39 protein-coding genes and 1 pseudogene (2 of these 40 only partly in view) are annotated in these 57,671 nt (G+C 63.5%); 14 read left to right on the top strand and 26 right to left on the bottom strand.

Annotated elements, in window-relative coordinates; all coding sequences use genetic code 11:
* From KI241_RS07360 to KI241_RS07280, 17 genes are all read right to left on the bottom strand, one after another.
* Positions 1–2,088: the 5' portion of a TIGR00180 family glycosyltransferase gene (locus KI241_RS07360; protein ID WP_212803519.1), read on the bottom strand. It extends 816 nt beyond the left edge of the window; only the first 2,088 of its 2,904 coding nucleotides appear in the window; it begins with the start codon at positions 2,086–2,088; the stop codon falls past the left edge of the window.
* Between the two features lie 63 nt (positions 2,089–2,151).
* Entirely contained in the window at positions 2,152–5,733 is a 3,582-nt protein-coding gene (locus KI241_RS07355) for a glycosyltransferase (RefSeq protein WP_212803862.1), read from the bottom strand.
* A 108-nt stretch (positions 5,734–5,841) separates the two neighbouring features.
* A complete protein-coding gene (locus KI241_RS07350) occupies positions 5,842–7,407 on the bottom strand; it encodes a flagellar hook-associated protein 3 (protein ID WP_042729465.1) in 1,566 nt (521 codons plus the stop codon).
* 13 nt (positions 7,408–7,420) lie between these two features.
* Positions 7,421–9,487 carry a flagellar hook-associated protein FlgK gene (flgK, locus tag KI241_RS07345; protein WP_047737644.1) on the bottom strand — a complete coding sequence of 689 codons (2,067 nt, stop codon included), beginning with the start codon at positions 9,485–9,487 and terminating at the stop codon, positions 7,421–7,423.
* A gap of 10 nt (positions 9,488–9,497) precedes the next feature.
* Positions 9,498–10,802, bottom strand: a complete 1,305-nt coding sequence (gene flgJ, locus KI241_RS07340; RefSeq protein WP_212803518.1) for a flagellar assembly peptidoglycan hydrolase FlgJ — start codon at positions 10,800–10,802, stop codon at positions 9,498–9,500.
* Between the two features lie 10 nt (positions 10,803–10,812).
* On the bottom strand, positions 10,813–11,886 hold the full coding sequence (locus tag KI241_RS07335) for a flagellar basal body P-ring protein FlgI (RefSeq protein ID WP_161796106.1): 1,074 nt from the start codon (positions 11,884–11,886) through the stop codon (positions 10,813–10,815).
* A gap of 42 nt (positions 11,887–11,928) precedes the next feature.
* Positions 11,929–12,624 carry a flagellar basal body L-ring protein FlgH gene (gene flgH, locus KI241_RS07330; protein ID WP_042729469.1) on the bottom strand — a complete coding sequence of 232 codons (696 nt, stop codon included), beginning with the start codon at positions 12,622–12,624 and terminating at the stop codon, positions 11,929–11,931.
* Between the two features lie 70 nt (positions 12,625–12,694).
* Positions 12,695–13,480 carry a flagellar basal-body rod protein FlgG gene (gene flgG, locus KI241_RS07325; RefSeq protein ID WP_042729470.1) on the bottom strand — a complete coding sequence of 262 codons (786 nt, stop codon included), beginning with the start codon at positions 13,478–13,480 and terminating at the stop codon, positions 12,695–12,697.
* Between the two features lie 49 nt (positions 13,481–13,529).
* Positions 13,530–14,267, bottom strand: a complete 738-nt coding sequence (locus KI241_RS07320; RefSeq protein ID WP_003199043.1) for a flagellar basal body rod protein FlgF — start codon at positions 14,265–14,267, stop codon at positions 13,530–13,532.
* Between the two features lie 232 nt (positions 14,268–14,499).
* Positions 14,500–15,645 (bottom strand): dTDP-4-amino-4,6-dideoxygalactose transaminase, encoded by a 1,146-nt coding sequence (gene rffA / locus KI241_RS07315; RefSeq protein WP_042729471.1) that lies wholly within the window; start codon positions 15,643–15,645, stop codon positions 14,500–14,502.
* Between the two features lie 51 nt (positions 15,646–15,696).
* On the bottom strand, positions 15,697–16,374 hold the full coding sequence (locus KI241_RS07310) for a metallophosphoesterase family protein (RefSeq protein ID WP_042729472.1): 678 nt from the start codon (positions 16,372–16,374) through the stop codon (positions 15,697–15,699).
* Entirely contained in the window at positions 16,355–17,332 is a 978-nt protein-coding gene (locus KI241_RS07305; RefSeq protein WP_042729473.1) for an ATP-grasp domain-containing protein, read from the bottom strand. Before KI241_RS07305 ends, KI241_RS07310 begins: the two co-directional genes overlap by 20 nt.
* Positions 17,329–18,177, bottom strand: a complete 849-nt coding sequence (locus KI241_RS07300) for an NAD(P)-dependent oxidoreductase (protein ID WP_042729474.1) — start codon at positions 18,175–18,177, stop codon at positions 17,329–17,331. The genes KI241_RS07305 and KI241_RS07300 overlap by 4 nt, the downstream gene beginning before the upstream one ends.
* Complete coding sequence (locus KI241_RS07295) at positions 18,174–18,902, bottom strand: class I SAM-dependent methyltransferase (RefSeq protein WP_047737654.1); 729 nt, start codon at positions 18,900–18,902, stop codon at positions 18,174–18,176. The genes KI241_RS07300 and KI241_RS07295 overlap by 4 nt, the downstream gene beginning before the upstream one ends.
* A gap of 43 nt (positions 18,903–18,945) precedes the next feature.
* Positions 18,946–22,488, bottom strand: coding sequence for a glycosyltransferase (locus KI241_RS07290; RefSeq protein ID WP_212803517.1), 3,543 nt, complete (start codon positions 22,486–22,488; stop codon positions 18,946–18,948).
* A gap of 50 nt (positions 22,489–22,538) precedes the next feature.
* On the bottom strand, positions 22,539–23,240 hold the full coding sequence (locus tag KI241_RS07285) for a WbqC family protein (RefSeq protein ID WP_042731951.1): 702 nt from the start codon (positions 23,238–23,240) through the stop codon (positions 22,539–22,541).
* 129 nt (positions 23,241–23,369) lie between these two features.
* A complete protein-coding gene (locus KI241_RS07280; RefSeq protein ID WP_212803516.1) occupies positions 23,370–24,929 on the bottom strand; it encodes a sigma-54-dependent transcriptional regulator in 1,560 nt (519 codons plus the stop codon).
* A 284-nt stretch (positions 24,930–25,213) separates the two neighbouring features.
* Between KI241_RS07280 and phhA the strand changes: the two genes are divergently transcribed.
* The 3 genes from phhA to KI241_RS07265 all read left to right on the top strand — a co-directional run bounded on the left by phhA (position 25,214) and on the right by KI241_RS07265 (position 27,646).
* Positions 25,214–25,999, top strand: a complete 786-nt coding sequence (gene phhA, locus KI241_RS07275) for a phenylalanine 4-monooxygenase (RefSeq protein ID WP_047737662.1) — start codon at positions 25,214–25,216, stop codon at positions 25,997–25,999.
* Positions 26,000–26,096: 97 nt separating this feature from the next.
* Complete coding sequence (locus KI241_RS07270; RefSeq protein WP_047737665.1) at positions 26,097–26,453, top strand: 4a-hydroxytetrahydrobiopterin dehydratase; 357 nt, start codon at positions 26,097–26,099, stop codon at positions 26,451–26,453.
* The gene (locus tag KI241_RS07265) at positions 26,453–27,646 is read left to right on the top strand and encodes an amino acid aminotransferase (RefSeq protein ID WP_212803515.1); all 1,194 of its coding nucleotides are present in this window, start codon (positions 26,453–26,455) and stop codon (positions 27,644–27,646) included. The genes KI241_RS07270 and KI241_RS07265 overlap by 1 nt, the downstream gene beginning before the upstream one ends.
* Before the next feature lie 183 nt (positions 27,647–27,829).
* Here the strand turns inward: KI241_RS07265 and KI241_RS07260 are convergent, their stop codons facing one another.
* The gene (locus KI241_RS07260; RefSeq protein ID WP_042730107.1) at positions 27,830–28,393 is read right to left on the bottom strand and encodes an NAD(P)H nitroreductase; all 564 of its coding nucleotides are present in this window, start codon (positions 28,391–28,393) and stop codon (positions 27,830–27,832) included.
* A gap of 164 nt (positions 28,394–28,557) precedes the next feature.
* Here KI241_RS07260 and KI241_RS07255 point away from each other — a divergent pair, with 164 nt between their 5' ends.
* The gene (locus KI241_RS07255) at positions 28,558–30,012 is read left to right on the top strand and encodes a TrkH family potassium uptake protein (RefSeq protein WP_212803514.1); all 1,455 of its coding nucleotides are present in this window, start codon (positions 28,558–28,560) and stop codon (positions 30,010–30,012) included.
* On the opposite strand, the gene KI241_RS07250 is transcribed toward KI241_RS07255, so the two are convergent.
* Positions 29,969–31,030: an AraC family transcriptional regulator gene (locus KI241_RS07250; protein ID WP_080922072.1), complete on the bottom strand. Its 1,062-nt coding sequence runs from the start codon at positions 31,028–31,030 to the stop codon at positions 29,969–29,971. The genes KI241_RS07255 and KI241_RS07250 overlap by 44 nt on opposite strands.
* A 137-nt stretch (positions 31,031–31,167) precedes the next feature.
* Here KI241_RS07250 and KI241_RS07245 point away from each other — a divergent pair, with 137 nt between their 5' ends.
* A complete protein-coding gene (locus tag KI241_RS07245) occupies positions 31,168–31,479 on the top strand; it encodes a DUF962 domain-containing protein (RefSeq protein ID WP_042730110.1) in 312 nt (103 codons plus the stop codon).
* Positions 31,480–31,500: 21 nt separating this feature from the next.
* Positions 31,501–32,088, top strand: coding sequence for an HD domain-containing protein (locus KI241_RS07240; RefSeq protein ID WP_042730111.1), 588 nt, complete (start codon positions 31,501–31,503; stop codon positions 32,086–32,088).
* Between the two features lie 16 nt (positions 32,089–32,104).
* Here KI241_RS07240 and KI241_RS07235 read toward each other — a convergent pair whose 3' ends face one another.
* Positions 32,105–32,920 carry a UDP-2,3-diacylglucosamine diphosphatase gene (locus tag KI241_RS07235; RefSeq protein ID WP_042730112.1) on the bottom strand — a complete coding sequence of 272 codons (816 nt, stop codon included), beginning with the start codon at positions 32,918–32,920 and terminating at the stop codon, positions 32,105–32,107.
* A 135-nt stretch (positions 32,921–33,055) separates the two neighbouring features.
* Here KI241_RS07235 and KI241_RS07230 point away from each other — a divergent pair, with 135 nt between their 5' ends.
* Both KI241_RS07230 and KI241_RS07225 read left to right on the top strand, forming a co-directional pair.
* Positions 33,056–33,805, top strand: a complete 750-nt coding sequence (locus tag KI241_RS07230) for an AraC family transcriptional regulator (protein ID WP_047737675.1) — start codon at positions 33,056–33,058, stop codon at positions 33,803–33,805.
* Positions 33,806–34,017: 212 nt separating this feature from the next.
* Positions 34,018–34,908 carry a DMT family transporter gene (locus KI241_RS07225; RefSeq protein ID WP_047737677.1) on the top strand — a complete coding sequence of 297 codons (891 nt, stop codon included), beginning with the start codon at positions 34,018–34,020 and terminating at the stop codon, positions 34,906–34,908.
* On the opposite strand, the gene KI241_RS07220 is transcribed toward KI241_RS07225, so the two are convergent.
* Positions 34,902–35,189 carry a SelT/SelW/SelH family protein gene (locus KI241_RS07220; protein WP_042730115.1) on the bottom strand — a complete coding sequence of 96 codons (288 nt, stop codon included), beginning with the start codon at positions 35,187–35,189 and terminating at the stop codon, positions 34,902–34,904. The two genes, KI241_RS07225 and KI241_RS07220, sit on opposite strands and share 7 nt — an antisense overlap.
* A 69-nt stretch (positions 35,190–35,258) precedes the next feature.
* On the opposite strand from KI241_RS07220, the gene KI241_RS07215 reads away from it, so the two are divergent.
* A complete protein-coding gene (locus KI241_RS07215) occupies positions 35,259–37,460 on the top strand; it encodes a patatin-like phospholipase family protein (protein ID WP_042730116.1) in 2,202 nt (733 codons plus the stop codon).
* 61 nt (positions 37,461–37,521) lie between these two features.
* On the opposite strand, the pseudogene KI241_RS07210 reads toward KI241_RS07215, so the two are convergent.
* The 3 genes and pseudogenes from KI241_RS07210 to recQ form a co-directional block, all read right to left on the bottom strand.
* Positions 37,522–39,539 (bottom strand): annotated as a pseudogene (locus KI241_RS07210) (FimV/HubP family polar landmark protein).
* A 101-nt stretch (positions 39,540–39,640) separates the two neighbouring features.
* The gene (locus tag KI241_RS07205; protein ID WP_042730118.1) at positions 39,641–40,075 is read right to left on the bottom strand and encodes a MarR family transcriptional regulator; all 435 of its coding nucleotides are present in this window, start codon (positions 40,073–40,075) and stop codon (positions 39,641–39,643) included.
* Between the two features lie 117 nt (positions 40,076–40,192).
* A complete protein-coding gene (gene recQ, locus KI241_RS07200) occupies positions 40,193–42,319 on the bottom strand; it encodes a DNA helicase RecQ (RefSeq protein ID WP_212803513.1) in 2,127 nt (708 codons plus the stop codon).
* A gap of 451 nt (positions 42,320–42,770) precedes the next feature.
* Here recQ and KI241_RS07195 point away from each other — a divergent pair, with 451 nt between their 5' ends.
* From KI241_RS07195 to KI241_RS07185, 3 genes are all read left to right on the top strand, one after another.
* Positions 42,771–43,358, top strand: coding sequence for a YecA family protein (locus tag KI241_RS07195; RefSeq protein ID WP_030141133.1), 588 nt, complete (start codon positions 42,771–42,773; stop codon positions 43,356–43,358).
* An 8-nt stretch (positions 43,359–43,366) separates the two neighbouring features.
* Positions 43,367–43,762 (top strand): YbaN family protein, encoded by a 396-nt coding sequence (locus KI241_RS07190; RefSeq protein ID WP_212803512.1) that lies wholly within the window; start codon positions 43,367–43,369, stop codon positions 43,760–43,762.
* Positions 43,763–43,874: 112 nt separating this feature from the next.
* Entirely contained in the window at positions 43,875–45,737 is a 1,863-nt protein-coding gene (locus KI241_RS07185) for a trypsin-like peptidase domain-containing protein (protein WP_212803511.1), read from the top strand.
* Between the two features lie 111 nt (positions 45,738–45,848).
* Here the strand turns inward: KI241_RS07185 and KI241_RS07180 are convergent, their stop codons facing one another.
* Together KI241_RS07180 and KI241_RS27730 are read right to left on the bottom strand one after the other, a co-directional pair.
* Positions 45,849–52,559 carry a VCBS domain-containing protein gene (locus KI241_RS07180; RefSeq protein ID WP_348532644.1) on the bottom strand — a complete coding sequence of 2,237 codons (6,711 nt, stop codon included), beginning with the start codon at positions 52,557–52,559 and terminating at the stop codon, positions 45,849–45,851.
* Entirely contained in the window at positions 52,451–53,704 is a 1,254-nt protein-coding gene (locus KI241_RS27730; protein WP_348532642.1) for a retention module-containing protein, read from the bottom strand. Before KI241_RS27730 ends, KI241_RS07180 begins: the two co-directional genes overlap by 109 nt.
* A gap of 452 nt (positions 53,705–54,156) precedes the next feature.
* Here KI241_RS27730 and KI241_RS07175 point away from each other — a divergent pair, with 452 nt between their 5' ends.
* Together KI241_RS07175 and KI241_RS07170 are read left to right on the top strand one after the other, a co-directional pair.
* Entirely contained in the window at positions 54,157–55,515 is a 1,359-nt protein-coding gene (locus KI241_RS07175; RefSeq protein ID WP_042732802.1) for a TolC family outer membrane protein, read from the top strand.
* Between the two features lie 18 nt (positions 55,516–55,533).
* A protein-coding gene (locus KI241_RS07170; RefSeq protein ID WP_047737690.1) for a type I secretion system permease/ATPase crosses the window boundary here: on the top strand, positions 55,534–57,671 show its 5' portion. The gene runs 22 nt beyond the window's last position; only the first 2,138 of its 2,160 coding nucleotides appear in the window; the start codon lies at positions 55,534–55,536; the stop codon falls past the right edge of the window.

The raw sequence follows: 57,671 nt of genomic DNA, 5'->3' as shown, positions 1-57,671 counted from the left end.
ATGGACGATGATCGACACCATCGGACGCTCGGCAAAGCGGTAGTCGATCTTGTGTGTCCCCGGCACCGACGCGCTCACATCGGCTTGATAACCACGCACCGCCAGGTGACGCAGCAACGTCTTGCGTTCATCGGCGTTGTCTTCCACCGCCGGCGCCTGGCAGGTCAGCAAAGGCTCATCCAGGTGGGCAAGCCCTTCCAGGCCGTCCTGCTCGATCAAACGCAACAGCAGGTCGAACTCCATCGCTTGCTTGAACTCGCGGGAATAGCCGCCGAGCCTGACCAACGTCTCACGGCGTACCAGCCAATGACGGGCCATCAAGGCCGGGGCGTTCAGCAGCAAGTCGAGGTTGAACCCTGGCCGGAACACATCGGCCAGCGTCCCGTCGGGCTGACGTTGGAACTCATCCATTGCCACAGCCTGGCACTGTGGAGCGCCCAGCAATTCCACACCCGCGCGGAACAGGCCGCCCGGCGTCAGTTCATCACCGGCCTCGGCCATGACCATCCAATCGCAATCGCTTTGGCTGACCACCTGGTTGATCTTGTCGACGTAGTTGCTTTCGTTGACCTTGACGAAATGCAGGACATTCTTTGACGTGGTCTCGGCCGGCAGATCGCCGGTGGTAAACACAACAATCTTGAACGCCCGGCAATAGCCATTGATGACGCTGTCGAACGTCGCCTGCATCTTGAAGATGTCGGCGTCCAGGTCCAGGATCAAAATGCCGAACGTCGGGCCACCGTTGCGGGCGGCCAGGTATTTGGAGACTTTCCGGGCGTCACTGGCGCTCGGCTCACGCGCTTCGAGCCAGGCCAGCAATTGGCCGGAGCGCGTGGTGTCGAACAACCTCGCGGTATTTTCAAACGCCGCCGCCTTGAGCCGTTGGTCCCAGGCCTGGAGCATTTGCACGTAGCGCTTGTCACCCTTGGCCTGCATGAGTTCGAGCAGTTGCTTGATCAGGTCCTGGTTGAACGCATAGCTGAGGAAAGCCCTCGCCAGTTGTTCATCAAGCGGCTCGGCGCTGGCATTGCGTTGGGGGCGAGACAGCTCCTTCTGCTTGAGCATGACCGCTTCCAGCTCCCTCAACTGCACCTGCCCGCTTGGCGCCGCATGAAGCAGGAATTCCAGGTCGGTGAGTTCGTCAAAGAACGCCCGGTTATAGAAAGGCATCTCGACGTATTGCGTCGGTTCGAACCGGCGAACCGGTTCGCCACGCCGCGAATCCCAAGCGGACTCCAACAGCTTGCCGGACTGCGGCACCGAGCGCTCGGCCAGTTTCTTCACGATGGTTTTGGCGTGCTCGCGCGTCGAGGCTCCCGCACCCAATGCGCTAGCCAACGTCGTGGCCAGGCGTTCCTGTTCGGCGGCCGCGCGCAGGTCCTGGGAACCCGGCACTGCGGACGGGCTTCGCGGCGGCGCCACGCGACCGCGTTCATGCACACCGTACGGAATGTCCAGCAGGCGCACCGAGGCTTCGCTCACCACACCATAGGTATGGCCGGCTTCCTGCAATCGCGAATCAAAACCGGTGGGCAACGACGCGTAGCTGCGCCGCAGGGTTTCAGTGCGCACGAGGGCATTGGCCAGCGACGGGCAATCTTCGGCAAACGCAGCCAGCCGCGCTTCGGTCGATGCTCCGCGGTAGTCATCACTGCCCTTGCGGTCGAACAGGTAGTAGTCGACGCGATCGGCGTGGGCCTCGAACGCCAGGCTGTAGCCCTGGCAGGCACTGTAGTCGGGGTGTGCCTCAAGGAACTGAAACGCCTGCTCGAGCGCTTGGGGCAGCAGGAAATCCTCGGCATCGGCCACTGCCAGGTAAGGCGTGGCGACGCGCTCGACAGCCTGGCGAACCTTGTCGCCGAAACCCGTGGCCGTGGGTGCATGCAGGTATTGCACGCCTGGGAACGCTGCCGTGATGTCGCCGCCGGGTTGGCTGGACGAGTCGATGACCAGCACGGCGAATGAACCGTCGCGGTAGTGGTGCAACGCCCGCCGCAGGGCAGTCGACTGGTCGTGAGCGAGCAGCACCAGGGTCAACCGTTCATTCAACGGCGCAGACGATCCTGTTGGGACATTGCTTTGCATATTCATTCCTTAACGAGTGGGTGACCGCATCAGCGACACCGGGAGTTTCAAGGTTGAAACCCATCAATCCGGCAGCCAGCCGTTGGCCCAGTACTGCAGGTTATCGCCGCGCAAGATAAAGTCGCGCAGCACCACTTCACGTAATTCGTCGCCCATCCGGTAACTGGCAATCGGGTCTGCCAGGTGCATGCGGATCGCCTCCAGCCATTCTTCGCTGCTGTTGGTGAGAATCCGCGTACAAGGCAAATGCCCCCGGTAAGCTTCGGTATCCGAGCAAATGACCGGATAGCCACACGCACCGTACTCCAGCAGGCGAAGATTGCTCTTGCAGTCATTGAAAACATGAAACTCAAGCGGCGCCAGGGCCAGGTCAAGGTTCAGGCTGGCAAGCTTTGCCGGATACGCCGCCAGGCTCACGCCAGGATGGAACTCATGGATATAGGGCTTGAGCAGATCCGGGCACATGCCGAAGAAAACCCATTCGACTTCGTCAGCCAGTTCACGCACGACATCTGCAATGAGCTCCAGGTCGCCACGGTGGCTGGTGCCGCCGCCCCAACCGATACGCGGCTTGCTGGAGGTGGCACGCAGGCTTCTGAGCTGGTGCCACAGGCCGGCCGCCAACATGTTCGGCACCACGCGGATATCGTGGTGCATGCTGGACAAGACGTCCGCCAGCGGATGGGTGGAAACCACCACCCGATCACACTGGGCGATCCCCCGGCGTAGCAAGTCTTCGAGGTTGTCCGGCATATTGCGACGGTGTTCGTTTTTTTCCGGGACGTTGGCGATGTAGTCATCCAATTCGTAGATGCGCATGGCCTTGGAGTAATTCTTGACCTGGGCGATGTCCTTGAACTTACCCACGTTATAGCGACCTTGAAGCACGATCACATCGGGTGACTGACGCTCGATATCGATGATCGAGGGCGTATCGTAGGCAACACGTCCCACGATCCGCCCTGCCGCTTCCAGTTCGAACAACGGCTGGCTGACCCGGTAGTGCCCCACCGCCGAGGTATTGACCGCCATCCCCAGGATCGAAGGCACGTTGCGGGTAATCAACGGATTCCAGCCGGTGCGGGGTCCGGGTTCGAGGCTGAAGCTTTTCCCGGTCAGGGTCAGGTTACGGTTGTAGGCAGGATCATTGGCGATCCTGGGCAACCAGCGCTGATAGAACGCCTCCTGCTCGTGCTCCAACCGCTGCTTCCAGGAGGCATCGCGACTGGCTTCCACGCCAGACGCCAGCACCACGTCACTGTAAGGGGTGGTGACGATCAGGTAACCGTTTTTCCCGACCTGCTGGCACAGCTCCAGGGCGTTGATGCGCTGCGTCGTGATCGACTCATCGAACCCACCGGTCTCCTCCAGCACCTGCTTGCGCACCAACAGGCAGTGATCACCGACAGCGCTCCAGTTCTGCACGGTCTGCAAGCGTTGCATATAGCCGCCTGACGTGACCGACTCGTTGACAAAGGCCCTGCCCGCCAGGCCACCGAGCCCCATGATCATGCCGGAATCGATGACCCGCCCTTGCTGGTTGAGTGTGCGGGGCCCGACGATGCCAACCTCGGGACGCTGCCCATGATTGAGCAGCTCGTCCAGCCAGGCGGCTTCCAGCACGATGCAATTGGGGTTGAGCAACAACAGGTATTCACCGCGGGCCTGCTGCACGGCGAAGTTGCGGATAACGGCTTCGTTGTCGCTTCCCGGGTGGGTGAATATTCGCAGGGTGTCGCTGCCCAATTCGGCCATTGCCCGCAACCAATGTTGCAGCTCGGCGTTCTCGCTGGCGTTATCGACGATGATGATTTCGTAGTGCGGATACGTGGTCGTGCTGATCAGGCTGTTGACGCAGCGTTCCAGCGCGCCCAGGTCATCCTTGACGCTGATGACGATCGACACCAGCGGCCGCTCGTCGAACAGATATTCGATGCGCGGGATCAACGCCAGGAGCGGCCCCGGATGCAGCCGGTGCGGTACGCCGATGCGCTGCAGGTGAGCGCCGACCAGCCGGGCGTTCTGCTCGATGACCTCGGGCAGCGAGAGCCATTGGGCGAACGAGAACATCGACTCGACCTGGACCTCGGGAATATGCCCAATGACTTGCGGCCCGTCCGTTTCCACCAGTCGCCAGACCAGGTCATGGGGGGCCAACTCGCCCAGGCTCGGATCGAACCCACCCGAGCCCAGGAATCGCTCGCGCTCGAACGCCAGTGTCCGACCGACATAGGGATAGCCGCGCATGAGGTCGACGTTGAAGTCGGGCTTGAAGATCGGCTCGGCCGATTTTTCATCCACCAGCGCGCCTTCATCGCTGTAGAGACAGACCGCACCCGGCGAACCGACAATCCGGTCGGCCATTATCAACAGCGCCGATTCGGTCAGGCGATCGCCGGCCTGCAGCAGGTAGAACCAGTCGGCACCGTCCAGCTGGGGCAGCAAGCCATTGAGCTGCTGCGCCCAATCTGCTTGCAGCCCAAGGCGCAGGACATGGTTGTCCAGTGACTGGCGACCATTGGACAACACCAGCACCGATTCGCAGGCATAGGCCTGGGCAGCAATACTCTGCAGGGTAATCCCCAGCGCATAGGCATCGTCCTGCGCGTCGATGATGACGGGGACTATCCTCGGACGATAGGCCCAGCGGGCGATCTGTCGAGACAGGACTTGCTTGCGCAATGGGCTGAAACGCCGGCACTCCAGCCACTGCACGTAGAGGTCTGCGTAGCTTTCGATGTCCGTACCGACTTGCGAACCGATAACGCCCTGCCGGGTCGCAATGATCGAGTAGACGTTGACCTCCTCCCACTCCGGTGCCCCCGGCTCCTTGGGCTGCCCCAGCGTCTGGTAACGCACCCAGCCACTGGCGGGCGCCGGCTCGCCACTGCGCTGGGCGAGCATTTCCTTGAGCCATGTCAGTTCCACCGTGGCCGCATCGAGCATCTTGGGCTGACGCCCCAGGCGATCCGGATGCAACCGCTGGCCGCTGCCCTCGGCATAAAGCTGGACCAGGTTGCCGCGGCGCAACAGGCAGATGAACAAGGCAAAGTCGAGGACAGCCTCGAAGCCTTCACCGGCCCGCGCCAACGCGGGCAGCAAGGCCTCGGCATCGGTGCGGCGCATTAACGCACCACTGAAGCCGCCGAGAATATTACGGGTGGTTTTTTCGAAATACGCCAGCATGTCAGTGCCGTTGAACAGCGCATCGAATTGGGTGATGCCGGTGTTTTCCAAGCGGATCGGCAAGGCGTAATTGTCGGCATCGATCAGGTGATGCTTGCTGACCACCAACGACACTTGCGCATGCTCCTGCAGCATCGCCGCCTGCTGGCTGACGCAGAGCGGCAACAACTGGTCGTCATCGCACAGGAACTTGATGAATTCGCCCCGGGACTCTTCAAGGCAGCGCAACAGGTTCTGCTGGAATCCCAGCCGCTGCGGGTTGCGCAGGTAGCGCACGGGGACGTTGGAACCCGCGCCAAGGGTCTGGACAATCTGCTCCACTTCATCGGTGCGACAGTCGTCGCAGATGACAATCTCCAGGTTCTCGTAGGTCTGGTCGAGCGCACTTTGCAAAGCGAGAGTGAAGAAGCGTGGGTTGAACGCGGGGATGGCAATACTGACAAGAGGAGCTGATTTCACACGCATGGCTCTCAACCGGCGGGCGTCAACTCAGGCGAGAGCAGGACGTCCTGAATCGTATAAGGAGCGAGTCAGGGACCGCGCTGGCGTCACGGTCCCTGCCCCGGATCAGATTTTGTTGAACAGACCCAATTGAGCGATCTTGCTGAACGCCAACTGCGATGCCTGCAGCATAGTCTGCTGCAAGGTCAGGCGCGTCATCACTTCGGCCGGGTCGGAATCACGAATCGCCGACTGGGTCTGGGAGTTGGCCAACACAAAACTCTGGTTGGTGTCGCTCTGGGTGTCGAGGGACTGGCCACGACCACCGACCGAACTCAACGCGCTGGTCAGCTGGTCAGTGCCACTGGCCAGGTTACCCATGGCCGAAGCCAGCGCCGCGTTCAGTTTCTGGCCGGCGATGTTGTTGCCATCGACGGGCGTTTCCAATGCCGAGCGCAACTGGTTCACGGTGTCCAGGATGTTCTGGGTCTCGTGGGTGTTGACCGCGATGCTGAACTGATCGTCGGCGGCCGGGGCACCGTTGAGCGTGAAGCTCACGCCGGAGGCGGTCGCGACGTTGCCTGCCAGGGTGCCGCTGGATACCGGCTTGCTGTCGGCGGTCAGTGGCGCGGCGTACAGGTCGAAATCCGTGGCACTGGTGAATTTCATCACGGCCGACCCCGACGGGAAACTGGCGTGGTAGGCCACCGGGTCGGTGATGGTGCTGCCGGTGATCTGGGTCGTCGTGGTGTTGCCCGGGCTGCGGGCCGGCGTGAAGCTGTCGGGCTTGGCCGCCAGGGTGAAGGTATGACCAGGCAGCACCGTGCCGGCCGCGTCGCCCGTATGAAGGTTGACGTTCAAGGTCAGGTCGACACCGCGAAAGCTAACGGTCTGCCCAGCCTGGGTGTTGGGGTTGATGACGCCGCCCTTGCTGGCTTCGGCCGTCACGTCGTTGCCGCTCGAATCGGTGATTTTCAACTGAGTGCCGCTGGCGAACTCCACGGTGTACGGTTCACCGCTGCGGAACTGGCTGTTGTAAGTCACGGCGGACGAGACCTGGCCGTTGGTCAACACCACGCGACCATCATCCACCGCTGGCGCAGTCATGGTGACCTGGCTACGGCTGGTGTTGACGGCTTGCTGGAATGCTTCCCAGCCGGTGCTGTTGGTGGCCATGGACATGGTGTCGCCGATCGGCAGGTCCAAGGTGACCTGGTCGCCGTTGTAGCTGTAGGTGCCGTCGTCGTTGCGGGTGAACGGCACGACATCGCCCTTGGAGCCGGCAAAGATGTACTTGCCGTTCTCGTCCTTGGTGTTCATCAGGCTCAGCAGTTGCTCTTCGATCGACCCCAATTCCGAGGCCACCGCCTTGCGGTCGGAGTCGGTGTAGGCGGCGTTGCCGGCGCTGACGGCCAATTCCTTGGCGCGTTGCAGCACGTTGCCGATGCTGGTCATGACCGCTTCGGTGGTGCCCAGGGTCGCCTTGATCGTGGTGACGTTCGCTTCGTATTGCGAAAGCATCGACGCCTGGTTGCCCAGTTGCAGCAGACGCGAAGCGCCCACCGGATCATCGGCGGCCGTGTTCACCCGTACCAGGCTGCTGGCCTCTTCGCTGGTCTTGACCACATTGGCGAAGTTCTTCTGGTAGTTCGCAGCCGTGCTTTCGTAAAACTGAGAGGTAGAAATGCGCATGGGCTACGGCTCCTTAAAGACTGTTGATCAATGTGCTGAAGATTTGTTGCGCAGCCTTGATGATCTGCGAAGACGCGGTGTAGTACTGCTGGAACTTGACCAGGTTGCCGGTTTCTTCGTCCAGGTCCACGCCCGACAGCGAGTCGCGGGCGCTCTTGGCGTTGTTCAGGATGGCGCCGGTGGCGGCGCTGTCCAGCTTGCCCTGGGCGGCCTTGGCACCGACACCTTCCACCAGCTTGCCGTAGGCATCGTTCAGGGAAATGCCCTTGCTGCCGGAATTGGTGTCCACGGTCTTGGCGGTCTGCAAACCGGCCAGGACGGTGCCGTTACGGTTATCCAGGCTGCCGGCCTGGCTGAGGCTGATGTTGATGCCCGCCCCCTGGGAAGGCGCGCCGGCGATGGACATGTCGAACGAGACGGTACGCTGCACCGGCGGGACGGACGAGTCCATGATCGGGTTGCCGCTGGCGTCCTTGAGTGGAACGCTCAGGCTCAGGGTGTTGCTCTGGCCAGGCTTGATCGTGCCGCTGCTGATCGTGCCGCCCTTGGCATCGAGCAACTGGTAACCCTGGCTCGTGCCGTCAGCGGAGGTCGCGCCGAACACCACCTTGACCGGCATCGAGTTCTGGATGCCGTTCTGGATGATGCTGGTGGTGGCTTCGTCGTAGATGTCCAGTTTGGTGGTCATCGCCGGCTGGCCACTGGCCGGAATGGTCAGCGTGCCACTGCCGCCCGCTGCGATGGCGGCGCCCAACGGCGCGGCAATCGCCAGCCGCTTGGAATCGGTCATCTCGGTCTTGATGCTGCCCGCCGCATTGCGGGTCGGGGTGATCTTGAACGAGTCGCCGGCGGCCGCGGTGCCGTTGGCGAAGGTCAGCGAGAAGCCATCGACCACCGGTGGCGGCGTGGTCGCGGTGTTGAACGCGCCCATCGAGGTGCCATCGGGCAGGCGCTGGACGGTGTAGTCGCTGCCGCTGGTAAAGGTGATCTTGTAGTCGTTGGTGGTCAGCTTGCCGGTGTCCTCGATGGACACGTTGAAGTTGCCGGCGCCGGCGCTGTTGTTCAGGGCGGCGACGCTGCGCTGGCTCATCTGCGCGGCACTGTTGATGCTGCTGAACAGGTTGGAACCGAAGGCACCGTTCTTGTCGATACCCGAGGCCTGGATGCTGTTCATCTGGTCGGCGACGACCAGCGCCACACGGCCCAGCTCGTTCATGGCCGGGTCGAGCACGGTGCTGCGGTAGCGCATCAGGCCACCGATCTCACCGCCGGTCAGCACCTGAGTCAGGTCCATTGAACTGGAACCACTGTTGAGCTGGATGCCGATGCGCCCCGGATCGTTCTTGTCCGGCACCGCTTGCAGGGTGTTGGTGATGTTGCCCATCACCAGCGGCTGGCCGGAACCGAGGTAGATATCCAGGCTGTTGCCGTTCTCCACGACCTGGGTGCCGGTGAAGGTCGACAGCTGGCGAATGGCTTCGCCGCGCGAGTCCAGCAGGTCATTGGGCGCACCGCCCGAGTTGGAGACTTCGGAGATCTTCTTGTTCAACTGGGAAATGGTGGTGGCCAGGCTATTGATCTGGTCGACCATGTTCGACAGGTTGCCGTTGATGTTGTCGTTCTGCGCGGTCAACTGGCTGGCCACCGAGTTGAAGCGGTTGCTCAGGGCCTGGGCATCGCTGAGCAGCAACTGGCGGGAAGCGTCGTCGCCCGGCTTGGCATTGACGTTCTGCACCGAGGCGAAAAACTTGGTCAGTGCGCCGTTCAGGCCGGTGCCGCTGTCGGACAACAGGGAATCGAGCGGCGTGATCTGCCCCTGATAGGCCGCCGCATCGCTGTTGAGCGAGGTGGTGGTCTTGAGCTGTGCTTCGAGGTAGGAGTTATACACCCGACGCACGTCGGCCAGGGTGGTGCCAGAGCCGATGAACACGTTGCCGTACTGGTTCGACGCCTTGGTCGTCTGCACGGTCTGCTGACGCGAATACCCGGCGGTATCGACGTTGGCAATGTTGTTACCCGTGGTCACCAACGCGGTCTGGCTTGTGGACAGACCTGACATCCCTATATTGAGCAAACTCATGGTTCAGACCTTATAACGTCGTGGTGGCGCCTGCCGATGCGTAGTTCTGGTAACTCGTCATCTGCCGGGCTATATGCGAAATCTTGCGGGCGTAGTTCGGGTCGGTGGCGTAACCGGCCTTCTGCAACTCGCGTACAAACTGTTCGGGGTTATCGGCCGACTTCAGCACATCTTGATAGCGGCTGTTGCTCTGCAACAGATTGACCAGGTCGTGGAAGCTGTCGCGATAGGACGCATAGGAACGGAACTCGGCCGTCTCCTTGACCATCTCGCCATTGCGAAACTCGCTGGTGATCGCCCGCGCCGAATCGCCTTTCCAGTTCTGGCTCGCCTTGATGCCGAAGAGGTTGTGGCTGCTGCTGCCATCGGGCTGGCGCATGACGGATTTGCCCCAACCGGTTTCCAAGGCCGCCTGGGCCACCAGGTAGCGTGGGTCGACACCGATGCGGTCCGCAGCTTCCTTGGCCATCGGCAACATGGCGTTGACGAATTCGTCGGCATCGCGGAAAGCCTTGCGCGCCGGTGCCAATGGCGGCTGCGCGACGGCACGGCCGTAGACCTGCATGTCCGGTTTCGCGTCGGCCGCCTTGAGCGCGGCCAGCCAGTCGCCGTTGCCCAGCTCGCCGCTCGACGGCTTGACGGCGGCGACAGCACGATCGGGCAGCAGGTTCTGCGCCGGGGCCTCGGCATTGACCGAGGCCGAAGGCACCAGGCCCGCGAGCAGGCGGTCGGCCAGCTTCGGCGGCAGGGCCAGGCGACGCTGGTTGAGCAGTTCCATGTCGTTGCGATGACCACCCTCGGCGCCCTGCGGCGCACTGACGGCCCGCGAGGCCCACAGTGGACGCTGGCCGCTGGTGCGCGACAACGGGCCGTCCGTGGGCAGGGTGCCGGCGGCAACCGGGGTCGGCACGGCCGCCTTGGTCGCCTTGTCCAGCGCCTCTTGCTGCTTGGCCGCCGACAGCGTGGCCGCTTCGCCCGGGGCCAGCGGCTTGTTCTTGGACATCTGGCGCAACAGCACGTCGGCCAAGCCGATACCGCCGCCTTCGCGGGACATGGAAACGGCCAACTGCTGGTCGTACATTTCCTGGTACTGCTTGGCTTCAGGCGTATTCATCGGATTGTCCTTGCCCAGGGCCTCGGTGGCCGAACGCATGGACTTGAGCATTTCGCCGAGGAACAGCGACTCGAATTCCTGCGCCACCTTGCGCAGGTTGCCATCGCTGTTCTTGTCGCCAACCTTGAGTTGGTTCAAGCGGTTCAGGTCCGAGTAGGACGCCGAGTCGCCGCTGGTCAAAGCGCCCTTGCGCATATCCATGGCTCGACCCTCAGATCACGATCAGGTCGGCTTGCAACGCGCCGGCCTGCTTCAAGGCTTCGAGGATCGCCATCAAGTCGCCCGGTGCCGCGCCGACCTGGTTCACCGCCCGGACGATTTCATCCAGGGTGGTGCCCGGGCCGAACTTGAACATCGGCTTGGCTTCCTGCTCGGCATTGACCCGCGACCGCGGCACGACGGCGGTCTGGCCGTTGGACAACGGACCCGGCTGGCTGACGATCGGGTCTTCGGTGATGGTCACGGTCAGGCTGCCGTGGGTCACGGCGGCCGGTGAAACCTTGACGTTCTGGCCGATCACGATAGTACCGGTGCGCGAATTGATGATGACTTTCGCCACGGCCTGGCCCGGATCCACTTCGAGGTTTTCCAGGATCGACAGGTAGTCGACCCGCTGGCTCGGATCCAGCGGCGCGGTGACCCGGATCGAGCCGCCGTCGATGGCCTGGGCCACGCCTGGGCCGAGCATGTCGTTGATCTTGTCGACGATGCGCTTGGCGGTGGTGAAGTCGGAACGGTTGAGGTTCAGCGTCAGGCTGTTGCCCTGGTTGAAACCACTCGGCACCGCACGTTCCACCGACGCACCGCCAGGGATGCGACCGGCCGACGGAACATTGACAGTGATCTTCGAACCGTCGCGCCCCTCGGCGTCGAAGCCGCCCACCACCAGGTTGCCCTGGGCGATGGCGTAGACGTTGCCGTCGATACCCTTGAGCGGCGTCAGCAGCAAGGTACCGCCGCGCAGGCTCTTGGAGTTACCGATGGACGAAACGGTGATATCCACCTGCTGGCCGGGCTTGGCGAAAGCCGGCAGGTCGGCACTGACCGACACCGCCGCGACGTTCTTCAACTGCACGTTGCCGGAACCGGCCGGCACCTTGATGCCGAACTGCGACAACATGTTGTTGAAGGTCTGCAGCGTGAACGGGGTCTGGGTGGTCTGGTCACCGGTGCCATTGAGGCCCACGACCAGGCCGTAGCCGATCAACTGGTTGGAGCGCACGCCGGAAATGCTGGCGATGTCCTTCAGGCGCTCGGCTTGAGCGGCGAAGGCTGCCGACATCATCAGCGCACCGAGCAACAGCTGTTTAAGATTCAACGGGGCCACCTAGAAAGGGAACTTCGGGCTGAGGAAGAAACGATCGAACCAACCGGGCTGACTGGCATCGGCGAAGGCACCGGTGCCCGAATAGGTAATGCGCGCATCAGCCACGCGGGTGGACGAAACGGTGTTGTCGGTGGCGATGTCGTCGGCACGAACCATGCCGGCGATGCGCACCAGTTCGTCACCGGTGTTGAGGGTCAGCCACTTCTCGCCCCGCACGACGATGATGCCGTTGGGCAGCACGTCGGCGACGGTCACGGTGATCGAACCGGTCAGGCTGTTGCTCTGGCCGGACTTGCTGTCGCCCTTGGTCGCCCGGTCGGCGTTGTAGCCGGCATTGAGGCTCAGGTCGTTGCTGCCGATCGGGTTGTTGGTGGTCAGGCTGGAACCGAACAGCGAGGTCAGGCCGACGCTGGTGGCGCTGGTCTTGTCCATCTGCGAGTTGGCGTTCTTGCTGGCCTGGGTCCGCTCGTTCAGGGTGATGGTGATGATGTCACCGACCCGGAATGCCTTGCGGTCGCTGTACAGGTTCTGCTCGAAGCCGGCCTGGTAGATCGAGCCATTGTTGGCCGCAGCCGGCAACGGTGTACGCGGCAACACCGGCGCGTAGTACGGGTCATTGGGCCTGGGCGTTGGCGCGACACAACCCGCAAGCGCGGTGATCCCACTCAATGCCAGTACAGATACAAAGCGTTTCATGACCCTACCTCTCGGTGTTGCAGGCGACCTACGGGCCGCCCTGTCTACGTAAGTACAGATGTTGGGACGATTACAGATTCTGCGTGACGAACGAGAGCATCTGGTCGGCGGTGGAGATCACCTTGGAGTTCATTTCGTAGGCGCGCTGGGTGGTGATCATGTTGACCATCTCCTCGACCGTGCTCACGTTGGAGGTTTCCAGGGTGTTCTGCAGCGTGGTGCCGAAACCGTTCAGGCCCGGGGTGCCGATTTGCGGCGCGCCACTGGCGGCGGTCTCCAGGAACAGGTTGTTGCCCACGGCCTGCAAGCCGGCCGGGTTGATGAAGTCGGCGGTCTGCAGGTTGCCGATCACCTGGGCGGCCGGGTTGCCTGCCACGGTGATGGACACGGTACCGTCGCGGCCCACGGTGAAGGTCTGGGCATCGTTCGGGATGATGATGGCCGGTTCCAGGGCGAAACCGCTGGCATTGACGATCTGGCCATTGGAGTCGAGGTGGAAGGTACCGTCACGGGTGTAGGACGTGGTGCCGTCCGGCTGCAGGATCTGGAAGAAACCGCGACCGTCGATGGCCATGTCCAGCGGCTGCTCGGTGGTTTGCAGGCTGCCGGCGTTGAAGTTCTTCTGGGTGCCGACGATGCGCACACCGGTACCCACTTGCAGGCCCGACGGCAGCTCGCTGTCCTGGGTCGACTGGGCACCTGGCTGACGCTTGACCTGGTACAGCAGGTCCTGGAACTCGGCACGATCACGCTTGAAACCCGTGGTCGAGACGTTCGCCAGGTTGTTGGAAATGGTGGTCAGGTTGGTGTCCTGGGCGGACAAACCTGTTTTGGCAACCCACAAAGCCGGAAGCATTCGATTCTCCTCGTACGCCTGATTATCGGCGCGACGCTGTCATTAATAGTTAGATCTGCAAGACCCGAGCCATAGCCTCATCGCCTTCTTTGGCGGTGTTCATCATCTTCACGTGAAGCTCGAACTGCTTGGCCAGGGCCAGGACCGAGGTCATCTCGTCCACGGCATTGACGTTGCTCGCTTCCTGGAACCCCGAGACCAACTGCACGTTGGCATCGATGGGTGCCGGCTGGCCGTCCTTGGTCCGGATCGAACCGTCCAGGCCCTTGGTCATGTTCTTGAGGTCCGGATTGACCAGCTTGATGCGGTCCACCTCGGCCATTACCCGCGGGCCTTCGCCCATGGCGCGGATGCTGATGGTGCCGTCCTGGCCGATTTCGATCTTCTGCTCCGGCGGCACGGCGATGGGACCGCCGTTGCCCATCACCGGCATGCCGTTGCCGGCCCGCAGCACGCCCAGGGCGTCAACATTGAGGCTGCCGGTGCGCACGTAGCTTTCACCACCGTCGGGATTCTGTACCGCCATCCAGCCCGGACCGCTGACCGCCACGTCGAGGTCGCGACCGGTTTCCACCAACGCGCCCGGTGTGAAGTCCGTGGCAGGTCGCTCGGACATGGCAAACGCCCGCGCCGGAAAGCTGTCGCCGAACACCGGCATCGAGCGCGCCTGCTCCAGGTCTTTCTGGAAACCATTGGTGGAAATGTTCGCCAGGTTGTTGGCATGGGCCCGTTGCGCCAGTGCGTTCTGGCTGGCGCCGGTCATTGCCACATAAAGGTACTTGTCCACTGTCGTTCCTCTGCATGCCGGACGTTTGCCGTCCACTGCTGTGTTGCACAGCCTTAAGCAATTTGCAGACCAACTTTTTTCTGGCGGGCCAAGGCCCGGTAAACAAAGGGCCTGGGGGATTTACAGAGGATAGGTTGAGGGTGTCGAAGTCGAAAAACCGGCGGTGTTATGCCGCTAGGTGGCAAGGCCTGGCACCTGGCCTGATGCCAGGCGCCTCATCGGCTGGCGGAGGTCAGGCCTTTGCCAAGGCATCGCCCAACACACCCACCACCTGCTCCTGGTGCTCATGGGTCAAGCCGAGCCACATGGGCAAACGCAACAGGCGCTCGGAATAGCCGTCAGTCACCTCCATCGACCCCTGCACGCGTCCATAACGCAGGCCACCGGGCGATGAATGCAGCGGCACGTAATGGAACACCGCGTAGATGGCATGTCGCTTGAGCTCTTCGAGGACGGCCTGGCGCTCGACGCCCGGGGCGAGGATCACGTAGTACATGTGCGCGTTGTGCTGGCAGTTTTCAGGCACTATCGGACGCCGCAGCGCCCCTTGCCGCTCAAGCGTCGCCAGCGCCGCATGGTAATTGTCCCAGAGGGCCAGGCGGCGGTTGGTGATGGCTTGCGCCTCTTCCAACTGGGCCCAGAGGAACGCGGCCGTCATTTCCCCCGGCAGGAACGAGGAGCCCACTTCCTGCCACGTGTACTTGTCTACTTCACCCCGGAAGAACCGGCTGCGATCGGTGCCTTTTTCCCGGATGATCTCGGCCCGCAACGCCAACGCGGGATCATTGACCAGCAAGGCCCCGCCCTCCCCCGAAATCACGTTCTTGGTTTCGTGAAAGCTGAAGGCCCCCAGGTCACCGATACTGCCCAGCGCCCGCCCCTTGTAGGTCGACATCACACCTTGCGCGGCGTCTTCCACCACGGCCAGCCCATGCCTGCGGGCAATGGCCAGGATCTCGTCCATCTCGCAGGCCACGCCTGCGTAGTGCACAGGTACGATGGCCTTGGTCCGTGGCGTGATCGCCGCCTCGATCAGGCGCTCGTCCAGGTTCAGGGTGTCGGGCCGCACATCGACGAAGACCGGCACCGCGCCGCGCAACACGAAGGCATTGGCGGTGGAGACGAACGTATACGACGGCAGGATGACTTCATCGCCAGGCTGGATATCCAGCAGCAACGCCGTCATTTCCAGGGCCGCGGTGCATGAATGGGTCAGCAGGGCCTTGTTGCTGCCCGTTTGCGCCTCCAGCCAGCGATGACACCGCTTGGTGAAGGGGCCATCGCCGGCGAGCATGTTGCCGAACTTGGCCTGGGCGATGTAATCCAGTTCCTTGCCGGTCATGTAAGGGCGATTGAAGAAGATCGTTTCTTTGCTCATTGCAAACTTCCCTGGATGGGCATGGTCATGGGTGGCGCGAAGGACAAAACCTCAAACCGCACTGATCCGCCCACCTATCTGGCTGCCTGTATCAAGATTTTCATAGAAGTACGGAGTGAATCCGGCTCGCTTCATCGCCTGCTGGGTTTCAACGATGTCGTATTCAACCCGGTGCAGCTCGAACGCCTCACCGTCCCAGGTGGCGAAACCGGCCCGAGCGTCACCATCACGGGGCTGGCCGACTGAACCAGGGTTGCAGTAGACCTTGCCTTCGCCGCTCCACAGGTACTGGACATGAGTATGGCCCGAGGCGAAGTAGCGGCCAGGCAAGGGCGAAAAATACGCCTGCGAAGGTCGCACGTACTCATCCAACGGATCGTTCCAGCCACCGTGGACGATGCTCACCCCCTGTTGGTTCGAGCGCTGCGCAAGCGAGCCCAGCCAGGCCAGGTTCTGCGCCGTGACGACGCCTTGCTGGTAGTCCAGGCAGGCATTGGCGCTGTTGGAACGAGGGCATCGCTCGTGCTTGGCCAGGTACCAGTCGTGGTTGCCCATCACCGAGAAGACGTCCCGCTCGCGCAGGGCGTCGCAGCATTCATTGACCTGGCTGTAGTAACCGGCGGTGTCGCCCAAGCAGATGATCTGTGTAACACCCAGTTCGTCGAGCTTGGCCAGCACTGTCCGAAGGGCGCTGTAATTGCCATGTACGTCAGAAATGATCCCGATCATAGACAATGAAGTCCTCTATATAACGAACAGCGAAACCACTGCGCAGCGTAGGCCGGGCCAGCGTCTTGCCGTGCAGGTAATAGTCCAGGCACATGGCCGCCTCGTTGTAGCCGAATGCGCGGCGTATCGAACTGGTCGAGGAGATCCGCGGATTGATCTCCAGCAGGCTCCAGGAACCGTCGCCGCCACGCCGGAACTGCAAGTTGGTCGGCCCCTCAGGCTTGAAGGCACGGCATAACCTGACCACCACCTGTTCCAGCGAATCGTCCTGATACACCCAAGCCTTGGCGGTGGAGCCATCCGAGGCCAGGCGGCGCTGGAAGGCAATGATCGGCCCGGGGTCGCCGCGACCGTCGCCAAACGCCGCCACGGTGAACTCGTCGGCCGCGCTGCCAATGATCGGTTGGGCCATGAGGTACTCACCCAGCAACGGCGCGTGAGGCGTGAAGTCGCGCTCCTCGCGAACCCAGACCAACCCCTTGGAAGCGTAGCTCCTGCGCGGCTTGAGCAGGAACGGCAGGCCCAGCGCGGCCGTGAGCGAATGAAAGTCCCCGGACAGCAGGCTGGGAATACGGCAGGCATCCCCCAGCGCCACCAGCGCCTGGTCCATGGCCCATTTATCCCGGGAAAGGTCGATCAGGTGCGAATTGTTGAGCACCACCCGGCAGTCAAGCGTGGCCAACAACGCGCGGTTGTCCGACAGCCAATGGAGGTCCTGTTCGATCCCCGGAATCAGCAGGTCAACCTTGTGCCGGGCCAGGGTGTCGCCCAGCCATTGGCCATATCCCGGGTCAGCGGTCAGCGGGGCTTGCTCGAATGCATCGCTCCAGGCGCGCCCGACAGCGTCGTCGTAGATATCGGTGCCGATCAGCCGGACAGAGGCATCCGCCGCACGCAAGGACTTGAGCAGGCCATAGCCCATGATGGCCCCTACGCCAGTCACCATGACGGTCTTCATGCCAGGGTCTCCCGGTGCGCTCGCATCAACTCGAATCCCTGGCGAATGTCGATTCGCGGGGTGAAACCCGTTTGCTCGTGGAGCGCCTGCAAATCGTCGAAGGGCGGCAGGTCGGGGATGTCGTTTTTTTCCGCCAGGAAGCGGACGTCCAGCGGCTTGCCAAATGCTTCGAACGCGGCCTGGGCGATCTCGGAAAGACGCGGGGATTGCGGATGGCCGCAGTTGAACAGCCCTGTAATGCCGTGGGTCGCTACCCGTGCGCAGAGCTCGGCAAGGTCGTTCAGGTGCAGGTAGTTGCGCTTGGCGTCGTTGCGGCCATACAGCTCGACGGCCTGCCCGGCTTGCGCTTTGTCGGCCATGGCATACAACAGCGGTTGATGAGACCGGCACTGCTCGTCACTGCCGTAGACCTGGCTGATACGCAGGATGCTCAACGCCATGCCGCGCTCCTGGCAATACAGGCTCGCCACTTCCTCGGCATGGCGCTTGGACAGCGAGTAGATGCCAAAGTAGGGATCCGTCACCTGGTCGCAGGCCGAACGCGACGACAGCAAGATGAAATGGCGGGCCCCGCATTGTTCCGCCAGGCGACAGGCCGCCAGCGTACCCACGCTGTTGACCAGCTCGGCGCGAACCAGCTCATCCGGCTGGCGCCCGCCGAAATCGGCAGCGGCCAACACGACAACGTCGAAGCGCTCATCGCAGGCGACGGGCGCCTGGGCACTCAAGTCGAAGGCGATGTCGGCATCCCGGCGCCCCGCCAACCTGACCTGGCCATGGCGCGACAAGCCGCGAGCAACCGCCTGGCCGATGACCGAGGTACTTCCGATGACCAGGCTTCTCATGACGCAGCGACTGTCGCTTCGAGCATGAGCGCGCAACTGAGCTCCGGGTAATCGATCCCCACGGTGCACATGGCCTGGACGATGTCCGCCCCCAGGTTCAATTCCTTCAGTTGACCGGTGGTGAAAGGCTTGAGGAACACGCCTTCCTTGCGCACCACCTCAAGCCCTGCGGCTTGCAGCTCGGCCGTCAGGGACTGTAGCGAATAGCTGCGCACATGACCCAGTTCCAGATCGCCGCTGCCCAGCGCCATCATGTCGTCAAGCAACCCGGCAGCATGGCCGAAGCGCCGATGCAGGGACTCGCCATTGGGCACCAGCACGAAGCAACGCCCCCCCGGCGCCAGGAAACGCTTGAACCGTTGCAGCACGACCTGCGGATCATCGACGTGCTCAAGCACGAAGCCCATCACAATGAGATCGAAACGCTGGTCGGTGTCGAAGGTCTCGAAATAACTTTCGACAATCTCGGCCGGGCTGTCCGGGTACTGGGCCTTGAACTGGGCGATCACCGAGGCGGAGCCGTCGATGACCGTGTGTTTGCTAAAGAACTTCGAGAAGCGATGGGTACTGAAACCATGGCCCACGCCGAGCTCCAGCAGGCTTTGCGCCTGGGTGCACAGCGCCATGATGCGTTGGGGATACCAATTGAGAATGATGTTGTTGTCATACGCATAGCCAAAGCTGTCGCTGTAGGCGGCGATGAAGGTATCAAGATCGTTGCTCATGTCACTGCACTCCGCTGGGCGGCCAAATAGTCATCGGTACGGTTCAATCAGCCAGCCAGGCCTGTCGCCAGGCGTCCAGGCGCTCACCTTCGAGCAGCCACTGGGTACGCACGGCCGACTGCAAGGCGTCTCCCAGGGTCGCCGAGGCCTCACGATCCTCCAGGTGCAGGCGAATCGTGCGGATCCAGTCTTGCGCCTCGTTGCTCACGCGCGACAGCGGCAATACCTCGCCACCGACAAACCCCGGCACCCGGCTGCAAATGACCGGATGCCCGCAAGCGGCATGCTGCAGGACGCGCAGGTCGGCCGAGCAGGCGTTGCCCAGGGTTTCGGCCATCGGTACCAAGGCAAGATCAAGGTTCAACGCGGCCAGGGCGCCCGCCAACTGCTGCTGCCCGACACCCGGGTGCAGTTCTGCCACGAAAGGCCGCATGGCCGCCGGACAGTCGCCCAGCACCACCCAGTCCACTTCGCCGGCCAACGCTGGCAGCACATCGGCCAACAGCTCGGCGTCCTTGCCACCCAGCCAGCCCAGGCGCGGCCTGACGCCTACGGCACGCTTGCTCTGCAGGCGCCCCCAGGCGGCCGGCAGCAGGGTTTCCACCAGGCGAATATCATCGTGCTGGCCCTGCAACAGTTCGGCCAGCGTCGGTGAAGAGACCAATACCCGATCGGCCTGTAGCAGCCCGAACCGCAGGCGCTCCAACAGCTCATCGGCCGAGTCATCACCCTTCAATTCCATCTGCGGCAAGTAACCGTCCAGGTCGTAGACCGTGAACGCTTTGGAAAACGCCCTCAGGCGGCTCAGGGCCAACAGCCCCGCGTCATCCAGAGGCCGCTGCAACACCACGGTGGCCGGCGCCAGGCGCTCGATCTCCACCGCCGACAACACCGTTGAAACCGCCGTACCCTCGACCTGCCCGGCTTCCAGCATGGCCCGCAACGGCTGGATCAGCCGCGAGTGCCCCGTCGCCTGCGGGTCAGTGATGCAAACCAGCAGCCTCGGCACGCTGCCTTGCAGCGGATACCAGCTCAGGTCGTTGTTTTCCAGGGTAAAGCCCTCACCGGCACGCAGCGAGAAATTGGCGTTGTAGCCAGGGTCGCGGGCCAACTGCGGCATCCAGCGGGCGAACAATGCGTCCTCCTGCTCGCGGCTCGCACGGGGGGCCGGCAGCGGGTCGACCAACAGGCGTGTGAAAGGCGTCCAGACGTTCAGGTACCCCGCCTGGTACAACTTCAGGCACAGGTCGATAGAGGTCCAGGGCGCCAACAACGGATCGGTGTCGAAGCCGCCCGCTTCGAGGAACAACGCCCGACGCAGCATCAGGCACTCACCGTCCACCGCGCAGCAGCTCTGCTCAAGCCCCAGCCGCCCCATGTAGCCCGCCACCTGGGATGACACACCCTCGAAAGCCCGACCGACCGTTCCTCCCAACCCCAGCACCAGGCCCGCCTGGCGAATGCGCCCCTGGTTGTCCTGGGACTTGCCGCCCACGGCGCCGACTTCCGGGCGCTGGGCCTGGTTGAGCAACGCGTGCAACCAGCCGGGTTCCAGCACGGCGGCATGGGCATCGAGCCACAGCAGGTACTCGCCACGCGCTTCCTGCGCCGCCGCATTGCACATGGCTGCACGGGATTGTCCCGGCATGAAACGCAACACCTGGAAACGGCCTTCGCCCATCTCCTCGACTAGCGCCAGCCACTCCAGCAAGGCAGGGTCGTCGCCGCCCGGCTCGACCAGTAAGACTTCGAAGTCCACGGCGCTGGTCTGGATCAGCAGGCTTTCCAGGCAACGCTGGAAATTGACCAGTTGCCCTTCGAGGTAGATCACAATGCTGACCGAGGCCTGGCGCTCATGGCCGTAGTCGATGCGGTAGCCGCCGGGCTGCATGTCCAGGGCGATCGCCTGCCCTTGAACGTAGCCACGCGCCTGCAGATGCGCGTCGATGACCGCACGCTCATCGGCGCAGTCCGACGGCCTCGGCTCGTTGGCGATCAGCAGGGGCTCGCTGACATGCCCCACGCTCTGCCCACCTTGCTCGCTGATCAGGCGCAACTGATAGGCCAGCTCAAAGGCTCCGCCGCAGGTCTCGTCAAAACCGCACAGCTGCACCAGCGCTTCGCGACGGTACATCCAGTGACGGGAAAAACTGGCCGGGTTGGCCAACAGCAAGTCCAGGTTCAGATCGGGGCGCAGCGCGACATTGACCACGCCAGCCATGCGCAGCGCCTCGTCGGCGTACACCGCCAGGCAATTGTCGGGGGCGTCGAGCAGGTTGAGCGCCGTCACCTGCAAGCCTGCGGCCACGAACTCCTCCCCCGCCTCGACCATCATCACCCAGTCGCTCTGGATGCCAGCGAGCAAGCCATTGATCGCAGTCACCGGCTGCCTCGGATCACAGTCCAACCACTGGACGTTGGCGCGCGCCGGATCGACGCTGCCCATCACGCACACATGGATGCGCTGGTACAACTGTCGATCCAGGCTGTCGAGGGTGTGCGCCAATGCAAGCGGGTTGCCGTCATCGCGGACCAGGACCGTGAAGCTGGGGGCCGTTGGGATCGCCAAGCGCTCGTTGACCAGGCGCAACTGCTGGGCCGTCGGGTAGCGCTGGCGCAACCAGTCGAGCGCCCCCAGGCGGTTGCCGACGGCTTCCCGGGCGGCGGTCGCCTGGGTCCTGGCAATGAACACATCCAGTTGCTGCCAGAAAGACGCGGTGCGCTCAACGTAACGCGGCAAAGCATCACCGAGGCTGGCCCGGGCATGCGCCAACGGGTCCGGCTGGTCGAGCATGGCAAAGCCCACACTGCCGAAGAAACTGGTGTCGAGCAGCGGCTGGTCGACGCCATGCCCCGGAATGAAAATCACCGGGCAGCCGCACAGCACCGCCATCACGCAGGTCATCGACCACTCGTAGGAATACATCACCTCGGCCTTGCGCAACACCTTGGCCAACTCAGGCAGGGTCAGCGGATTGGCCATGCTCAGCAGACGAATGTCGGCGGGCAGTTGCGCGTAGTCGATCTTTTCCAGCGGGTGGCGGTTCTGATAGAGATAGCTACCCTCGCGCACAGCATCGGTGCCCACGCTGGAGAACATTTCGATGTCGATGGTCGGCAGGCACAGCAGGTCGCCGTCAGGGTCGCCCCGGTGCTCGGCGAGCCGGGCTGCGTAATAGAAAAACAAGTCGGTGGGCGCCGCGTCCATGCTGTTTCCGGTCAGGAAGCCCTCGAAATTCAGCAGAAAACGCGCCACGACCGAACAGTTCAGCGGATTGCCGGGGAACACCTCGGGGTACACCGCGATCGGCACTTTGCCGGCGGCCTTGTGGCGCTGTTTGATCGCGGAGGTGATCACCGGGGTCTTGAGGTCTGGATTGACCACGTCGCTGCCGCAGATGTAAGCCTCACGGCCACTGAGATTGAGCATGTGGCAGAGGTAATGCAGCGAGACCACGCCCGACGACGATTCACGGTAGGCAGGTGCGGCGAAATAGTAGGGATGCTCGGGTTTGGCATACATCAGCCGCAAACGCGCCAACGCCTGTTCAAGCGAATGAGCGTCCAACTGCGCGGGGTTCGACATCGGGTGCATCTCCACAATCAAATCAAACAGGGTGTGACTGCAAGGCCCGCTCAGGCAGCCCCTCGCGTCATGAAAGCCGATGCATCCGCGCCGGTATTGAACAACAGGTCGATGACACTGACCGCGTGCTGGAAGTCGCCGTACACCTGCGGGTATTCGGGGTAGCCGGCGTAGCTCATGTACGACACCGTGATGCCTTGGGCGGCGAACGCGGCTTCGTCGAGGTAATGGCTGGCTGCCGGTCCGGAAAGGTAATGCTCGGCACCGAGGGCCTGGCACAGGTGGATCAGGCGCTCGTTCTTGCCCTCGACCCCACCCAGGTCCTCGGAACGGTAAAGCGGTGTGTGGATGCCCAGCAGGGGGCACAGGCCGGCGATGAACAGGTGGTTGATCCGGGTCAGGTGGGTCAGGTCGGCCGCCTGCTCGTAGAGCGCCCGAATCGGCGCTTGCATCTGCGCAAAATACGGCGCGCGTCGGTAGCTCTGCTCGATGGTTTTCCAGTGCGCGGCGGCCCAGCCCGGAGTGCTGATCTCGACTTCATTGATCAACTGGCCGAGGCGGCCCTTTTTCTTGACCGGGATACTCAGCCAATACTCGCCCTGGGCGGTCTTGATCTTGTTACGGTTGCGCCAGTCACTGCGGGTGTACTGGACGTCGTCGTACAGGATGAACGCATCGACGCTGCGGATCAGATCGAAGTAGCCCTTCCAGGGAATGTAGTTCGACTGCACCACTGCAATTTTCTTATGCATTCTGAATCTCACGTACGCAGCGGGAACCGGGGCTGAGCCCTGTCAAAAAGTCGCCACAGAATGTGAATAAGCGGCGCACCGACCTCGGTCGAGCAAATCCCATACCAACTATTTCAGGCGCCGCTACGGTCAGGACTCAGCCTTGCCCACCTCGTACGCCCGCAACTTGTTGGCAATGGTGGTATGGGACACCCCCAACCGCTTGCCCAATTGCCGGCTGCTGGGGTGCTCGGAGTAGAGGCGCTCCAGCACCGCCTTCTCGAAGCGCCCGACGATCTCTTCGAGCCCGCCCTCAAGGGAGAAATCGCCAAGGGGCTGGCGCACGCCGTAGTCCGGCAGGCGAATGTGCTCGGCCCGCACTTTCCCGCCATCGCACAGGGACACCGCCTGGAACAACACGTTTTCCAGCTGCCGGACATTGCCCGGCCAATGGTAGTGGCTCAGGCGCTCCATCGCCGCCGGGGCCAGCCTTGGCAACGGGCAGCCGATCTGGCGGCTGGCCTGGTCGAGAAAGTGCTCCACCAACGGCGTCAGCCCATCCAGGCATTCACGCAGTGGCGGAATGTGCAGCGACAGAACGTTCAAGCGGTGGTAGAGGTCCTGGCGGAATTCGCCGCGGGCGCAGAGTTCGGAGAGGTCCACCTGGGTGGCGCAGATCACGCGCACATCCAGGTACACCTCCTCATCGCTGCCGACCCGACGAAAGCAACCGTCCTGCAAAAAGCGCAGCAGCTTCACTTGCAGGCGTGGGCTCATCTCCCCGACCCCGTCGAGAAACAGCGTGCCCCCCGCCGTCAGTTCCAGCAGGCCGAGCTTGCCTTCGGCCCGGGCACCTTCGAAGGCGCCAGGGCCGTAGCCGAACAGTTCGGTCTCGGCCATGGACTCCGGCAGGCCGGCACAGTTGAGCGCCATCAGCGGCGATTGCCCGCGCGGGCTCGCCAGGTGGCAGGCCCGCGCCAGCAATTCCTTGCCGGTGCCGGTCTCGCCTTCGATCAACAGCGGCGCATCCAGCGGCGCCATGCGCCGGGCTTCACGGACCACCGCCGCCATCACCTTGGAGCTCTGGAAGATGCTGTCGAAGCCGCGTAACTCCTGCTTGCGCACGTTGTAGATGCGCTCGCCGACCCGGTCGGCGCGGTGCAACGTCAGGACCGCGCCGGCCATGGCCTCGCTGTCGTCGTGCTCCGATTGCAAAGGCGCGATATCGGCCAGGAACACATCGCCCTTGACCTTGACCCGCAGGCCGTTAATGCGCGACTGGTTGGCGCGCACCAGCTCCGGCAGGTCGAAATCCTCGGCATAACGCGACAACGGGATTCCCGGCACCTCATCCACCCGCACCCCGAGCAACTGCGCCGCCGCCCGGTTCGCGGCGACGATGGAGCCGCCCATGTCGATGGACAGCACCGGAAACTCCAGGGCGCCCAGCAAGGCGTTGAGCTCCATGTGCCGACGCTCGCTGGGCATCAGCCCTACACGCTTGACGCCAAACACCCCGGCGATGCCCTCGAACTTTGGACGCAACGCCTGGAATTGAATGTTGATCAGGTTGGGACAGTGCAGGTAGATCGCATTGCCATGTTCGCCACCAACCTCCCCGCGGGCGACGTTGATGCCGTACTCCACCAACAGGTTGAGGATGTCCCGCAGGATGCCGATGCGGTTCTGGCAATGGACTTTGATGCGCATAAGGAGGCCCGGGAGCTCGTTGTGAGTAGGATTTTTCTGAGACTGAGTGCAAATAACCGTCAAGATTATGTGACAGCTGCAGGGCATTTCCCAGCTGAAAATCCAATCGGCATGGACGCACCGGCCCATCTGTAACGAAAAATTTACGAAACAGCGCCATTCCATCCACCCACGTCGCCATGGCCCTGCTGCACATTCGTCTGCTTCGCGTTATCTCTACTGCATCGCTGGACATAACAACAAAACACGCCTTTCCCCCTGAGGGGAATCAGCAGGAGAACAGCATGAAGCAGACGCAGTACGTGGCCCGCGAGCCCGATGCGCAAGGTTTTATCGACTACCCCGCCGAAGAACATGCGGTGTGGAACACGCTGATCACCCGCCAGTTGAAAGTCATCGAGGGCCGCGCGTGCCAGGAATACCTCGACGGCATCGAAAAGCTCGGCCTGCCCCACGATCGCATCCCGCAACTGGGTGAAATCAATAAAGTGCTGGGCGAAACCACAGGCTGGCAAGTCGCCCGGGTGCCGGCGCTGATCCCCTTCCAGACCTTTTTTGAATTGCTGGCCAGCAAGCAGTTTCCGGTGGCGACCTTTATTCGTACCCGTGAAGAACTGGACTACCTGCAAGAGCCGGACATTTTCCACGAGATCTTCGGCCACTGTCCCCTGCTGACCAACCCCTGGTTCGCCGAATTCACCCACACCTACGGCAAGCTCGGTCTGCAGGCCTCCAAGGAAGAACGCGTCTACCTGGCGCGCCTGTACTGGATGACCATCGAGTTCGGCCTGGTGGACACGCCTCAGGGCCGACGCATCTACGGCGGTGGCATCCTGTCGTCCCCCAAGGAGACGGTGTACTGCCTGTCCGACGAGCCCGAGCACCAGGCGTTCGATCCGCTGGAAGCCATGCGCACGCCGTATCGCATCGACATCCTGCAACCGGTGTACTTCGTCCTTCCCGAACTCAAGCGCCTGTTCGACCTGGCCCATGAAGACATCATGAGCCTGGTCAAGCGCGGCCGGGAACTGGGCCTGCACACGCCGAAATTTCCGCCAAAAGCGGCCTGAATGGCTTTTTTTGAGCCCAATTGAGTCTGTTGCGCCGCACGGCTTTGCTTTAGCGTGGGCGCATCGACGTTCTACTCTTTCGATCCAGGAACACACCATGAACACTCTGAACCAAGCCCATTGCGAAGCCTGCCGCGCCGATGCCCCGCAAGTCAGCGACGAAGAACTGCCGGTACTGATCAAGCAGATCCCGGACTGGAACATCGAAGTGCGCGACAGCGTGATGCAGCTGGAAAAGGTCTTCCTGTTCAAGAATTTCAAGCACGCCCTGGCCTTCACCAACGCCGTCGGCGAGATCTCCGAAGCCGAGGGCCATCACCCGGGCTTGCTGACCGAATGGGGCAAAGTCACCGTGACCTGGTGGAGCCACTCCATCAAGGGCCTGCACCGCAATGACTTCATCATGGCCGCGCGCACCGATGAAGTGGCCAAGACCGCCGAGGGTCGCAAGTAATGCATTTCGACGCCATCGGCCGGGTGCCCGGCGATCCGATCCTCGGCCTGATGGAGGCCTACGGCGCGGACACCAACCCGAGCAAGTTCGACCTGGGCGTGGGGGTCTACAAGGACGCCCAAGGCCTGACGCCGATCCTCGAATCGGTAAAGCAGGCCGAACAGCGCCTGGTGGATCGCCAGACCACCAAGACTTACATTGGCGGTCACGGCGACGCGGCGTTCGGCCAGTTGATCAGTGAACTGGTGCTGGGCGCGGACTCGGCACACATCGCCGAAAAACGCGCCGGCGCCACCCAGACCCCAGGGGGCACCGGGGCCCTGCGCCTGAGTGCCGACTTCATCGCCCAGTGCCTGCCCGGACGGGGCGTCTGGCTGAGCAACCCGACCTGGCCGATCCACGAGACCATCTTCGCCGCCGCTGGCGTCAAGGCCAGTCACTACCCCTACGTGGGCGCCGACAATCGCCTGGATATCGAGGCCATGCTGGCGACCTTGAACCAGGCGCCCAAAGGCGATGTGGTGCTGCTGCACGCGTGCTGCCACAACCCCACCGGTTTCGACCTGACCCATGATCAATGGCGCCAGGTACTGGACGTGGTGCGCCAGCGTGAACTGTTGCCGTTGATCGACTTCGCCTACCAGGGCTTTGGCGACGGGCTGGAACAGGATGCGTGGGCGGTGCGGCTGTTTGCCCAGGCGCTGCCGGAAGTGCTGATCACCAGTTCCTGCTCGAAGAACTTTGGCCTGTACTGCGATCGCACCGGGGCGCTGATCGTCTGCGCCGGGGAAAGCGGGAAGTTGCTGGATATCCGCAGCCAACTGGCCAACATCGCCCGCAACCTGTGGTCGACGCCGCCGGATCACGGTGCCGCCGTGGTCGCGACGATCCTTGGCGATGCACAACTCAAAGGCCTGTGGGCCGATGAAGTCCAGGCCATGCGTCTGCGCATCGCCCAACTACGCAGCGGCCTGCTGGACGCCCTCGAGCCCCACGGCCTGCGGGAGCGCTTCGCCCATATCGGCGTACAACGCGGAATGTTTTCCTACACCGGCCTGACGCCGGAGCAGGTCCGGCATCTGCGCGAGCGGCACAGCGTGTACATGGTCGGCACGGGCCGGGCCAACGTGGCGGGCATCGACGCGACACGCCTGGACCAATTGGCCGAGGCGATTGCTGACGTTTGTAAATAACTGTCATCCCTATCTGACACATGCCCCTTTGTGGCGAGGGGATTTATCCCCGTTGGGCTGCGCAGCAGCCCTGAAAGCTGACGCCTCGGCTGTGTCAGATTGACCTGCAAAAACAGTTTGGGGGGCTGCTGCGCAGCCCAGCGGGGATTAAATCCCCTCGCCACAAGAGCCCGCCAGTTGTAGCTACAGCCCTGTCCACTCACGAACAAATTCGGCGGTGTCTTCCTTCGGAGCAACGCGTGCCTCTTTCTGCGGGGTGCCCAGGTAAAGGAAGCCGATCACCTCTTCGCCGTCCTCCAGGCCAAGCCCCTTGGCCACGTGCGGGGAATACGCCAGCTCGCCCGTACGCCAGACGCCACCGACGCCCTGGGCATAAGCCGCCAGCAGGATGGCATGGGCCGCGCAGCCGGCCGCCAGCATCTGCTCGGCCTTCGGGACCTTGAAATGATCCTGCAGGCGGGCGATCACCACCACGACCAACGGCGCACGCAACGGGCCGTTGAGGGCTTTTTCCACAACGGCTTCGGCCACCAGCGGGTCGTTGAAGCGCGCCGCTTCGGCCAGCAGTTCGCCCATGCGCTGGCGCGCCGCCCCCTCCACCGTCAGAAAACGCCAAGGCCGCAACTGGCCGTGATCCGGCGCCCGCATCGCAGCGGCGAACATGACCTCGCGCTGTTCCGGCGTAGGGGCCGGGTCCACCAGGCGCGGGACGGAAACACGGTTGAGCAAAGCGTCGAGAGCCTGCATCGGCCACCTCCCTGAAAAATGTCCGGCTATTCTAGTGGCTGTACGGCGAGTTCGTTAGCGCAAATTAGAACGCCGATGCACACGCCCGTCGCGCCGGGTGCGGTTTACATGCCGCTTGCCGTCGGTAGAATGGCGCCCTTCCCCTTTCAGCCCGAGCGGACTTCATGGCGTTGCCGACCCTGCGGATCATAGGTTTCATCATCGGCATCTTCCTGATCACCCTGGCGATCTTCATGGTCGTGCCCATGGCCACGTTGCTGGTGTTCGACCGCACCAGTGACCTGCCGTCGTTCCTCTGGTCGAGCATGATCACCTTCGTCGCCGGCCTGGCCCTGGTCCTTCCCGGGCGCCCGGAACACATTCACCTGCGCCCGCGCGACATGTACCTGCTGACCGTCAGCAGTTGGCTGGTGGTGTGCATCTTCGCCGCGCTGCCGTTCCTGCTGACTCAGCACATCAGCTACACCGATTCATTCTTCGAGAGCATGTCGGGGATCACCGCCACCGGCGCCACGGTCCTGAGCGGCCTGGACACCATGTCCCCGGGCATCCTGATGTGGCGCTCGCTGCTGCACTGGCTCGGCGGGATCGGCTTCATCGGCATGGCGGTGGCGATCCTGCCGTTGCTGCGCATCGGTGGCATGCGGCTGTTCCAGACCGAGTCGTCGGACCGCTCGGAAAAGGTCATGCCTCGCTCGCACATGGTGGCGCGGCTGATCGTGGCGTCCTACGTGGGCATCACCATCCTCGGCACACTGGCCCTGTGGTGGGCCGGGATGAGCCTGTTCGACGCGATCAACCATTCGATGTCGGCGATTTCCACCGGCGGTTTCTCCACCTCGGACCTGTCCCTGGCCAAATGGACGCAGCCGGCCGTGCACTGGGTGGCCATCGTCATCATGATCCTCGGCAGCCTGCCGTTCGCCCTGTACGTCTCGACCCTGCGCGGTAATCGCCGGGCGTTGATCAAGGACCAGCAGGTCCAGGGCTTGATCGGGGTGCTGCTGGTCACCTGGCTGGTGCTCGGCACCTGGTACTGGGCCACCACCGACCTGCATTGGCTGGACGCCCTGCGGCACGTGGCACTGAACGTGACGTCGATCGTCACCACCACCGGCTTCGCCCTGGGGGACTACAGCCTGTGGGGCAATTTCTCACTGATGTTGTTCTTCTACCTGGGCTTCGTCGGCGGCTGCTCGGGCTCGACGGCCGGCGGGATCAAGATCTTCCGCTTCCAAGTCGCCTACATCCTGCTGCGGGCCAACCTCAATCAGCTGATCCACCCTCGGGCAGTGATCAAGCAGAAATACAACGGCCACCGCCTCGACGAGGAAATCGTCCGTTCGATCCTGACCTTCTCGTTCTTCTTCGCCATCACCATCTGCGTGATCGCCCTGCTGCTGTCGCTGCTGGGGGTGGAATGGATGACTGCCCTGACCGGCGCGGCCAGCACCGTGTCCGGCGTCGGCCCGGGGCTGGGGGAAACCATCGGCCCGGCCGGCAACTTCGCACCGCTGCCCGATGCCGCCAAGTGGATCCTGTCCGGCGGCATGCTGCTGGGACGGCTGGAGATCATCACGGTGTTCGTGCTGTGTATCCCGGCGTTCTGGCGTCACTGACCGGTTTCGTCGCACTCGCCAGCCGTGCCCGGTACTCGCCGGGCGTGGTGTCGAACCAACGGCGAAAGGCCCGGAAAAAATTGCTCGGGTCGGCAAAGCCCAGCAAGTAGGCGATTTCCAGCAAGGTCATGGCCGGTTGCGCCAGGTACTGTTCGGCCAGCTCGCGGCGGGTGTCGTCGAGCAGGCTCTGGAAACTGGTGCCCTCCTCCTGCAGGCGGCGTTGCAAGGTGCGCTGGGACAGGTGCAGCGTCTGCGCCACCACGTCGCGCTTGGGCTCGCCCTGGGGCAGCAGTCGGCACAGCACCTGCCGCGCCTTGTGGGTCACACGGCTTTCCGAAAACCGCGCCAGGTACTCGCCGGCAAACCGGTCGTGCAGCCTCGCCATGGCCTCGTTGGCCGTGGGCAGCGGCGCTTCCAGGTCGCTGCGCTCCAGGATCAGCGCGTCGTAAGGCGCACCGAACACCAGCGGCGCGGGAAACGCCTGGCGATAAGGCGCCAGGTCCGCCGGTTCCTCTCCCTGGAACAGCACCTTCACCGGACGCAGGGTGCGCCCGGTCAACCAGTTGCACAGGGCCAGCGCGCAGGCCAGGGATGCTTCGGCGCTCTGGCGGGTGGGGGGCAGATGATCGCCGTGCACCGTCAGGATCAGCCCGTAGCCCTCTTCGAACTGACGAAAACTCAACTCGGCGCTTTCGGCGATGATCCGCTGGTAACGCACCAGCCGTTGGAAACCTTCCACCAGCGTGCGGCTGGACATCAGGGCGTAGCCCGCCACGTGGAAGGAAGCCGGGCGCACTACCTTGCCCATGTTCAGGCCAATGGCCGGGTTGCCCGAGAGTTGCACGGCCTGCTGCCAGAGCCGCGTCATCGAGTCCTGGGGAAAGCGCGCGTCCGGATCGTCCAGGGCCTCGAAATCCAACCCCAGTTGCTTGAACAGCGCCCGACAATCGAGGCCGTCCATTTCCAGCGCCTTGACAATCCCCATCGCCCAGCTTGAAGAAGTCGTTCGTTCGCTCATGACGGATCACTTGCACGAGGAGCCGCGTGCTGCGGCCGGATTTGCGAAGGATACTAGACTGGCCCTCATTGTCACTGGCCGATGCAGATGAGCGCTCTAGACTTGAAAGGACAATAACCCTCAAAGAGCCTGCCGTCTTGGGAAAGGTCAGATCATTCAACAGCTTCGCCGAGTTCTACCCCTACTACCTCGGCGAGCACAGCAACAGCACCTGCCGACGACTGCACTTCATCGGCACCTCCCTGGTCATCCTGCTGGTTGCCGTGGCGTGGGTCGTCGGCAGCGCCTGGTGGCTGCTCGCCCTGCCTGTCGCCGGCTACGGCTTTGCCTGGGTCGGGCACTTCTTCTTCGAAAAAAACCGTCCGGCCACCTTTCAACACCCGCTCTACAGCCTGCTCGGTGACTTCGTCATGTACCGGGACATGATGCTGGGCAAGGTGGCGTTTTAACCAGGTACCAGGGGATTGTCGATGAGCACCCACGCACGCTTTACCCACATGCAGGACGGCACCCGGGAAGACTGGGCGATCATCGCGGCCGACTTCAGCGCCTACGCGCGGCAGTTGCCGGGAAGGATCCTGGCCCACCTGAAACTGCTGGATGGTGATTTCGGTGGCTTCCCGGTGGATCGCCTGACCCACTCCTTGCAGACCGCCACCCGCGCTTACCGCGACGGGCGAGACGAGGAATACGTGGTCTGCGCCCTGCTCCACGACATCGGCGACACGCTGGGCTCGTACAACCACCCGGACATCGCCGCGGCGATCCTCAAGCCCTTCGTCAGTGCCGAAAACCTGTGGATGGTGGAGAAGCACGGGCTTTTCCAGGGCTACTACTTCTTCCATCACCTGGGCATGGACCGGCACCTGCGCGAGCAATTTCGCGAACACCCGCAGTACCAGGCCACCCTCGAATTCTGCGCCCGCTACGACGCGGCGGCGTTCGACGCCGACTACGACACGCTGCCGTTGAGCTTCTTCGAACCCCTGCTGGAAAGGGTATTCGCCGCGCCGAAGCAGTCGATCTACAAGGCGGCGATGGCTGACGCACCCGCCTGACACAACAGCAGACGACTCAGGCAGGCTCAGCCACTTTGAGGGCCTTCAACTGCGCCTCCCGCGCCTGGGCATCCGCCAGCCGATACAGCTCGATCGAGCCGTCCCAATGCTCGATCAGCGCCGTGCATGACTCGACCCAGTCGCCGCAATTGAGGTACTCCACGCCACCCACCTGGCGAATCTCGGCATGATGGATGTGCCCGCACACCACGCCATGCAGCTCGCGCTTGACGCATTCGTGGGCGATGGCCTCTTCGAAGTCGCTGATAAAACTCACCGCGGTCTTGACCTTGTGCTTGAGGTAGGCCGACAGCGACCAGTACCCATAGCCATAACGGGCCCGCCAGTGGTTCAGCCAGCGGTTGAGCGTAAGGGTAAATTCGTAGGCCGAGTCGCCGAGGAACGCCAACCAACGGTGGTAACGGGTGATGACGTCGAACTGGTCGCCATGGATCACCAGCAGGTGCCGACCGTCGGCGGTGACGTGCACGGCTTCGTCCACCAGTTGGATATTGCCCAGGATCAGTTTCGAATAGCGGCGCAGGAACTCATCATGGTTACCGGTGACGTAGATCACTTCGGTGCCGCGCTTGCTCATGGTCAGCAAGCGGCGAATGACGTTGGTGTGGGCCTGGGGCCAGTACATGCCGCCGCGCAGCTTCCAGCCATCGATGATGTCGCCGACCAGATAGATCCTGTCGGCGTGATAGCCCTTGAGAAAATGCGACAGGTGCTCGGCCTGGCAATCCCGGGTGCCCAGGTGCACATCGGAGATCCACAGGGTGCGAACACGTTGTTTGCGGCTGGGTCTGGCGAGCTCGGCGCTGGTCATGGGCAACCCTCTGATCGTTTGTGCCACTGTGCACCCAGGCGGTTAATGGCCCATGACAGGCACAAGTCGGTTACATGACAACGCGAGGCGCGGCGCGCCGGGTGTAGACTGGCGGCCTGCCCCCGGGAGACCGCGATGAGACCGATCCTCACGCTACGCCACTACAGCCAGGACCTGATCGTCCACAGCCATGACCACGCCCAGTTGGTGTTCGGCTTGTCGGGCGCGCTGGATTTCGAGGTCGAGGGCTGCGGCAGCCAGGTGGTGCAGCAAAGTTTCGTGGTGGTGCCGGCCGGTGCCCACCATGCCTGTGACAGCCCCCGCGGCAGCCGCTGCCTGGTGCTGGATGTGCCGAGCGATGAGTGGGTCGGGCAATCCCTGGGCGACCATGCCGACGCCAGCCGGCGGTTGCTGGACCGCTGCGCGCGCCTGCCGCTGGATGCGGGGCAAAACCAGTTGGTCAGTTGGCTGGCGGGCAGCCCGGTGGACGACCCGGTGATCGCCCAGCAAGGTGCGGTGCTGCTCCTGGCCAGCCTCAATGGCATTGGCCCGCAGCCGTCCGGTGGCCGGCGCCTGCCCTTTGCCGCCCTCGACGCCCACATCGACCAGTACGCCGCCTATGCGCTGCAAGTGGCCGATCTGGCCAAGGTCGCCGGACTCTCCAGCGCGCGCTTGCACGCCCGCTTCATCGCCGAGTGCGGCCAGACCCCGATGGACTACATCCGCAGCCGCCGCTTGCACAAGGCCGTGGCGTTGCTGCGCGACAGCGACCTGCCCATCGGCGAGATCGCCCATCGCGTCGGCTACAGCTCCCAGAGCGCCTTCGCCGCCGCCATCCTGCGCGAATTCGGCGCCTCACCGGGCCAGTTGCGACGCCAACGCTAGCCTGGCGCTAAAAAACGCCAGGATCGCGACAGACACCAAGGCGTGCTTGACGCTTAAATACCCTTGTGGGAGCGAGCTTGCTCGCGATGGCGGCCTGCCAGTCAACGTTGCATTGATTGAGCAAGCTCCCACAGGGAATTGTGTTGGCTGATAGCGATCAGTGAGCCCATGCCCTTATCCACCCGTTCCAATCCACCAGCCCAAGGACCGCAATGACTCCCCGTACCGCCCTCGGCGCCCTGCACATCGGCGCCCTCATGTTTGGCCTGACCGGCGTGTTCGGCAAGCTCGCCGCCGCTTCGCCGGCGGTCATCGTGTTCGGTCGCGCCGTCTTCGCCGTACTGGCCCTGGCGGTGTTTGCCCGGTTCGCCAGCCCTACCCGTTGGCAAAAACTGCGGGCAACCGATGGCCGTCGACTGTTGTTGGGCGGGTTGCTGTTGACCGGGCATTGGGTGAGCTTCTTCATCGCGGTCAAAGTCGCCGGCGTGGCGATTGCGACGTTGGGGTTCGCCAGTTTCCCGGCCTTTACGGTGTTGCTCGAAGGGCTGATCTTCCGCGAGCGGATTCGCGCCAATGAAATCCTGCTGGTGGTGTTGGTGAGCATCGGCCTGGTGCTGGTCACGCCAGACTTCGACCTGGCCAGCGGCGCCACTACCGGCCTGCTGTGGGCCGTGGCCTCGGGGTTGCTGTTCTCGCTGTTGTCATTGACCAACCGCGCCGGCTCGGCGCATGTGCCGCCGGTCCAGGCCGCACTGTGCCAGAACGTGGTGGTTGGCCTGTGCCTGCTGCCCATGGCCGCGCCACAACTGGCCGATGTACGCCCTCTCGACTGGCTGTGGATCGCGCTGCTCGGCGTGTTCTGCACCGGCCTGGCCCACAGCCTGTTCGTCGCCAGCCTGGCGGTGATCAAGGCCCGCACGGCGGCCGTGGTCTTTGCCATGGAGCCGGTCTACGGCATCACCATCGCCTGGTTACTGTTCGATGAAAACCCGACGCTGCGCATGTTGATCGGCGGCGCGGTGATCATCGTTGCAATCGTCGTGTCGAGCCAGGTGGCCGGTTCGAAGAAACCGAGTGTCGGCACCGAGGCCGCGTCTCACTGAACCCGGTCGTTATGGCCCAGGTCGCGCGCCGGATCGATCTGGTCGCGAACCCGTTGCTTGAGCACCTTGGCCTCGGGAAACCCGCCGTCGGCCTTGCGTTCCCAGATCGAGGTGCCGTCGCAACTGATGTGGAAGACCCCACCAGTGCCCGGCACCAGCGACACCTTGCCCAGGTCGTCGGCGAAGGTGCTGAGCAACTCCTGGGCCAGCCAGGCGGCGCGCAGCAGCCATTGGCACTGGGTGCAATAGGTGATGACGATTTCCGGTTTGTGCGCGGTCATTGCGAGTGAACTCCTGGGGTCGAGGGCGTCGTTATAATACCCGCCTTTACCGTTCGCCCGAGATTGACGATGCGCCGCTTGCTGCCCTGCCTGCTCCTGTTGTTGCTGCCCCTGTTCGGTCATGCCGACGCACCCGCCGCACAAACCGCGCGACCGAAAATCGGCCTGGTGCTGTCCGGCGGCGCGGCCCGGGGGCTGGCCCATATCGGCGTGCTCAAGGCCCTGGAAGAACAAGGCATCAAGATCGACGCCATCGCCGGCACCAGCATGGGCGCGGTGATCGGCGGGCTGTACGCGTCGGGCTACAAGATCGACGAACTGGAGAAGCTGGCCCTGGGCATCGACTGGCAACAGGCGCTGTCCGATGCCCCGCCCCGCAAGGATGTGCCCTTCAGGCGCAAGCAGGATGACCGGGACTTCCTGGTGAAACAGAAGCTGAGCTTTCGCGACGATGGCAGCCTCGGCCTGCCGTTGGGCGTGATCCAGGGGCAGAACCTGGACCTGCTGCTGGAAAGCCTGCTGGCCCACGCCAGCGACACCCGCGACTTCAACAAGCTGCCGATCCCGTTCCGCGCAGTGGCGACCGACATCGCCAGCGGCGAAAAGGTGGTGTTCAGCAAAGGCCACTTGCCCAAGGTCATTCGCGCCAGCATGTCGATCCCGGCGGTGTTCGCCCCGGTAGAACTGGACGGCCGGTTGCTGGTGGACGGCGGCATGGCCGACAACATTCCATTGGACGTGGCCCGGGAAATGGGCGTGGACGTGGCCATCGTGGTCGACATCGGCACGCCTTTGCGCAACCGCAAGCAGTTAGTCACGGTGGTCGACGTGCTGAACCAGTCGACCACCCTGATGACCCGGCGCAACTCCGAAGAGCAACTGGCCACGCTGAAACAGGACGACGTGTTGATCCAGCCGGCCCTGGCGAGCTTCGGCTCCACCGATTTCGGACGCGCCCGGGAAATGATCGATGCCGGCTACCGCGCCACGCAAATCCTCCAGGCCCGCCTGGCACACCTGCGCCCCGCCGAACCGCCCGACCCGCAGCTCATGGCGGCGCGCACGCCAAGTGAACGCACGCCGGTCATCACCGCGATCCGGGTGGAAAACGATTCGAAAGTCGGCGACGACGTGATTCGCTACTACGTCCGCCAACAGATCGGCGAGCCGCTGGACCTGGGGCGCTTGCAGACCGACATGGGCACGCTGTATGGCCTGGATTACTTCGAGCAGGTGCAATACCGCGTGGTGCGCAAGGGCCAGGACCATACGCTGGTGATCAGCGCCCGGGGCAAACGAACCGGCACCGATTACCTGCGGCTGGGGCTAAGCCTGTCGGACGACATGCGCGGCGACAGCGCGTTCAACCTCGGCGCCAGCTACCGGGTCAACGGGATCAATCGCCTGGGCGCCGAATGGCTGACGCGGGCGCAGATCGGCGACAGGCAGGAGCTGTACAGCGAGTTCTACCAACCGCTGGACGTCGGCTCGCGCTATTTCATCGCACCCTATGGGCAATTCGAGTCGCGCAACGTCGAGGCTATCCTGGACAACGATCCGATCGCCCAGTATCGCGTCGAGCGCTACGGCTTCGGCCTGAACCTGGGCCGACAGATCGGCAACAGCGGCGAGGTCCGCCTCGGTGTCGGCCAGGCCTGGGGCAAGGCGGACGTGCGCATCGGCGACCACGACCAGCCCAGCGAAAATTTCAATGAGGGCTTCTACGAACTGAAATACTCGTTCGATTCCTTCGACAATGTGTATTTCCCCCATGAAGGCGAGGACATTGGCCTGGCCTGGCGCCAGTACGAACCAGGATTGGGGTCCGACCAGCGCTACCGCCAGTGGGAGTTCAAGCTGGACAAGGCCCTGAGCAGCGGCCCGAACACTTTCATCCTGGGCGGGCGCTACGGGCGGACACTCGACACCGCCGAAATCGTGACTTCAAGCTTCGTCCTGGGGGGAGCACGGCAACTGTCGGGCTTTCGCGAAGACAGTATCTCGGGGCAGAACATGAGCCTGATGCGCGCCGTATATTATCGCCGCCTCACGCCGCGGGCGTACCTGCCGCTGGACTTCCCGCTGTACATCGGCGGCTCGCTGGAGCGCGGCCGGGCCTGGAACAACGACAATGCGTTCGACAGCGGCTACATCAATGCCGCCAGCCTTTTCCTGGGCTTCGACACACCGCTGGGGCCACTGAATTTCAGCTATGGCTTCAATGACGATGACGAGCAAGCGGTGTACCTGAACCTGGGCCAGACGTTCTGAGGGACCTGGGGCATTGGCGCCTGCTCGCGAAGAGCCCGGCAAGCCGATACCCCGTCAATGCCTAGCGAATCCCGGCCAACAACACCCGGGCGGTCTGCTTGAGGGGCTCGTCCCCCTCTTCGAGCAGTTCTTCCAGCAGTGAGATGGCGGTCTTGAGGTCGCCATCATCGATGCAGTTCTGCGCCTGCTCCAACTTCTCCGAGGTTTCCGGCACCTCGGGCTCCAGGGTAAAGGACTCAAGGGAATCGGCTTCAACAGTGCCCGGTTCGAAGGGCAATGCTTCCAGCTCCAGCGCCTGCTCTTCATCGGCAAAGCTGTCGAGGAAATCATCGTCCAGCGACTCGGTTTCCAGGGGGGCCTCCCATTGCAGTTCCGGTTCGCCGAATCCCGAGAGCGACAACTCGTCAGAGGCCGCCGATGCCGGCTTTTCTACGGCAGGCGACGGAACATCGGCCAAATCCCAACTGGTTTCCAGGGACAGCGCGTCGAGGTCCAGTTCGAATTCGTCGCCCGGCACGTGGGTGGGTGGCGGGGCCGGCGCAGCAGCAGGCGGTTGCGGCGCGAGCTCGGCGGCCGATGCCTGAAACACGGCGGGAACCGCAGCCGCTGTGGCGAGGGTCGCCACCTTGGGGTAGCGCCCGCGAATACCCTCCAGCACGTCGGCGTCGACGCCCTGGGCCAGCAAATGTTGTTCCTGGGCCTGGAAACCGATGACATCGCCCTGCCTGCCCAGCACCTCAAGCAACTTGAGGCCCAGGTCGGTGCGCTCCGGCTCCGCCAGCAAGGCCGCACGCAACAACCCCGCCGCCTCGGTGAAGCGACCGTAGGTCAGGTAGATCCCGACACCTTCCAGCACATCCCCCAAGGGCGTATCGCCGTGATTGAAGGTGCTGGCGACCTCGGGTTGCGCCTTGTCGAGGGGCACGGCATAGGGTTCGGCCGCGTCTTCCAATATCGGCGCAGGGCGCTCGGGGATCGGCGTCGAATCGACCTGTTCCTGCTGGCGACGACGAATGAACAACAGCAATCCGAGCAAGCCCAGCAAGCCGACCAGCCCGCCCACCCACAGCCAGTCGATGCCGTCCGGCTCCGGCTCGGTGGCCGCTGGCGCTGTCGACTGGACGTCCGCCACCGGGGCCGCTGCCGAAGGTGGCGACGACGCCTGGGCGGCCACGGCAGGCGCGGGGGCGGACTCGGCCAAACGCGCCTGCAATTCGCTGATCTGCTTGCGCTGGCCGTTGATTTCTTCGTCCTGCGCCTGGAGCCGGGCCTGCAACGCCTCGATGGTTTTCTGTTGCTGTTGGTTTTGCAGCACGCTGGCGGCCAACTGTTCATCGGAGGCGGCCGTTACAGTGGCAGCGCCAGCGGCAGGCCCCACGGAGGTCGGCAACACGGCCGAATCAGGCAGCAACAAGCGTTGACCGATGGAGAGCCGGTCGCTGCCGGGGTTCAGCGCCTGGATGCCTTCCATCAGCTCGTTGACCGAGCCGTTGCTGCCGGCATCATGCAAGCGCTTGGCGATGATCCAAGGGTTGTCCCCCGGCACGACGGTGTAGCGCTTGCCTTGTGTCGCAGGGGCGGCTTGATGGCCGGCGCGGCTTGGCTCGGTGTCGACGACTGCGCGGCTGCACCGGGTTCGTCATTGGCCGGCACGATCCCCGGTGTGCCGGGCGGGTCCATCAGCACGGTGAACTCGCGCAACAGGCGCCCATTGGGTTGGCTGACTTGTACCAGGAAGTTGAGGAACGGTTCTTCCACCGGTTTGCTGGAGGTCACCCGGATGTAGCTGCGCTCACCTCGCAATACCGGCGTAAAGCGCAGGTTGTTGAGGAAAAACACCCGTTCCACGCCCGCGCGATTGAAATCGTCCGGGCTTGCCAGGCTGGCCGACAGGTCGCCCTCGGCGAGCCCGGCGACATCGACCAGGGCAATATCGGCGCGCAACGGCTGGTTCAAGGCAGAATGAAGCGTGATCTCTCCCAGCCCCAGCGCAGACGCCAGGGCCGAATACCCCAATGCCCCCACGACGACCAACACGTTGACTCCACTGCGCAACGTGGACTGCAGACTTTCAAGCATGGGTATCCCTTTCGATTCGAACGCATCCAATACGATTGCTCAGTACTGGTTATAGTTCGCTAACGGCCGAATCTCAAAAGTCGGGATACCGCCGATATGCCTCAGGATTTTTCCAGGTTGGCCAGGATCCTGCCGTGGACCCGCATGCACACACGCATGTCCGCTTCGTCGATGCCTTCGAACAACTCCCGGCGCAACTGCGTGGCAATGGTTTCGATCTGTTCGATCAGCGGTCGGGCCGGCGGGCACAGCACGATCTTCTTCGCACGCCGATCTTCGGCCACGGCCTGGCGCTGCACCAGCCCTTGGGTTTCCAGGCTGTCGAGCAAGCGGGCCAGGGTCGGGCCTTCGACGGCAACGCTCTGGGCCAACTCGCGCTGGGTCGGCGCCTGTTCGAAACGCGCCAGGTGCAACAGCACCAGCCAGCGTGCCTGGGACAAGCCCAGCCCCGCCAGGCGACGATCCAGCTCGGCGCGCCAGCCTCGGGACATCTGCGCCAGTTGCATGCCAAATCGGTGTTGATCGGTTAACGGCATAAAAAACTCATCAGATCTGAAATAGGGAAATGCTAATTATTAGTCAGCTAAGCATGAGCTTCGGATTCAAGCAAGGGTTGCCCTGTAGTGAATCGTTAAAGGCGCTTAACACACTGATCAGACTTCAAATTCCGACTGCAAGGCGGCTCTGACGCAATACAGCACACCTTCTGGCACTCGCCCTACAAACAGTGCGGCAACTTCCGACACCGATGGCAACTCGCCCTCGCCATCCAGAAACGCGTCTTGCACCTCGCCCATCAAGTCCTCGGGCAGGTCCAGCGCCTGTTCCAGGGACAACTGCTGCTGGCCGATGGCCTCGGCCAGCATCGTGTAGACGTTCTTTTCCGAGCACTGCAACTGCCCGGCGATCTGCAGCGGCGTCATGCCGGCTCGTGCCAGGGTGATCAGTTCGTGGCGGACGTCGAGCACCGCCGCCGGCGCCTCGGCCTCGCCGCCCAGCACCTGGAGGAAGGCCTCGCCATAACGTTCCAGCTTGCGCGCCCCCACGCCGCTGACCCGAGCCATGTCGGCCAGGGTCGCGGGTTGGCTGCGGAGCATTTCCAAGAGCGTCGAATCGGGGAAGATGACGTACGGCGGCACGCCATGTTCCTCGGCCAGTTTGCGGCGCAAGGCGCGCAAGGCTTCCCACTGGTCGCGCTCTTCGCCGCGCACCAGTTGGCTGGCCTGGCTCTTGCTGCTCTTGACCGCGGTGGCTGGCTTGAGGTCGCGGCGCAACTCCTGCGTGACCTCGCCCTTGAGCAAGGGGCGGCAGCGCTCGGTCAGGCGCAGGCCGCCGTAGCCTTCGAGGTCGATGTCGGCCAGGCCGCGGGCCACGAGCTGACGGAACAACGATCGCCATTCACTTTCACTGCGGGCCTTGCCCACGCCGTAGACCGACAGGTGCTGGTGACCGAAGCTGCGGATCTTCTCGTTGTCCTTGCCCAGCAGCACATCCACCAGGTGCCCCACGCCATAACGCTGACCGGTGCGAAAAATGGCCGACAACGCCTGGCGGGCCGGCTCGGTGGCATCCCAGGTCTGCACGCCGTCGACACAGTTGTCGCAGTGTCCGCACGGTTGGGGCATGTCTTCGTCGAAATAGGCCAGCAGGGTCTGGCGCCGGCAACGGGTTTCCTCGCAGAGCGAGAGCATCGCGTCGAGCTTGTGTTGCTCCAGGCGCTTGTGCCGCTCGTCGCCTTCGGAGTTCTGCAACATCTGCTTGAGCATCACCACGTCTTGCAGGCCGTAGGCCATCCAGGCATCGGCCGGCAGGCCGTCGCGGCCGGCACGTCCGGTTTCCTGGTAATACGCCTCGAGGGATTTGGGCAGGTCCAGGTGCGCGACGAAGCGCACGTTCGGCTTGTCGATGCCCATGCCGAACGCCACGGTGGCCACCATGATCAGGCCTTCTTCGTTGAGAAAGCGCTTCTGGTGGTAGGCCCGCAGGTCGTTGGGCAGGCCGGCATGGTAGGGCAACGCCGGAAACCCCTGCTCGCACAGGAACGCCGACACTTCATCGACCTTCTTGCGCGACAGGCAGTAGACGATGCCGGCGTCGCTGCGCCGCTCGGCGAGGAACGCCAGCAACTGCTTGCGCGGCTGCTCCTTGGGCACGATACGGTAGAAAATATTGGGGCGGTCGAAACTGGAGAGGAATCGCTCGGCGTTCTGCAGGTGCAGGCGCTCGACGATCTCTTCGCGGGTACGCTTGTCGGCGGTGGCCGTCAGGGCGATACGTGGGACGTCGGGGAAGAGTTCCGCCAGTTGCCCCAGTTGCAGGTATTCACGACGAAAATCGTGGCCCCACTGCGACACGCAGTGGGCTTCGTCGATGGCGAACAGGGCGATTTCCAGGCTCTGCAGGAACGCCAGCATGCGCGGCTGCACCAGGCGCTCCGGCGCCAGGTACAACATCTTCACTTCGCCGCGCTTGATCCGCGCCGCCAGGTCCCGCTGCTGCTCGGCGCTCAGGGTGGAGTTCAGCGACGCGGCGGCCACGCCCAGTTCCTCGAGGGTCGCGACCTGGTCATCCATCAAGGCGATCAGCGGCGACACCACCACGGCCAGGCCGTTGCGCAGCAGCGCCGGCACCTGGAAGCACAAGGACTTGCCGCCGCCGGTGGGCATGAGCACCAGGGCATCGCCACCGCTGGCCACGCGCTCAATGATGGCACCCTGGCGGCCACGGAAACTGTCGTAGCCGAAGATGTCCTTGAGGACGCGTTGAGCCTGTTCGAGCATAGGAACTCCAAAAATCACCGAAACATCCCTGCAAGGCTGGTTCAGAATCACCCACACTGCCTGGGCAAATCGTAAGTGTGCGTTTCGAACCGGCGGGACGCCGCAGGGCATCACAAAACGCGGCAGTATACCCGAGGCCTTCGGTGCAAAGGGCGCTGCTGACAAGAGGTGGTTGAATCCAGACATCGTTCCATGTGGCGAGGGGATTTATCCCCGTTGGGCTGCGGAGCAGCCCTGAAACCATGCGCCCCGGTGTGTCAGGTGGGTTGAGTTGCCTCTTTTGGGGCTGCTCCGCAGCCCAACGGGGATAAATCCCCTCGCCACAGGTCATTCCCTTCGCCACAGAGGCTGCGTCTACCATCGAGAAGGAGGCAAATACGCCACGCGGCTGGCCTGTGGGCGCAAGAAGGCCTAGAATTCCCGCATTGTTTATTCCCCAAGGTAGCCCGTAATGTCCTTCGCTGAGCAACTGACCCGCCTGCAAGTCTTCCTCGACGCCGATGAGCTGCACGAAGAGGCGCTGGATTACGTGGCCGCTCATGGCTATCTGACCGCCCTGTCGATCTGCTCCGAACCGGTGCCGGATCGCGAATGGATCGATGCCCTGTTCGCCGAAGAGCCGCATTACAGCGACGAAGCCCAACGTGCCGAAATCGAAGCCACGCTGGTTGGCCTCAAGGCCCACATCGCCCGTCAGCTGGCTTCCGACGAGGAATTCGAGCTGCCCTGTGAACTGGACCTGGGCGATGACCCGGACGATTCGGAACTGCGTGGCTGGTGCATCGGCTTCATGGAAGGCGTGTTCCTGCGCGAAGCCGCCTGGTTCGAAACCGCCGAAGAGGAAGTCAGCGAGATGCTGCTGCCGATCATGGTCGGTTCCGGGCTGTTCGACGAGCAGCCGGAGTTTTCCGACATCGCTGCCGACGCCAACCTGATGGACGACATGATCGTGCAGATCCCGGAGGCGCTCACCGCCCTGTACCTGCTGTGCAACGCACCGGATGAGAAACCGGCGATCCTCAAGCCTCGTCACCACTGAGTGCCTGGGTGTCCGCGCCCATCGGCAATCGCCCGCTGATCCTGCGTTACGCTCTGCTGGCCATCGGCTGGTTGAGCGTGGTGCTGGGGGTCATCGGTATCTTCGTTCCCGTCCTCCCCACGACTCCTTTCCTGCTCCTGGCCGCAGCCTGCTTCGCGCGCAGCTCGCCGCGCTTCTACCAATGGCTGGTAGAACATCCCCGCCTCGGCCCGTGGATCCGTGACTACCTCAACGGCAATGGCATCCCGCTCAAGGGCAAGGTCTACGCCATCGGCCTGATGTGGGCGAGCATCCTGTTCTCCTGCTACCTGGTCCCGCTGCCATGGGCCCGCGGTTTCATGCTCACCAGCGCGGTGCTGGTGACGGTCTACATCCTCAAGCAGAAGACCCTGCGCAAACCGTAAGCCCCGACCATCCGTCAGCCACGCGCGCAACCTGTCAGATCCGACAGTAGCCAGCGAACCGAATCCACCTCATTAATCGCTCCATCGTCCTTTCGCGACCGGAGCATCCGCCATGCCGACCCCATTGAAAAACAAGCTGGCGCCGCTGGCCTTTGCCGGGCTGGTACTGGCCGCCGGGTTGGCGGTCGCTGCCGTGCAGCCTGCGCCTGCCACCCCGATCACTCCTGGCCAGATCATCGGCGAGAGCCAGCTCGAAAAGGCCCGATGCGTACAGGCGTCGGACCCGGCAAAGTACCAGCGCTCACGGGCGGTCGGGAGGATTTATACCGGGCGCAGCTATGGCACTGCATGGCGGGTAGGGCCTGGGAACCTCGTGTTCACCAACCTGCATGTCATCGGTGAGAACCCGGACATAACGCGGATGGTGGTGGAGTTCGATTACGAGGAAACGAGCTGCGACTCGGAGGCTGTGCGGCCTGCTGTCCGGGTGCCGGTCGAGCGAATCGTTGCATCCGATGGCTCGGGTGATTTTGCGCTGCTGGCCCTGAATCAGGCGGCGGTCGACAGCGGCGTATTGGACGCCTTCGGCTACCTGGGCCTGGATACCCGCATCTCGGAGGTTGGCGACCCGGTCTACATTGCAGGCCACCCCTTGGCGGGGCCGAAACGAATTTCGCGCTTTCACGACGACGGGCACCCTTGCTGGGTGACCGAAGTGCGTAACAACGGTCGGACGGATTTCGCAAAATACAACTGCGACACCGACTCAGGGTCCTCCGGATCGCCAGTGATCGATGCGCGAACCAATGCGGTGGTTGCCCTGAACTATGGTTTCAGTTCGGGGTACAACGCTGGCACGCAGATCAGCAGCATCTGGCCCGGAGTCGCGGGATATTTCGATGAGCGGTTGCCCGAGGGCAGTGTCCCGGTGGAACAGCCGAGCGTGCCAGTGGCCAAGCCGGGAGCGGCTGGCGTGCCGATTGCGGTACGCGTGACCCAGGTGGACGGAGAATCCCCGGTGGCAGGCAAACCCGGCGAGCAGTTGTATTACCACGCCCCCACCCATACCGCGATCACTGACCTGTCCTGCCAGAGCGGCGCCACCCAATGGATCGCCGAGGACGGTAAAGCCGCGTCATGCACCCTGCAAGGCGCAGCCAACTGGGCCACGGCACAAACGGCCATGCTGCGTGTGGATGACAGCGCCCCCGAGGGCCGGATCACCGATGGCCGGGTACGGCTGTTGTCCGATACCGGGCAGATCCGCGGCGCAAGCCACCTCGCCCTGACCGTGATGTCCCGTGGGCCGGGCGAGGTTCAGTCGCTACGAACGCAGGCGGGAAATCTCCAGGCCGCCCCCACAGACAGCCGGTTTGCGAAGCCATTGACCGCACGGGCAAGAGACCCCTTGGACGCAGCGATCGAGGGTGCACAGGTCACCTTTGCAGTCACTGATGATGGCGGAACCGGGACCCGGTTCGAAGGGGCTGACCAGACACCGATCGTGCAGACGAACGCCGAGGGTGATGCGACGTCGCCAGCGCTGGTGACCGACGCCAGGACGGGGACGTTGCAGGTCACCGCCCTGTCCAGCGGCCGGACAGCCACGTTCCACTTGCGAGTGGTGTCGCAGGAGGGCGACCCGACGAAGAACGTGGAGCATCTGTCCGTGGTCACGGGGCAAGGCCAGATCGCGCCCGAAGGGACTGAGTTCCCCCTGCCCCTCACGGCGCGCACCTTGAATCAGGACCGCAATCCGGTAGAGGGCGCCTGGGTCACCTACACGATCATCGACGACAGGGAAACCGGAACCCGCTTCGTCGGGGACGACCAGACACCGACCGCGACGACCAACAGCCAGGGTGACGCCGTGTCGCCGAAGCTGATCGCCGGCGACCAATACGGTTTCGTGACGGTCACCGCGACCTCCAACGGCAAGACGGCGACGTTCATCATCATTGTCGGCACGATATAAAAGCACGAGGCTGATCGTTCCCACGTACCGCATGGGAACGATCAGCCACTGAGGGACTGGACCGGCAAGGGACGAAACCGCCCCAGACCAGACGCCGCGGTACCGCTCAAATCACACCGTGTCCACCTTCAAGGAATGGTCGTTCAGCATCCCGTTGATGATCGTCGCCGTGTCCGCGCCTCCGGCGATCATCCCACCTGCCCCCGGCGTGACACCGTAGTGGCTGGCGAGGTTGACGCCCGCCAGGTCGATGGTCTGGCTCGGCGTGGCGCCGGCCAGTGCGCTGACGTCGATGCTGGTGGTGACCGACGCACCGCTGCCGCTGACGGTGAAGTGCAGGTAATCGTCCAGGGACGCCGCACTGCCGTTTTCGCCCTGCAACAGTTGCGACAGGTCGAGTTTGTCGACGCCGGGGGTGAAGTCGGTGATCACGTCGTGGCCGCTGTTGCCCGCCCGCCACTGGAAGGTGTCGGCGCCGCTGCCACCGGTCAGGGTGTTGTTGCCCAGGCCGCCGATCAGCAGGTCGTCGCCCCCACCGCCATTGAGCACGTCATTGCCCAACCCGCCATCGATGCGGTTGTTGCCGGCGTCACCGGTGAGGGTATCGTTGAAGTTCGAGCCGACGAGGTTTTCGATGCCGTTCAAGGTATCGGTGCCTGCACCGAGGGTGTTTTGCGCGCCCAACAGGCCCAGGTTCACCGTCACCGCGGCCGTAGCGTGCGCGTAGCTGGCAGTGTCGTTGCCCGTGCCGCCGTCGAGCAGGTCGTTGCCCGCGCCGCTGTAAAGCAAGTCATTGCCCGCCCCACCGTGCAGGGCGTTGTTGCCCGAGCCCGCGCTGAGGATGTCGTTGCCGTCGCCGGCGTTGAGGACGTTGTCGCCATCGCCGGCCAACAGCACGTCATCACCGCTGGTGCCCGTCAGGGTGTGCCCGGCCTGGTAGCTGATGCTCACCGCCGCACCGTCGCTGCCGCCATGGTTGTCACTGGCGGTGTAGGTGCCGTGGTAATCCGGTGTGATGTCGTGGGCGCCGGCGTAGTTGACGGTCAGGGTCAGTTGGTAGTTTTCCGCCGCATTGACGTTGCCGTTGCCGGGGTTGGCAATGTTGGTCACGTGGATCTGGTAATTGCCATCGGCGGCGGCCGTGAACGAGCCGCCATCGGCAATGGCGATGAATGGCCCGCCGTTGAGGGCGTATTCCAGGCTGACGTGGCCGGCCGCCAGGTTGTGATCCAGGGTAAGGGTTTCACCTTGCTTGAGGCTGATGTTGAGCCGGTCTTCATCATTGGCGTTGTTGTTGGACACCGCCCCCAATGCGCCGCTGACCACCAGCACGGCAGTCATGGTCGCGGCATTGGCGACGAACGTGCTGCGGCTGAGGTTGATCGACTGCACATTGTTGCCGGTGAAGCTCGCCGTGCCGGTGCTGCCGGTAAAGTCCGCGCCACGGGCCACCCAGCCGGTGTTAAAGCTGGTGGGCGAAGCGCTCAGCGGATCGCCATTGGCATCGCCGTCGTTGCCCAGCAGCAGTTCGCCCGGAATCACGATGTTGCCCGAGAGCACGTTGGTGATGATGTTGTCATCGACCGCCACCGGTGGGCTGTTGGGTTGGACCTTGATGACCAGGTTGGAGCTGGCCAGGTCACCGTCGTTATCGCTGAGGGTATAGCCGATGTTCTCGGTGATCACGGTGCTGGTGGTGGTCTGGGAGGCATAGCTGAACGCACCGGTATCGAGATTCACCACGAGCATGCCGCTATGGGCGGTGGCAATGCTGAGGGTGTTGGTCACGGTATTGAAGGAGCCGTGGTTGGCCCCGCCGCTGGCGGTCAGCGCACCTTGGCCACCGTTGGCGTCCGGGTTGTAGCTGTAGGTCGTGCCGTCCACCACCAGGCTCTTGATAAACCCGCCGTCGGCGCCGAACGAGCCGCCCTCGCCGAACAGGCTACCGGTCACCGGCACGCCCTGCACCGTGCCGGAAAGCACCGAATTGAGCTGGTTCAAGTCAGTGACCACCACCGCGTTGGTGTCGGTGTGGGTGCTGCCATCATAGGCCAGCGGGTCGAGGTTGACGTTTCTGGCGCCGCTGCCCAGGCCGACGGCGTAATTCTTGATGTTGTTGGCATCGAGAAAGGCTTTCCACGCGACCTCGTCCGCCGAGCCGATTTCGCCCAGGGTCGGCTTGCCATCGGAGAAGAAATAGCCAATGTTCTGTGCGCCGGTCAGTTGTCCGGGGGTTGCGAACGCCGTCTTGGCCATCGCCACGGCCGCATCGTAATTGGTGTCACCGTGCGCGTTCAACGCGGCGATCAGCGTCTTGGCCGTTGCCACGTCCACCCACACGCTACTCTGGTCGGTGGCACTGCCGCTGAAGGTCACAAGCTGGACTTTGACGTCGCCCATGTCGTCGTATTTGTCGAGCAAGGCGCTGATCGCCTGCTTGGCCAGATCCATGCGCGAAAGCCCCGGCACGCCGGAATCGTCTTTCATGCTGCCAGACACATCGAGCACGATCAGCAGGTTCGAATCGATCTCCACCGCCGTGACCGATCGCTCGGACGCGACTGCCTTGGGCACATCGTCGACGATGCTCACCACCAGGCTGCCGTTGACGCTGTTGCCCAGGGCATCGGTGGCCTTGTACGTGAAGCTTTCGTTCAACACGTTCGGGCCGTCATTGGCGTGGGGCGTGGTCGTGGCGGGCGAAGTCAGGGTGTAGGTGTACGAGCCGTCCGGATGGAGCAGCAATTGCCCATACGCCCCCGTGGCGTTGCCCACCAGCGTGAAGGTCACCGCGCCCGTGGCACCGGACACCGAACCGACCAGGCTGCCGCTGGCTGTTTCGCCGGTGGAATTCGGGTTACTGCCAGTGACGGTGCCGGGGGCCAGGTCCTGGCCGTCCTGGTTCAGGTCCAGGGCTTTTTCGTAGACGGTGATGTCCTGGTCCGACGTGGCGACGAGGCAGCTGTTGTGCACGTCGATGGTGATGGTCGTGGTGCTCTGGTCGCCATCGGCATCGCGCACGGTGTAGGTGAACACGTCGGTGGCGCCCGGTGCGCCGACGCTATTGGGGTTGCTGTGGTAGACGGCGTTGCCGTTGGCGTCCAGGGTCAGGTAGCCGTAGGTGCCGTTGATCTGGGTATTGAGGCCACCGATCACCGGGGACGAGGTGTCGTTGCCGGCCCGGATGCCGATGACTTCACCGCCGTCGGCGCCGAGCACGTCGTTGCCCAGCACATTGCCGTTGACCGTGCCGCCCTCCACCACCGAAGCGAAGTCGGCATGGGCGTTGGGCACATCGTCGACAATGTTGATCACGATGGTGCTGGTGACGGTATTGCCCAGGGAGTCCGTGGCCTGGTAGGTGAAGCTTTCGCTCAAGACGTTCGGGCCGTCATTGGCATGAGGCGTGGTCGTGGTCGGCGCGGTCAGGGTGTAGGTGTAGGTCCCGTCGGCGTGAAGCAACAACTGACCGTAGGCTCCGGTGGCATTACCCACCAAGGCGAACGTCACGGCACCCACGGCACCGGACACCGAACCGACCAGGCTGCCGCTGGCTGTTTCGCCGGTGGAATTCGGGTTGCTGCCAGTGACGGTGCCGGGGGCCAGGTCCTGGCCGTCCTGGGTCAGGTCCAGGGCTTTTTCGTAGACGGTGATGTCCTGGTCCGACGTGGCGACGAGGCAGCTGTTGTGCACGTCGATGGTGATGGTCGTGGTGCTCTGGTCGCCATCGGCGTCGCGCACAGTGTAGGTGAACACGTCGGTGGCGCCCGGTGCGCCGACACTATTGGGGTTGCTGTGGTAGACGGCGTTGCCGTTGGCGTCCAGGGTCAGGTAGCCGTAGGTGCCGTTGATCTGGGTGTTGAGGCCGCCGATCACCGGGGACGAAGTGTCGTTGCCAGCCCGTACGCCGATCACTGCGCCACTGGCAGCCGGCCCGTCGGCACCGCCCACGTCGTTGTCCAGTACGTTGCCGCTCACCGTCCCGCCCTCCACCACCGAGGCCGAGTCGGCGTGAGCGGTTGGTAAGTCGTCGACGATATTCACGTCCAGGTTGCCGTTGGCGGTGGTGCCGTTGTCATCGGTGACCACGACCGCGAACTGCTCGCTCAGGCTGTTGGCACCGTTGGCGTTTGGATGGGCTTCGTTATCCAGCAGCGTGTAGCTATAGCTCACTACCCCCGTGGTGGCGTTGAAGCCCGTGATGGTCAGGGTGTTGCCCAACGCGGTGGTGATCGACTGAGGGAAACCAGCGGCCACGCCACCGCTCACCACGTTGATACCGCCGACGCTCAAGGTTTGCACGCCATCCAGTGCGGTGACGGTAAAGGTGCCGCTCTGGGTCAGCGCCGGGGCATCGGGGTTGCTGCCGTCACTGAGGTTTTTCTCCTGCACCGTCAGCTCGCCGCCATCGGTGTCGAGGCCGGTGATGATCACCGGGTCGTCATTGTTGTGGACTTGCAGCACCAGGTTGGCGGTGCTGGTGTCGCCGTCGGCATCGGTCAGGGTGTAGGTGAAGGTCTCGCTGCCATTGCCCCCGCCGTGCAGGCCTTTGAAGTCTGCATCCGTCGTATTGAGCGTATAGGTGTAGGAACCGTCGGCGTTGAGCACCAGGGTGCCGTAAGTCCCGGTGAACGTCCCAGGCGTGACAGGGCCGGACGCGACCTGGTCCGCACCTTGGGTGTCATTGGTCAGCACGCTGCCGGTCAGGGTCAGGTGGGTTTCCGACGCGGTGGCGGCGTTGCTGTCGTCCACGGCCTTGGGCACGTCATCGACGATGTTCACGTCCAGGTTGCCGTTGGCGGTGGTGCCGTTGTCGTCAGTGACCACGACCGAAAACTGTTCGCTCAGGCCGTTGGCACCGTTGCCGTTGGGATGAGCTTCGTTATCCAGCAGCGTGTAGCTGTAACTCACCACACCCGTAGCGGCGTTGAAACCCGTGATGGTCAGGGTGTTGCCCAGCGCGGTGGTGATCGACTGAGGGAAACCGGCCGCCACGCCACCGGTCACCACGTTGATACCGCCGACGCTCAAGGTCTGCACACCATCCAGCGCGGTGACGGTGAAGGTGCCGTTCTGGGTCAGTGCCGGGGCATCGGGGCTGCTGCCGTCGCTGAGGTTTTTCTCCTGCACCGTCAGCTCGCCGCCATCGGTGTCGAGGCCGGTGATGATCACCGGGTCGTCATTGTTGTGGACTTGCAGCACCAGGTTCGCGGTGCTGGTGTCGCCGTCGGCATCGGTCAGGGTGTAGGTGAAGATCTCGCTGCCATTGCCACCGCCGTGCAGGCCTTTGAAGTCTGCATCCGTCGTATTGAGCGTGTAGGTGTAGGAACCGTCGGCGTTGAGCACCAGGGTGCCGTAAGTCCCGGTGAACGTACCAGGCGTGACAGGGCCGGACGCGACCTGGTCCGCACCTTGAGTGTCATTGGTCAGCACGCTGCCGGTCAGGGTCAGGTGGGTTTCCGACGCGGTGGCGGCGTTGCTGTCGTCCACGGCCTTGGGCACGTCGTCGACGATGTTCACATCCAGGTTGCCGTTGGCGGTGGTGCCGTTGTCATCGGTGACCACGACCGCGAACTGTTCGCTCAGGCTGTTGGCACCGTTGGCGTTTGGATGGGCTTCGTTATCCAGCAACGTGTAGCTGTAGCTCACCACCCCCGTGGTGGCGTTGAAGCCCGTGATGGTCAACGTGTTGCCCAACGCGGTGGTGATCGACTGAGGGAAACCAGCGGCCACGCCACCGCTCACCACATTGATACCGCCGACGCTCAAGGTTTGCACGCCATCCAGTGCGGTGACGGTAAAGGTGCCGTTCTGTGTCAGCGCCGGGGCATCGGGGCTGCTGCCGTCGCTGAGGTTTTTCTCCTGTACCGTCAGCTCGCCGCCATCGGTGTCGAGGCCGGTGATGATCACCGGGTCGTCATTGTTGTGGACTTGCAGCACCAGGTTGGCGGTGCTGGTGTCGCCGTCGGCATCGGTCAGGGTGTAGGTGAAGGTCTCGCTGCCATTGCCACCACCGTGCAGGCCTTTGAAGTCTCCATCCGCGGTGTTGAGCGTGTAGGTGTAGGAACCGTCGGCGTTGAGCACCAGGGTGCCGTAAGTCCCGGTGAACGTACCGGGCGTCACGGGGCCGGACGCGACCTGGTCCGCACCTTGGGTGTCATTGGTCAGCACGCTGCCGGTCAGGGTCAGGTGGGTTTCCGACGCGGTGGCGGCGTTGCTGTCGTCCACGGCCTTGGGCACGTCGTCGACGATGTTCACGTCCAGGTTGCCGTTGGCGGTGGTGCCGTTATCGTCAGTGACCACAACCGCGAACTGCTCGCTCAGGCTGTTGGCACCGTTGGCGTTTGGATGAGCTTCGTTATCCAGCAGCGTGTAGCTATAGCTCACCACCCCCGTGGTGGCGTTGAAACCCGTGATGGTCAACGTGTTGCCCAGCGCGGTGGTGATTGACTGAGGGAAACCGGCGGCCACGCCACCGCTCACCACGTTGATACCGCCCACGCTCAGGGTTTGCACGCCATCCAGCGCGGTGACGGTAAAGGTGCCGTTCTGGGTCAGCGCCGAAGCATCCGGGCTGCTGCCGTCGCTGAGGTTTTTCTCCTGCACCGTCAGCTCGCCGCCATCGGTGTCGAGGCCGGTGATGATCACCGGGTCGTCATTGTTGTGGACTTGCAGCACCAGGTTGGCGGTGCTGGTGTCGCCGTCGGCATCGGTCAGGGTGTAGGTGAACGTTTCGGTACCGCTGCCTCCCCCATGCAGCGCGACAAATTGCGGGTCGCTGGTGTTGAGGGTGTAGGTGTACGTGCCGTTGGGGTTGAGCACCAGGGTGCCGTAGGTGCCGGTGAACGTCCCACCCACGATCGGGCCGCTGTCGGGGCCGGTGGGGATGCGGTCGGCCCCTGGAGGTCGTTGGGCAGCACGTTGCCAGTGAGCGTGACCAGGGTTTCCGAGGCAGTAGCGGGATTGTTGTCGTCGATCGCCTGCGGCACGTCGTCGGTGATGTTCACGTCGAGGGTGCCGGTGGCCGTGTCGCCGTCGGTGTCGACCGCCACCACAGGGAACTGCTCAGTAATGCTGTTGGCACCACCGCCGGTCGGGTGGGTTTCATTGCCCGTGAGGGTGTAGGTGTAGCTGACCACTCCGGTGGCCGGGTCATAGCCCGTGATGGTCAGCGTATTGCCCAACGTCGAGGTGATGGCCTGGGGAAAGCCCACAGGCACGCCACCGGTCATCACGCTGATGCCACCGATGCTCAAGCTGCTCAGCCCGTCGGGGGCGGACACCGTGAAGGTGCCGCTCTGCACCAGCGCCCCCGGATTGCTGGCGGTGCCATCGGCCAGGTTGGCTTCGTTGGTGGTCAGTTCACCGCCTTGCACATCGACCCCGTCGAGGGTCACCGGGTTGTCGGGAGGCGTCACCGGCGGCACGCCGGCGTCGTTGCCGTTATTGTCTGGCTCAGCGGCCAGGCGCAATTGCGGAAACTCGGGAATCCCGTTGAATCCGGCGGTGGGGAAGCCGATCTGCGGATCAACCTGCCCGCCCACCTCCTCCAGCAGCACATAGCTGTGGCCGCCACCCAGGCCGCCCGCGGCGTTGCCCGCCCCAGGGCCTGCTGCCGTGGCTTCGCCCGTCTGGGTCGGGTCGGCGCCGGCCGCGATGGCTTGTTGCAGTTTTTGCACATCGGTCAGTTGCGCGTCGCTGGGGGCCGTCGCTTCCGGCGTATCCACATGCGGCGCCTGCGCTTGGTGCGCGAGCAATTGCGCCGTCAGGGTCAGGTTGCTCTCGCGGCCCAAGGTCAGTTCCTGGCCGTTCTGCAGGTGCACCGCCACTGCGCCCTCGGCACCGGTGACCAGGTGTTCGCCGGCATAGAGCCGATCGCCTTCCACCAAGGGCCGCCGCAGCCCTCCGGCCCCTTCTGCGAAAACCTGCCCTACCACTTTGCTGACGGTACCGATGAGCGCTGCCATGTGCTGTCCTCCGTTGCCGACTGCAATCGGCACGTGTCTGGGTGAAGAATCCGTCCTCGGGATGGCGATCGAAAAGCTGGAAAATCTGCCAGCTTTTACAGGGTCGAAAGGTGCTGGCTTTCCGACAGAATGACAAAAAACCGTCGCTTAATTTCGCCCCGCCGTCCCCACTTTCGACACTTCTTCACGTCGTCTAGAAAATCGCCTGAAACTTTTATTGACGCCTAAAAGCCGTCATAACCCGCAGATTCAAAGGCTTGCGCTTTGAACAATGTGCTGGTTTTCGAAGAGCACATAAGTTTTTTTCGAAATAAGCCTTATGAGAAATTCTTCTTAGGTTTCTCGCAGGATGTTCTTAGCTGTGTTGTTACAAGGTTGAAACGGTTTTGATCTTAAATACGTCAATTTTCTGGCGACAACGAAGCACTTACAGACCTCAGGAGATGCACCCCATGCGCGTTCTAACCCCCCTCTGCAGCGCGGTTTTGCTGGCCATGGCCTGCTCTTCTCAGGCGCAGGCCATGTCATTGACCGAAGCGATCCAGAGCACCATCGCGACCCACCCGGAACTGGCACAGCGGGTGGACAGCCGTCTGTCGGCCAATGAAGACGTCAAGGTCGCCAAGGGGGGCTTCTACCCGTCGGTGGATTTGAACGCCGGCTACGGCCGTGGCTACAGCGACAACACCAACACCCGGGCATTGGGCAACCACCACACCAATATCCTGAACTACACCCAATCGGAGCTGCGCCTGCGGCAGATGATCTTCGACGGGTTCAACGTCGCCAATGAAGTGGAACGCACCAAGGGCGTGGTCAACTCCCGCGCCTATTACGCCCAGGGCACCGCCCAGGACCTGGCCCTGCGCACCATCGAGGTCTACCTGGAAGTGCTCAAGCGTCGCGAACTGGTAACCCTGGCCAAGAACAACCTGCAAGCGCACTTGCGGGTCAACGACCAGATCGGCCTGCGCACCGAACGCGGGGTGGGCAGCACCGCCGACGCCGACCAGTCCCGGGCCCGTCGCGCCCTGGCGGAAAACAACTTCGACACCGCCGAAGTGGACCTGGCCGATGCCGAGGCGAACTTCTACAGCGTGGTCGGGCGCATGCCCGATGAACTGGAAACCCCGCCCTCGACCAAGGGTGAAATGCCCGCCGACCTGCGCCAGGCCCAGCAGAGCATGATCGACAACAACCCGTACCTGAAATCGGCCCAGGCCGACATCCAGTCTGCGGAAAGCCAGTACGAAGTGGCGAAGTCGCCGTTCTACCCACGCTTCGATGCCGAGGCCGCGGTGGGCGCCAACAACAACCTCGGCGGCGAGGAAGGCCACGACAACAACTGGCGCGTGGGCGTGGTGATGAACTACAACCTGTTTCGCGGCGGCAGCGACAAGGCCCGGCTCGCGTCCAACGCCCATCAGATCAACCAGGCCATGGACATCCGCAACAACGCCCTGCGCCAGCTCAACGAAGACACGCGCCTGGCCTGGAACGCCATGACCAACGCCCGTAAGCAGACCCCTACCGCCCGCGAATACGCCGAGACCACCACCCGTGTGCGCGCGGCCTACCAGGACCAGTTCGGCCTCGGCCAGCGCACCCTGCTGGACCTGCTCGACAGCGAAAACGAGCTGTACAACGCCAACCGGCGCTACACCGAAGTGCGCTACACCGAGGAATACTCGATGTACCGGGTGCTGGCGAACATGGGCCTGCTGCTGAACAAACAGCGGGTGGTGCTGCCGGCCGACGCGATTGCGCAGACCGAGGTCAAGAACGAAGCGCGGTTGCCAGAACTCAAGTAGCGCCTGGGAGCGACCGACATGACCAGCATGGAACCCGCAACCCCCGGCGCCGACCCGCGCCTGAACTTTGATGATCCCTTGCTGGACGGCCTGTTGATCCTCTGCAAACTCCATGGCGCGACCGCCAGTCGCGCCAGCCTCAGCGCCGGGCTTCCTATGGCGCACCAACGCCTGGGCCTGGAGCTGCTGCCCCGCGCAGCAGCCCGGGCCAGCTTGCAGGCCAGGGTGCTGCGCCGCGAGCTGGCCGACATCTCGCCGCTCAACCTGCCGGTGATGCTGATCCTGGCGGGAGGGCGCTGTGCGGTACTGCGGCGTTGGGGCGAGGACGGCCGGGCATTGATCCTGCCCAGCGAAGCCGACGGCGGCGAACAATGGGTCAGCCGCGAGGAACTGGCCCTCGACTACAGTGGCCAGGCCTTGTTCGCCCGGCCACGGCATGAACTCGAAGACTTGCGCGCCCCCTTGGTGCCGCGGGTCGAAGCGTGGTTTCGCGACACCTTGAAACTGTCGCGCTGGCTGTACAGCGACGCGATCCTGGCGAGCTTGCTGATCAACCTGCTGGGGTTGATGGTGCCGCTGTTCGTCATGCAGACCTACGACCGCGTGGTGCCCAACCAGGCCACTTCGACTTTGTGGGTGCTGGCCGTGGGATTGTTGATCGGCACCGGGTTCGAGCTGGTGCTGCGGGTGGTGCGCGCTCATCTGTTGGACACCGCCGGCAAGAAAACCGACGTGATCCTCTCCGCGACCCTGTTCGAACGCATCACCGGCATGGCCATGAAAGCCAAGCCGGTGACCATCGGCGGGTTCGCCCAGAGCATCCATGACTTCCAGGGCCTGCGCGAATTTCTCACCGCCGTGACCCTCACCAGCCTCATCGACCTGCCCTTCGCCGTGCTGATGCTGGTGGTGATCGGCTTGCTGGGCGGCTGGCTGGTGGTGATTCCGGTCATCGCGTTCCCGATCACCATTGTTTTCGCCATGATCATCCAGGTGCGCCTGCGCGACACCGTGCAAAAAAGCCTGGCCCTGGGCGCCCAACGCCAGGCCTTGCTGATCGAAACCCTCGGCGGCCTGGAAACCCTCAAGGCCTGCAGCGCCGAAAGCGAGCGCCAGCATCAATGGGAAAGCACCCACGGCGCCCTCACCCGCCTGGACAGCCACGCGCGTAACCTCTCGGCGCTGGCGACCAACGGTACGCTGTTCCTGCAACAACTGGCCGGCATGGCGACCATCGTGGCCGGGGTCTACAGCATCATCGCCGGCAACCTCAGCGTCGGCGCACTGGTGGCCACCTACATGCTCGGCAGCCGGGTGCTGGCACCCCTGGGCCAGATCGCCGGGCTGATCACCCGCTACCAGCAAGCCCAGCTCACCATGCGCAGCACCGATGCCCTGATGGCCCTGCCCCAGGAGCGCGATGCCAGGCAGCGGCCGCTGGAGCGCACCCAATTGCAGGGTGCGCTGGACATCAGCGGCGTGACGTTCCATTACAACGGCCAGAGCACCCCGGCCTTGGCCGACATCAGCTTCAGCCTCAAGCCCGGCGAACGGGTCGGGATCATCGGGCGCAGCGGCTCGGGCAAAAGCACCCTGGCGCGCCTGGTGATGGGTTTCTATGCGCCGCAGGAAGGCCAACTGCTGCTCGACGGCCTGGACCTGCGGCAGCTGGACGTCGCCGACCTGCGCCAACAGGTCGGCTACGTGGCCCACGACTTGCCGTTGCTGGCCGGCAGCCTGCGCGACAACCTCACTCTGGGCGCCCGCTACGTCAGCGACGCGCGCATGCTGGAAGTGGCGGAACTGACCGGCGTCACCGAACTGGCCCGCCAGCATCCCCAAGGCTTCGACCGCCCGGTGGGTGAGCGTGGCCAACTGCTCTCCGGTGGGCAACGCCAGGCCGTGCTGATGGCCCGGGCCCTGCTGCTCGACCCGCCGATCCTGCTGCTGGACGAACCCACCAGTGCCATGGACAACAGCAGCGAGGACCTCTTGCGGCAAAAACTTCATACCCGTGTGCAGGGCAAGACCGTGCTGCTGGTTACCCACCGCACCTCGATGCTGAGCCTGGTGGACCGCCTGGTGGTGCTGGACAACGGCCGGATCGTGGCGGACGGGCCGAAGGACGCGGTGATCGATGCGCTGCGCAAGGGGCG

The sequence above is a fragment of the Pseudomonas sp. Cab53 genome (assembly GCF_018325965.1).
Lineage (GTDB): Bacteria > Pseudomonadota > Gammaproteobacteria > Pseudomonadales > Pseudomonadaceae > Aquipseudomonas > Aquipseudomonas chlororaphis_E.
This window is presented reverse-complemented; position numbering and strand designations above follow the sequence as displayed.

Excerpts from the sequence above, each read along its gene's own strand:
- KI241_RS07240 (WP_042730111.1), top strand. The coding sequence starts at position 31,501 with ATGAGCACCCACGCACGCTTTACCCACATGCAGGACGGCACCCGGGAA.
- flgG (WP_042729470.1), bottom strand. The coding sequence starts at position 13,480 with ATGCTTCCGGCTTTGTGGGTTGCCAAAACAGGTTTGTCCGCCCAGGAC.
- recQ (WP_212803513.1), bottom strand. The coding sequence starts at position 42,319 with ATGCTCGAACAGGCTCAACGCGTCCTCAAGGACATCTTCGGCTACGAC.
- KI241_RS07215 (WP_042730116.1), top strand. The coding sequence starts at position 35,259 with ATGCGCCGCTTGCTGCCCTGCCTGCTCCTGTTGTTGCTGCCCCTGTTC.
- KI241_RS07175 (WP_042732802.1), top strand. The coding sequence starts at position 54,157 with ATGCGCGTTCTAACCCCCCTCTGCAGCGCGGTTTTGCTGGCCATGGCC.
- rffA (WP_042729471.1), bottom strand. The coding sequence starts at position 15,645 with ATGAGCAAAGAAACGATCTTCTTCAATCGCCCTTACATGACCGGCAAG.
- flgJ (WP_212803518.1), bottom strand. The coding sequence starts at position 10,802 with ATGGATATGCGCAAGGGCGCTTTGACCAGCGGCGACTCGGCGTCCTAC.
- KI241_RS07255 (WP_212803514.1), top strand. The coding sequence starts at position 28,558 with ATGGCGTTGCCGACCCTGCGGATCATAGGTTTCATCATCGGCATCTTC.
- KI241_RS07225 (WP_047737677.1), top strand. The coding sequence starts at position 34,018 with ATGACTCCCCGTACCGCCCTCGGCGCCCTGCACATCGGCGCCCTCATG.
- KI241_RS07195 (WP_030141133.1), top strand. The coding sequence starts at position 42,771 with ATGTCCTTCGCTGAGCAACTGACCCGCCTGCAAGTCTTCCTCGACGCC.
- KI241_RS07350 (WP_042729465.1), bottom strand. The coding sequence starts at position 7,407 with ATGCGCATTTCTACCTCTCAGTTTTACGAAAGCACGGCTGCGAACTAC.
- KI241_RS07230 (WP_047737675.1), top strand. The coding sequence starts at position 33,056 with ATGAGACCGATCCTCACGCTACGCCACTACAGCCAGGACCTGATCGTC.
- flgH (WP_042729469.1), bottom strand. The coding sequence starts at position 12,624 with ATGAAACGCTTTGTATCTGTACTGGCATTGAGTGGGATCACCGCGCTT.
- KI241_RS07335 (WP_161796106.1), bottom strand. The coding sequence starts at position 11,886 with ATGATGTCGGCAGCCTTCGCCGCTCAAGCCGAGCGCCTGAAGGACATC.
- KI241_RS07205 (WP_042730118.1), bottom strand. The coding sequence starts at position 40,075 with ATGCCGTTAACCGATCAACACCGATTTGGCATGCAACTGGCGCAGATG.
- KI241_RS07305 (WP_042729473.1), bottom strand. The coding sequence starts at position 17,332 with ATGAAGACCGTCATGGTGACTGGCGTAGGGGCCATCATGGGCTATGGC.
- KI241_RS07235 (WP_042730112.1), bottom strand. The coding sequence starts at position 32,920 with ATGACCAGCGCCGAGCTCGCCAGACCCAGCCGCAAACAACGTGTTCGC.
- KI241_RS27730 (WP_348532642.1), bottom strand. The coding sequence starts at position 53,704 with ATGGCAGCGCTCATCGGTACCGTCAGCAAAGTGGTAGGGCAGGTTTTC.
- phhA (WP_047737662.1), top strand. The coding sequence starts at position 25,214 with ATGAAGCAGACGCAGTACGTGGCCCGCGAGCCCGATGCGCAAGGTTTT.
- KI241_RS07220 (WP_042730115.1), bottom strand. The coding sequence starts at position 35,189 with ATGACCGCGCACAAACCGGAAATCGTCATCACCTATTGCACCCAGTGC.
- KI241_RS07265 (WP_212803515.1), top strand. The coding sequence starts at position 26,453 with ATGCATTTCGACGCCATCGGCCGGGTGCCCGGCGATCCGATCCTCGGC.
- KI241_RS07285 (WP_042731951.1), bottom strand. The coding sequence starts at position 23,240 with ATGCATAAGAAAATTGCAGTGGTGCAGTCGAACTACATTCCCTGGAAG.
- KI241_RS07295 (WP_047737654.1), bottom strand. The coding sequence starts at position 18,902 with ATGAGCAACGATCTTGATACCTTCATCGCCGCCTACAGCGACAGCTTT.
- flgK (WP_047737644.1), bottom strand. The coding sequence starts at position 9,487 with ATGAGTTTGCTCAATATAGGGATGTCAGGTCTGTCCACAAGCCAGACC.
- KI241_RS07260 (WP_042730107.1), bottom strand. The coding sequence starts at position 28,393 with ATGCAGGCTCTCGACGCTTTGCTCAACCGTGTTTCCGTCCCGCGCCTG.
- KI241_RS07310 (WP_042729472.1), bottom strand. The coding sequence starts at position 16,374 with ATGATCGGGATCATTTCTGACGTACATGGCAATTACAGCGCCCTTCGG.
- KI241_RS07250 (WP_080922072.1), bottom strand. The coding sequence starts at position 31,030 with ATGAGCGAACGAACGACTTCTTCAAGCTGGGCGATGGGGATTGTCAAG.
- KI241_RS07270 (WP_047737665.1), top strand. The coding sequence starts at position 26,097 with ATGAACACTCTGAACCAAGCCCATTGCGAAGCCTGCCGCGCCGATGCC.
- KI241_RS07280 (WP_212803516.1), bottom strand. The coding sequence starts at position 24,929 with ATGCGCATCAAAGTCCATTGCCAGAACCGCATCGGCATCCTGCGGGAC.
- KI241_RS07185 (WP_212803511.1), top strand. The coding sequence starts at position 43,875 with ATGCCGACCCCATTGAAAAACAAGCTGGCGCCGCTGGCCTTTGCCGGG.
- KI241_RS07290 (WP_212803517.1), bottom strand. The coding sequence starts at position 22,488 with ATGTCGAACCCCGCGCAGTTGGACGCTCATTCGCTTGAACAGGCGTTG.
- KI241_RS07300 (WP_042729474.1), bottom strand. The coding sequence starts at position 18,177 with ATGAGAAGCCTGGTCATCGGAAGTACCTCGGTCATCGGCCAGGCGGTT.